Origin of the sequence: Paenibacillus sp. EKM211P, from assembly GCF_011066175.1 — a bacterium.
Lineage (GTDB): Bacteria > Bacillota > Bacilli > Paenibacillales > Paenibacillaceae > Paenibacillus > Paenibacillus polymyxa.
In genome coordinates, this window is the sequence record NZ_JAAMNS010000001.1 from 115,343 (window position 1) to 172,120 (window position 56,778).

A 56,778-nucleotide genomic window follows, 5' to 3' on the forward strand; every position below is an offset into this window, starting at 1 on the left:
GGCAGACAGCATGAAAATGAGCATTAAGCAACGGATGGGATTAATCCCTTATGAAGCTATTGTGGGCGGGACTATGGCGATTGTAGCAACCATATTGTATGGATTCATACTTTAATATTCACGATGGGGTGACAAAATGAGAGAGAAAACATTTGTACTGGCACCGGATTCTTTTAAAGAAAGCATGACGGCAAAGGAAGTGTGCATCGCAATGGAGAAAGGATTGCGCAAGGTCTATCCGACAGCCCATTATGTCCACGTTCCGATGGCAGACGGTGGTGAAGGAACAGTGCAGTCACTGGTGGATGCGACAGGCGGGCAGCTTCGTTACATGGAGGTGACAGGACCGCTTGGAGAACCTGTAAAAGCGGCATATGGCTTGCTGGGAGACGGCACCACTGCGGCAATCGAAATGGCATCTGCCAGCGGAATCCATCTGGTTAATAAGGACAATAAAAACCCGTTAAAGACAACAACCTATGGTACGGGTGAGTTAATACGTGAGTGTCTGAACCAGGGAATTCGAAAAATTATCATCGGCATTGGCGGAAGCGCGACGAATGATGGCGGTACAGGTATGGCGGAAGCGCTGGGGGCTAGATTTCTGGATGCGGCAGGCAATACTCTTCCACGCGGCGGCGGCAGTTTGGGCGAGCTGGACAGCATTGATATTTCATCACTGGATGACCGCTTGCAGCAGGTGCAATTGATTGTAGCCTGTGATGTGACAAATCCGTTATGTGGGGAGCATGGGGCATCTCGTGTATTCGGCCCACAAAAAGGAGCAACCCCGGAAATGGTGCAGCAACTGGATGCTAATCTTGCCCATTATGCGGATGTGGTGAAGCAGCAGCTGGGAAAGGATGTGCGCGATCTTCCAGGCGCGGGTGCAGCAGGCGGATTGGGTGCTGGTTTATTGATTTTTACTCAGGCGGCGCTGCAAAAGGGCATTGAAATCGTGATTGAATACACCGATTTAAAACAGAAGCTCGCCACGGCTGATATCGTATTGACGGGAGAAGGCGGCATTGATTTTCAGACCAAATTCGGTAAAACTCCGTATGGAGTAGCTCAGGCAGCCAAACAATCGGGCAAAAAGGTCATTGCGGTTGCAGGTTATATCGGGGAAGGAATCGACACGCTATACAAGGAAGGAATAGATGCGGTGTTTGGCATCGTGCCGGGAGCCTCGGAGCTGAGTAAGCTGCTGGCCGAAGGGCCACAAAACGTAGAGCGTACGTGCGAGAATATCGCGAGAGTACTTCAAATCAGTGAGAAATGATCGGATTGATAGGCGAGGAACATAAAACGGCATAATATAATTACAATGGAATACGAGCGCTCGCCTGTAACCCCGGTTTTCTTTAGCCAACGGAGATTGGTGGAGAAATTCGGGAGTGACGGCGAGCGAAAACTATTACAGTGTGCTTTGGCGTGACACAGCAGTTTATTGATACAGCGCCAGTAGGCCGTGTGTAAGCTCAAAAAGCTGAAGGAGATTCCGAGGATCTTTGCCAGTTAAGGTATGGATGCGCTTCAAGCGGTATTGCAGTGTATTTCGGTGAATGTTTAATTCATCTGCGGTAAAGGAGACACTGCCATTATGATTAATAAAGCTCCGCAGCGTATCCAGCAAATCCACGGTATCTTCCAGCTTGCTGACCAGGTGGATTGTGTTAGTCAGGTTGGTTTGGCTTAATTTGACCAAGAATTCGACTTCTGCAAAAGAGACAATCTGCACAGGTGGACGCAGAGCTAGTACAACATTCATAGCGGACTTGGCTTGCATATAAACATCCGCAATGCTGTGCTCTTGTCTGCTGATGGCAATCAGCACATCAGGATGGCTGCGTACAAGTGGTTCCAGTAGCTTGGTCGTTGGTTCCTGATTTTGCATCAGGATGAGATAACTGTCTTCCTCCATACGAAAGGATGGATGCTGCATGAATATATTGGATAATTCGGCGAAATGAGCAGGATCGGAAGGAAGATGCTTTACATATACGGCCGAAGTTTTGAGAAGCAAATCAATGTGATATTGAGCAGCTTCTTTTTTTATTTTTTGGGTATAGGCTCCCTGATGATTTAACAGCATTTCCAGTACAGATTTTTTGCGGTTGGCCTCATGGGCCAAGTGCTCCAAGGAAATACGCTGTTCAATCAGGAGAGACACCGTAGTTTTAACAATATTGCAAAAAGGACGCACTTCGTCAGGATTGCCTGAAATACCAATGACACCAACTAGCTCATGATGAATGACAATCGGTTCATTGGTTCCTTTTTTCTCGTAATGTCCGTCCTGCCACACTTCAATCATTTTCCCGGTTTCGAGCGCCTGAACAGCCCCTTGGTGAATGGTTCCGATTCGTTCACTCTCGCCGCTGCCAATGATGATGCCTCGTTCATTCATAATATTGATATTGTATGGAATATCCTTCATCATTTTGTCTACGATGTCTTGGGCTTGTCTTTCGGAGAGCGGAAACAGATCAGGATTCCTCCTTTATCTAGTGATGTAAGGTGTTTTACTGCATCACATTAATTGAAAGGGCTTTCAAATTGTTGTGCATCTGAACAATATAATAAAACAGGGCGCCGAACATGTCAGCCTATTTTATCATAGATATCAAGAGTAGTTGTATGCGAAAAAACAAGGCTCCAAGGAGCACCTGTCTTTTGCGTCTTATTCTTTCATTATTCGTCCTGGTCCGTCACGCTGTCTAAGGTCGAACCTCACGAAAGCTATAGGTAATATCATGAATTTCTTTCTTTAAACGGCTATATTTTGATGCAGGCGTATACCCGATGATCTGATAGAAATTATTTTCAGTCTCAATAATAGCTACATGGGTGACATAATGGTTTATATCCTTCTGTCCTTTAATCGTGAACTGAGTGGCAGGATATCCTTGAATCGTAGTGTTGGATGAAGGTCCTACTGTAGAGAGGTTAAACTCTTTGGTCATGTTGTTTTGAATTTTCTTTGTGTAGTACTGGCGCGTTACATTACCCAATTTCTCCTTCGAATTGGATCGTACGATAACAGACTTTTCAATGTAGGGATTGAATATCGCAATATCTGCTTTTCCTTCCCGGTCCGGGTCTGTCGACCAGTCTAATGGGGCAGAAATCTGAAAATGTCCATCTCTACTTACAAAGCTCTGCTCCTGCTTGCTTACCGGAGCTTCACTGGACTTGTAACTGTTTGCCAGTACAAAAATAGCATTTACAAACGAGGCTCCCAAGATCACCATTGCGGTAATAAATATGAAGAGCGACCGTCTCATTGTCTTTTTGCTAATCGGCTCCAAGTCCCGCACCTTTACCACATATGTACCTGCAGCTAAATCACCAATTCGTTGTCTAGAGGCAGTTACTAACACGCTGATACCAGCAGGTAGTGAACCCATTAGCAATGGATTGGTGTCTATTAACCTGAGCAGCGTACGAATGAGTGATTTAAGAAAACCAGGAGGTCTTCCTTCTCCGGTAACCACCTTAATACGAAAAACGAATTTGCCAAGCGTATAGCCTGTGTAACCTTCCAAGAGCAAATAATAGCAGAAGAAAGCTATAATCAGAATGCAACGGGAAGCAATCGCTAAGGGCAACAACCATCTGTCTGTTATCTGAATGACTGAGATAAAGAAACAAATATACCCGATTATAAAAAATATAAAATCAAAAAGGGTTGCTCCCCAACGTCTAAACAAAATAGACGAACCGTAGGTTTTTGATATTTCGGCCATTCTGTTTGTTTCCCCATAGTTTTGCCCATGCCGAATGTACTTCTCTCTTACTGCTACTTGTGAATTCTGTGGTATGTGCTGGTCTTCCAAATCGTACACCTCATTTTAATAATCCATAATTTAAAAACACACTCCTTATATAACGGTCTTTTTATCATCCATGATTAGGAAAACATTCTATAAACAAAGAACTAATTATAAATATCCCTTTAGAGGTATTCTTTCATTTACTTTATAATTGGAAGAAGCAAGTAATGATCATCGAATATTGAACTTAGCGGCATAGGTATGCAAGGAAAAGCTTGCGAAAGTGAACAACGGAGAAGGCGGTGAGAATATGAAAGGTGAGTTTCCGGTTATAACAACCGAACGTCTTGTATTACGAAAAATGGTAGCGACGGACAGCAAGGACATGTTGGAATACTTTTCAGATGAGCAGGTGATGAAGTTTTACGGGCTGAGCCCATTTGAGTCTGAACAGGAGGCACTGGATGAGATCCGTTGGTATGATCGGATTTTGGAGACAGACCAGGGAATCCGCTGGGCTCTTCAAACGAAGGAAGGTAAAATCATCGGTTCTTGCGGATTTCATAACTGGGATCAACGTCATCACCGGGCAGAAATGGGCTATGAATTGTCCAGAGCCTATTGGGGTCAAGGGTTAATGTCCGAGGCACTTGCGGCTGTGATCAACTATGGGTTTCATATCCTACCGTTGAACCGCATTCAGGCACTAGTAGAGCCGGAGAATACACAATCCTTGCGTTTGCTTGAAAAAGCAGACTTTCGGCAGGAAGGAATCCTGTCCCAGTATGAATTTACGTCCGGAAAATATGATGATCTTTGCATGTGCGCACTCGTTAAATCAGAATATATCAATCGTTCTCAGAAATGAGAGAAGTAGTTGGATCAAGGGGTATACACATTTCATATTGCTCAATAGGGTCCTTCGAGAAGCCTGTTTTTTGGATAAAGCCTTCAAGAGAGTTATTGTCGGACAGGCAGATATATACCTTCTCGGCCTTTTGGGTTTCTGCCGCTTTATGAAGTAGGGTACGTCCAAGGCCTTGGTTTCGATGTTTGGGATCGACCCGAAGAAAGTTGATTTTACCTTGAGCACTCATAGCAATCATACCGACTCGGGTTTGATTCACCGCATAGATGCCGAGAAAAACTTCCTGTGTGCTGTTAGCGTAATAAGGTGTGTCACTTTGCCAATGGATGTGACAGTCGGTAAGAGTTGTACGAAAATCTGCGACATCATCAAATGTTAGTTTCTTAAACATGTACGGTGATGAGGGAGCGGGAGAGATTGATGGGACAGTACCGTTGTAGTATTTTAGCGTATAGCGTACCTCATAGCCGTGCTTTTTATAAAACTGGACAGCCCGATCATTATCCGTGATGACTTCGAGCCATAGCTGCTGACAGTTCTCGGAGATGGCCGTTTGTTTATGCAATTCGAGCAACCTGTTGCTAATACCCTGGCCACGGTAAGCTGGACCGATGCATAGCGTGCCGCAACGCATGGTCTTATACCCGTCAAACTGCCGGATACCGCCTAGAATCAAGCCAATTGGCTGATCTTCATCCATGGCAAGGAAAGAGTGGCTCCGTGAATTACCCTCTGGACCGAAAAAACGTGCCGCGAAATCGTCTTGTTCCATGGTCAGGCGAATGGAATAGTCTGAGAATCCGAGCGAAAATGCCTGGAAAATGTGCTCCATGCTGACTTCATTGCATCTCAAATAGGTGATCACTGTTCTTCCTCCTGAAAATCCAGTATATTGGGATTGTCTTATTATACACTCCGTATGTTGCTGTAGGGTTACAATGAGTATATCGATAAGCTAATATAAGGCTAACAAAATATAACCCGGTATGCCTGGACATTCTTTATTTTGGAAGATAGGAGATTGGAATGAACAAAAGGCAAGTAGAAATTTTTCGCAAGTTGTTAACTGAATCGAACCGACTGTGGTTAGTGCAGGATCTGGCCGATCAAACGGATTGCTCAGAAAAGACGATTCGAAACGATCTAAAAGTAATTGAAGAATATCTAGTCAAGCACTCCAATGCCAATCTGGTGAGAAGACCGGGACGTGGCATTTATTTGGAGATCAGTGAAGCTGAGCAGGCTGATTTATTTCACCGGCTGTATGCAGGCGATAGTACAGCCCAGCATGAATCGGATGAGGAGAGGGTGCTGCATCTCGCCTATCGGCTCTTGATGGATGCCAAGCCTGTAACGATACAAGATCTGGCCTCTCAGTATTATGTGAACAAGACGGTGATCCGTAGAGATATGGAAAAGATTGATGACTGGCTGCACAGCTTTGAGCTTGCCTTGATTACCAAGCAGCGCGTAGGCTTGACCATTCAAGGCACTGAGAAAAACAAGCGGATCGCTTTGGCACGGATGAATCAGCTGATTGATAGTCCTGAGTTGACGGGACAGATGATGCGCAAGCAGTTTGAGCCACACGAGATTGCCACCATCCATCATGAATTAAAAGTATTTCAAAAGCATCATGAACTCAGCTTTACGGATGAAGCCTTTGAGGGTCTCATGCTCCATATTCTCTTAATGGTCAAACGAACCAAGCTGGGACAGCCCATTTCTCTCTCCGAACAAGACATTGCCTTTTTGCAGGAGAAGGTTGAGTTTACATGGGCTACTGCGTTTTTACGGCAGCTGCAAAAGCTGTTCTCCGTACCTTTTTCCAAGGAAGAAACGGCCTATCTAACCCTGCATTTGTTGGGTGGAAAGTTTCGTTATCAGCAGGAGGATAGCAAGGGGAAACACAGCGATCTGGCAGACAGCCATCCGCTTTTGCCTAAACTGATTGAGCAGTTAGTCCGGCGGATGTCGGAGCTGAATATGATTGACTTTTCCAAGGATAAGATGTTGCTGAAAGGGTTGAAAGTCCATTTATATACGACCCTGAATCGGCTTCAATATGGGTTGACGGTGTCTAATCCTATGCTGACTGAGATCAAGAAGATGTACCCTTACATGTTCGACCGGGTTATTATTACGCTGGAAGAGGTAGGGAATTTGGTTCGGTTATCGTTCCCCGAGGAGGAAGCGGCGTATTTAACGCTACATTTTCAGGCTTCTGTGGAGCGACTTCACCAGAAAGAAAGTCATCCTCAGAGGGCCATTATTGTGTGTCACATGGGCATCGGTATGTCCCAGCTATTGCGCACAAAGGTGGAACGTAAGTTTCCGGCTGTACATGTGGAGACAACTCTTTCGAAGGCAGAAGTCCAGGACTATCTGGCAACCCGGGAGTTGGATCTGATCATTACAACCGTGGATCTTCCAGAGCTTAGTGTTCCGCATATTCTCGTCTCTCCATTGCTAGATGCCAAGGATGAGCGTCAACTGGAGCAAGTGATCAGACGAATGGATGAGCCGGAACCTAGAGTCGCAGATGAATCTGTATTTTTTAAGTACACAACACCTTTTTTAGTCTTTCCCCAGCAAGAAGTGCAGCGTCCGGAACAATTGATTTCCAAGCTGGCGCAAATACTGGAGGACAAAGGATATGTGGAAACAGGTTATGTGGACAGCGTATTGGCGCGAGAGAAAATGTCGGCTACGACGATCGGGGGAGGCATAGCCATCCCGCATGGCGGCTCAGAGTGGATAAGGCAGTCCGCCATTGTAGTCGCTACTTTAAAGAAGCCACTTACTTGGGGAACCGAGAAAGTGGAGCTTGTGTTCTTGCTTGCGGTAAAACAGGATGGGCGGGAAGAAATGCGGCAGTTATTTAAGGAGTTGTCCCTAATCAGTGAGCAGCCAGCTCTAGTTCATGCTTTATCCAAGGAGACCGATGCGATGAGACTATTAGGGAAGCTAAAGGGATAAACTAAATTAAAAGCCATGCTTTGGAACAGGACTTATAGATAAGTCCTGTTTTTTTGTCCGTATTATTCTATTTTTCCGAAAGTTCCGGTAAAAAGTTCGCCCGATAACAGCAAAAAAGGCGGTTATACTATCAATGTAAGCGGAAACACCAGAGAGAAGGGGAATGACTATGAAAATATTAGCGATTACCTCATGTCCTAACGGAATTGCACATACGTATATGGCAGCTGAGAATCTGCAAAAGGCAGCAGCCAAGCTGGGTATCGAGATGAAGGTCGAGACACAAGGCTCCATTGGGGTAGAAAATCAACTAACTGAGCAGGAGATCCGTGAAGCGGATGGCATTATTATTGCAGCGGATAAGACGGTGGTCAAAGACCGCTTCGTCGGCAAGAAACTGCTGGTCGTTGGAGTACAGGATGGGATTCGCCGTCCGGAAGAATTGATCCAGCGGGTGATGAAGGGTAATGTGCCTGTGTACCAGGCAGAGTCACGTACCTCCGAAGCTAGCTCACAGGAGAATAAACCGAAGCAAAATCCTATCTACCGCCACTTGATGAATGGTGTATCTTATATGGTACCCTTTATCGTAATTGGAGGATTGCTCATTGCCATTGCGTTGACGATTGGCGGTGAGAAGACACCGGGCGGTCTGGTTATACCGGACGGTTCATTTTGGAAGACGGTTCAGGATATCGGTTCGGCTTCATTTACCTTTATGATACCCATCCTCGCTGGGTTCATCGCGATGAGTATTGCGGATAGACCGGGGCTTGCACCGGGTATGGTTGGCGGATTCATTGCTGCGAACGGCAGTTTTTATGGAAGTGAGGCGGGAGCCGGATTTATCGGCGGAATTATCGCTGGTTTCCTGGCGGGTTATGTTGCACTGGGTATTCGGAAAATGAAGGTTGGGCGAGCGTTACAGCCGATCATGCCTATTATTATTATCCCTGTGTTGTCATCTTTAGTTGTAGGATTAATCTTTGTCTTTATAATCGGTTCTCCAGTCGCACAATTGTTTGAAGCTTTGACGGGTTGGCTTGCAGGTATGCAAGGTACAAGTTCAATTCTATTGGCACTGATTTTAGGTGCGATGATCTCCTTCGATATGGGTGGTCCAGTCAATAAAGTAGCATTTTTATTCGGCTCGGCCATGATTGGTGAAGGAAATTACGAAATTATGGGACCGATCGCCGTTGCGATTTGTATTCCACCGATTGGAATGGGACTTGCAGCAATGATCAACAAGCGTAAATTTGCACCAGCAGAACGCGAAGCTGGGAAAGCGACATTCACGATGGGATTATTCGGTATTACTGAAGGAGCGATTCCCTTCGCTGCACAAGATCCATTGCGTGTTATTCCTAGTATCATGGCAGGATCTATGGTCGGTTCAGCCATTGCGATGTTGGGAAATGTAGGGGATAAGGTAGCTCATGGTGGACCGATTGTAGCCATTCTTGGTGCAGTGGACAATGTGTTCATGTTCTTCATTGCTGTTATTGTCGGAGCAGCCGTCTCAGTTATCCTGGTGAGTCTGCTGAAAAGGGATATTGCAACTGCAAATCCGGCTGTTGCTGGAGAAGAGACATCTGGAAATTCTGCCGCAGTAACGGAACAATCTACGATGACTACGACTGCCGCCGAGTCATCAGCTTCAGCGATTGCATATAACGAGCCCGAGGTATCTTCGCAAGCCATTCACATTGAGAAGTTGACAGATATTGTAACGATGGATCTGATTAATCTGGATCTGGAAGGAACGACACAGGATGCCGTGATTGATGAAATGATCGGAGCACTTGAGAGAAATGGAGCCGTAAGTTCTGCCAGTGGTTTTAAACAGGCTATATTGGACCGAGAGAAGGAAAGCTCCACAGGCATTGGAATGAATATTGCCATTCCTCACGGTAAATCGGAAGCTGTTCTGAAGCCAAGCGTGGTCTTTGGGGTGAAGCGGAGCGGAGTGGACTGGAAAAGTCTGGACGGAAGTGAAGCGAAACTGATCTTCATGATTGCTGTTCCGCGTAATAGTAAGGACAATGCCCATCTGAAGGTGCTACAAATGCTATCTCGTAAGCTGATGGACGACCATTTTAGAGAAGCGCTTCTGGCGGTTACGACCAAGGAAGATGCATATCAATTACTGACTCAGGTGCATTAATTCCATGCGCTAAGCAGAACATATTGTAATCATTAACGGAACGCGCTGCAACGATAGTAAACGTAAAAGCAGTCTATCCTCATCTAAGGATAGACTGCTCTTTTATAGTAAAATATTGTTTTTCATAAATTAAATATTCTACGAGGATTGAGCCACGCGTACGAGCATATGAGCAAGCGCGTGCTGCTGTTCTTTGTCCCCTACCTTCCACAATTCCTGAAGAAGCTTCTCCTCACTATTTCTTGGTTCTTCTTTGGCTGCCAGATAGCCTGCGATCTTCTCAGCTGCTTTTGCCATCACTTCTTCATTCAAGCCGATTTTTTGAGCCATTTCAATTTTGTCGCTCAAATAACTTTTGAATGAATCAAAGCTGCCCAAGATGTCATCTTTTTTGCTGTCGTCTATCCGATTTAATGCGTCATCTACCTTGTTTAGGGCCACTTCGCCTTCCTTATTCACAACATGATTATGTTCTGCCATTTCTAACGCCTCCTCAAGATTGTTTTCTAGGATAAGGACTGCTTGCGGTACAGTAGTACTTACCCGGGCTAACCAAAATGAAAACGGTGAGAAGCAAGCAGAGTATCGTGAAGCGATGAAGAAAAACATATTGTTACATAAAGTCGAAAAAATAACGAATCACGTGAAAAAAGACGGGCGAGGTGTAGGTCAAGCTATCCACCCGGCTTAAGTAGCTTTTTTTCAAAGCATCGAACTTATTATCATCGCCGATTAATAAATCTCGCTTCAGCACGGAAACCGTTAAGCTCCCGAAGAAACCGCTCAAGCTAATCAACATACCGAAAATAACCCCAAATTTCAGATCAAACGGCGTCAGGTACGGATAGATTAGATAGGAAGCCGCTATGGTTACGGGAAAAGCAAATGCAAAGCCTTCCCAAGTTATATTGGGATTGGATGTCGGGACGATTTTCCGTTTGCCGAAATAGAGTGATGCCAGATAATGTGCGACATCATTGAGCTGTGTCAGTACCACTAGAAAAAGTACAAGTTTTGCTCCGTATTGCGGCGCAGCAAACTGAAAATAAGCCAGGTGACTCAGTCCAAAAACCATCAGCATGAGTCCCCATTGAGTCGAGCTGACACTACGTAGGAAACCAACGGTTCCTTTATTGATCAATCGCGGGAGCGGTAGCAGTAAGAATACATAGATAGGGATAAAGACGATAAACATCCCATACCACCCGATATAAATCCAATAAAACTGTACAGGAATCGCCAAGTATGCCCATAAAAACAACCTGCGGTCAGCTTTTCTGGATCTAATCATGGAGAAGTATTCTTTTAGCGCAAAGAAAGTAAGCACCATCAAGGAAAGCAGTGAAACGATCGGATTGAAAAGTGTTGCCAGGCAAAAGATAAAGAACATGCCCCACCAGGTCTTAATGCGAAGTCCAATAGCTGCATAATCTTTGTTTGGCTGTGTTTTGACTACCACTATATAAATTAGATGGATGATTAATAAGGCTATACAAATAAGGGTTAACGTTAATAACGAACTGTCCATTGCGACTCACCAACTTATAGCGAAATAGGATTCCCTGAAGGGGGTCCTATGTTATTATGAAGGAATAATTCAAACTTGATAAGGGGAAGTTTCGTAAATGGTAGCTGATCAATCGGTTTTTATCTTGCTTACGAATACGGGAACGTTTCTGACGAGAGTCATTAAAAGCTATACAAGAGCACCATACAATCACGCCTCCATTTCCTTCAACCGAGAACTTTCGGAGTTATACAGCTTCGGGAGAAAGACCCCCAGTAACCCTCTGGATGGTGGTTTCGTGAAAGAGGATATTAAGACAGGTACATACAGCAGATTTCCGAATACAACATGTGTCATCTACGAGCTTCAAGTAACCGACCGTGAAGTCGAGAAAATGAAGAGAGTTTTACATGTATTTATCCGAAGTCGGCAAAAATATATGTATAACTTACTGGGATTAATTGGCGTTGCACTCAAAGAACCAGTTGAGTTCAGTAATTCTTATTTTTGTTCGCAATTCGTCGCGGAAATTTTACAGCGATCCGGCATCAAAATATGGAACAAGTTGCCCGCCCTTATTACACCAGACGATTTTCGGCAAAGTGACCGATTCCATCTGATCTACGAGGGGAAATTGAGCGATTATGAGCCTCAAGCCTGAGGATAAGCACTTTATTACTTAGACTCCTCAGGCACAATCACCTCGATGTGACGCGCTAGAATACCAAGCTCGATAGGCAAAGAGGGTCCTTCCTCACCATCTACATTCGTACTGACCGGTTCTGCAGAGCTGACACTTACATGCTTTGCAGTAAAGTAAACGATATCACTATGATCTTTCAGGTTGCCTAAAAATAAGCTTATGCTGGCCGTCACCGTGTTCAATATATTAAGGTTTTTGAAAATAAAGCAGTGAAGCAGACCATCATCAACAGCCGCCCCGGGTGCCAGTTTCTCAAATCCGCCAACTGAGTTGGTTAAAGCAGCAAGAAAGAGTGGGGATTCGCCTTCCCAAGTCTTGTCATCATAGCGGACGATAAGCGGATGGGCAGGATGGTTGATAAGTTCTTTCAAACCTTCTTTAAAGTAGGCAAATGTACCAAACATGGATTTATCGTCTGACGACACAGCGGATAGCGATTCGGCAAGGGAGCCAGTGGCAACAACATTGGCAAACATTCGACCGTTTAAGAGACCCATATCTACGGCTTTCACGCGAGCAGAAGTGAGTGTACGGATCGCCAGTTCAGGACTTAGCGGAATTTGTAAGGCACGGGCAAAATCATTGACGGTCCCAAGCGGGATGACCCCTAGTTTTGGACTATGGGCTTGATCCATGAAACCATTAATGGTTTCGTGAAGCGTGCCATCTCCACCGAGGGAAACGACTAGATCATAAGTCTCCTGACATGCAGTGACGCAAAAACGGGTGGCATCAAGTTCTTGTGCCGTCTCTTCGACTGTAACGGCGTATCCTTGCTCACGTAGAATTTCTTCTACGTTTCTGACATGTTGGAGGGATTCCTCTTTGCCAGAAGAGGGATTTACAATGACCATAGCTTTCTTCATATACATATTCCTCTCTTTGGGGAAAGTCTGGGTTACCAACCCTTACCCGTAAAGCATACCTTTAGACTCTAAATTAGACATGTATCATATTTTTAGTTACTATATAAAAGTAAATAAAAATATGAATGGAGGATTTCGTATGAAAATCGCATTAACAGGAGCAACGGGGCAACTGGGTTCCATTGTGGTAGATATATTGCTTGCATCCGTCCCGGCAAAAGACCTTATTGTTAGCGTAAGAAATCCGGAAAAAGCAGAGGGGTTACGTAATCGTGGCGTTGACGTTCGTCATGGCGATTTTGACAAGCCAGAAACGCTGGATCAGGCATTTGCTGGTGTAGATCGATTGTTGATTATATCCGCAGACGGGGATAATGACACTAGAATTCGTCAGCATAAAGCGGCTGTTGATGCTGCTGTGCGTGCGGGAGTAGGCTTCATCGCGTATACCAGTGCGGCCAATGCCGCTGACAGCACTCTATTCCTTGCACCTGTACATCGTATTACGGAGGAGTTCATTCGTGAGTCAGGTATTCCTTACTCCTTCTTGCGTAATAATTGGTATCTTGAGAATGAAGCAGGCACGATCCAATCCGTACTCGCGGGAGCTCCATGGTTAACCTCAGCAGGGTCCGGTAGAGTAGGTTGGGCTGCCCGCGCTGATTACGCGCAAGCGGCTGCAGCCGTGTTGTCTGGCGAAGGGCATGAGAATACCATATACGAGCTCTCCGGTAAGCCGATTACCCAAAAAGAGTTGGCAGCCATACTTGCCGAGGTCCTAGGTAAAGACGTTCCTGTACAGCAAGTGGACGATGCTGCGTATGCCGAGATTATGCTCGGTGCGGGAGTACCGGAAGGTGCCATCCCTATTGTGGTAGGCATTCAACAGGCGATTCGCGAAGGAGCCTTGGATGTCGCAAGCAACGATTTAGAGAAGCTGTTGAAGCGTCCCCTTACACCGCTTAACCAAGGGATTAGTGAACTAGTCAAGCAAATTCAAGCATAATAACCGTACTGTCAAAAACGGATGCTACCTAGGAAGGTTAGCATCTGTTTAGTTACATTCATAAGTGGAACCGCGACTGATTATCCAATATACTTGTAGGGAACTCCAAGGTAGGCTTGGAATAGAAATAATATATGAATGGAGTACATAATACCATGTCTAATTTGCCAAACTGTCCTGAGTGTAATTCAGAGTACACCTATGAGGACCGCAGTCTGTTCATTTGCCCGGAATGCGCTCATGAGTGGTCTGCCGAGTCAGAATCCGTAAGCAGTGAAGATGTAAAAGTCGTCAAAGATGCGAATGGTAACATTCTGAAGGATGGTGACTCTGTAACGGTCATTAAAGACCTTAAAGTGAAGGGAAGCTCTTCCGTCTTGAAAATCGGCACCAAAGTAAAAAATATCCGTTTGGTGGACGGCGATCACGATATTGATTGCAAAATCGATGGTTTTGGAGCAATGAAGCTAAAATCGGAGTTTGTCAAAAAGAATTAAAGTGTACAGCAGAGGAACTATTCAGTTCCATGAGGATTAAAAAAAGGAGAAGCCGAGGCTTCTCCTTTTTTACTAGCATTTGGCATCATTGGGCTTCCAATGCTCATGCCCACATAGATGTCATAGTGGTGCTAGCCATACAGTTCCGGTTCCCCTGTATACATTAACCAGACCTTCGCCGGAAGCGGCCGAGCCCATTTTGGTTTTTCCCGATTTTTCGACGGTGAACTGTAGGGTGTTGGACCACATAAGGGCAAAGTTGCCATCCACCTTGAGTACATCATTTTGCAATTCTATAACGACCGCTTCATCAGAAGGGATCGGCGCTTGAAGTGCCAGCACTCCTTTTCCACGGGCGCTTAAATTAAATAACCCTTCTCCACCCAGTGCAGCAGAAGAAAGATTACTGCGTGCAACGACGGATATGTCCAGCGTGGTGTCGCAAGCTAAAAACAATCCGTCTTCGATGGCAATGTCATCATTATCCACATCAATGAGCCAAATATATTGGTAGGTAGGCTCCAGCATAATGGTCCCCGTGCCTTTATAATGCGGTTTAATAGCACCTGTCCCCGTTACAGCACCGGATACCAAGTTTCGCATTAAGCCTCCGACGCCTTTTACACCAGTAGTCATTTCCATGCTGCCTACAGTATATTGCATGGCACCTGCCCTCATCATAATCTCACTATTATTGATTTCGATCATGAGCTGCTTGCGGCGCATGTTACTTTTGCTCATATAGTAATTGTCTTTTGCAGCTGCAACCGAGGTGCAACTCAAATCTGTTATGTATTCCAGTACCGTAAATCCACCTAATTGGTCAGTGATGGCAACATTGCTGTTATCCTTTAAATTATTAATGACAAAAGCCATAATGTATGTGCCTCCTTGTTGTTTTCATGGTGTGGGGATGGAAATCTTATTTATTCCATACCATAAATTCGACAAAGAGACTGCTTTTCCTGCGTGGATCTCGGCACTTCTCTCGCCTGATTTTCAGACTTAGAAAAGGAGAGCTTGAAAAAGATGTGAAAAAGGTTCAATATAAAGATATCGGTTTTTAAAATGATTTACTTTGGAAGCAGCCGAATAAAAATGAAACATATAATAGGGGGTAGCATAAGTGGAGATAGGTATAAGCACATTTGTAGAAACAACACCGGATCCCCAAACCGGTGAGGTCATCAGTCACGCACAACGGATACGTGAAGTGGTCGAGGAAATTGTACTTGCTGATCAGGTAGGACTGGATGTGTACGGCGTGGGAGAGCATCATCGTAAAGATTATGCGGCATCTGCTCCGGCTGTTATACTGGCTGCTGCTGCGGCACAAACCCAACGAATTCGCCTAACCAGTGCGGTTACGGTGCTTTCATCGGATGATCCGGTGCGCGTGTTTCAGGACTTTGCTACGCTGGACAGTATTTCGAATGGACGAGCTGAGATTATGGCAGGCCGAGGTTCTTTTATCGAATCGTTCCCATTGTTTGGATATGACCTGGATAACTACGATGAGTTGTTTGATGAAAAGCTGGAGCTGTTATTGAAAATACGTGAATCCGAAAAAGTGACCTGGAAAGGTGGACATCGGCCCGCAATCAACAATTTGGGTGTGTACCCGCGTCCGGTGCAAAATCCTTTGCCTGTATGGATTGGGAGTGGAGGCAATCAGGAATCAGTGGTTCGTGCGGGCTTGCTTGGATTACCGTTGGTGCTTGCCATTATTGGAGGCAGCCCTATGCAGTTTGCACCCTTGGTGGAGTTGTACAAAAAGGCAGCTAAACATGCAGGTCATGATGCATCGCTGCTTCCAGTTGCATCCCACTCGCATGGTTTTATCGCGGAGACTACCGAGCTTGCAGCGGATAAGTTTTTCCCTTCCACTCAGCAGAGCATGAATGTGCTTGGGCGTGAACGTGGTTGGGGTCCTTATACTCGTTCCAGCTTCGATGCCGCGCGCAGCTTTGAAGGAGCATTATATGTGGGCGATCCTGATACGGTAGCCAAGAAAATCATTCACCTCCGTAAACAGGTAGGCATTACACGGTTTCTATTGCATGTGCCCGTCGGCACGATGCCGCATGATGATGTCATGAGAGCTATTGAATTATTGGGAACAGAGGGTAGCGCCACGGGTGCGTGAAGAGATATCCAAGTGGGAATTCGAGAACAAATAGGCGGATTGACCTCAGTATCGAGAAAGATAAAGGAGCAGACCATGTGAGGAGGTCGCTCCTTTTTTGGTTCTAAATAATCTGTACAGGTGGGGCCGATCAGATCATTGTTTATTTGGTCCGTTTTTTATGCGTGATGCGTCTTTGCAGGAGAGGCTTTCCTTGTTTTAGTCTCTTAGGTTTTGCAGGAACTCTGCGCAAGATAGGTTTCTCTTGAGTTGCTTTGGAAGGCAGCGTCATGCGGAGTGTGGTTGATGCAGGTTTTCTTTGACTGCTGCTTGTTATAAAGTCGATAGTATAGTTCAAGACGAACGGGCTAACCGCAATTCTCCGCAGTCCCACGTTTCTACAAGTGGTACAGCCTGTATCCCAGCACCAATCGAAGGCATTTTCAGGAACTTGAGTGAAGTATGAACCTCGCCATGTACGTCCAAAGTCATCCTCGGCATAATAGAAAAACGTATTACCTCCGGCGAAACCGCTCCATACTTGAATCGTTTGACCGGGGTTCACACGAAACCAGCCTGCTTTAGAGTAGTTTGAAAGAAGGAAACGGACAAGAGTCTTTTAATTGCTAAAGTTGAACCATTTGCTGATGTCTATTTTGTGATGTTCATTCATAGATCGCCATTCGTTTGATTCCGGTTGATAGGTATAATCTTTTTGCCAGGTTATGATGTTTTCCACGATAGCCCGTATGGAAGAGACAATATAGGAGACTTCCTGATTGGTCATCATGGGATGAAGCGACAGACGCACCCAGCCCGGCTTTCGAGATAAGTCTCCCTCATGAATCAGGTCTGTCATTTGCTTAGATGCTTGCTGGTCGATGCCCAGCAAATAATGTCCATAGGGGCCTGCACATGAACAGCCGCCTCGGACCTGAATGCCAAATCGATCATTTAGTAGTTTTACAATCAGGTTATAGTGAATATGACCGACAACGAAAGAAACGATTCCCAGCCGATCTTGGCTGTTTCCTCCCAAAATATGCAGACCTGGTATGGTGCCCAAGCCTTTTAGCAATAATGAGGTCAGCTCCTTTTTACGCTCCAACATGCGGCTGTATCCCATTTGTTCCTTCAGCTGAATACAGAGCGCGGTTCGAACAGCCTGTAGAAAAGGAGGGGTCCCTCCATCCTCGCGTGCTTCAATACTATCTTTATACTCGTATCCACCCCAAGGATTGGTCCAACTCACCGTACCGCCCCCGGGTTGATCGGGAGCACAATGGAGGCACAGCCGCGAATCCATAATGAGAACGCCGCTTGTACCGGGGCCACCAAGGAATTTGTGAGGGGAAAATACAATTCCGTCCAGTTTCTCAAGGGGATCTGTAGGGTGCATGTCGATCTCCGCATAAGGTGCGCTTGCCGAAAAATCAACGAAACATACGCCGCCATGTTCATGCATTTTGCGGGATAACTGGTGAATCGGCACTTCAAACCCTGTAACATTGGAGCAGGCGGTAAAAGCGCCAATCTTGATCGGGCGATGCCGAAATTGAAGCAGCAGTCGTTCGAGATGAGCTGGATCGACCATTCCTCCAGGACCTGGAGGAAGACACACAACGTCTCCAATGGTTTCTGCCCAGGAAATATGATTGGAATGATGCTCCATGTGTGTAACAAAAATAACGGGACGGTCTTTTTCAGCGATGGGGTAGAGGGGCTTTAATTTTTCATGTATTTTCAATCCTAATAGTCGCTGAAGCTTATTCACCGCACCTGTCATCCCGGACCCGGCGAATAGAATGATATCATGTTCATTGGCATGAACGTGGTTCTTAATGATTTGTTTTGCTTTTTCATAGGCTTGGGTCATTAGAGTACCTGTCAAATTAGACTCCGTATGCGTGTTCGCCACAAATGGACCTAATTCATGAACTATTTTCGACTCGATGGGGCCATACAGACGACCGCTGGCTGCCCAATCCGCATAAATCAGCTTTTTAAGCCCATATGGAGATTCAAAGGTCTGGTGATAACCGATTGTATTTTCGCGATACTTTTGGAAATAAGCCTCGTTAGAAGGCTGATACCTACAGTTACTACTTCCGATTCGAGCCATGAGCATACGGCGCCTCCCAAGTCGTTCTATCTTCTTAGGGTACGTAGGGAGGCTGGAATAGGTTAAAAAAAATAGGCGAATGTCATCATTTAGTCAAAATAAAAAGCCTCATCCAATAGCAGGATAAGGCATGAGGATATATTAGATAAAAAGCTGCATATCCGACTCAAGCGCATCTTTTAGATACGTTTTTGCCTCGATAATTTCCAGTTCAGGGATGAATTCTTCCGGTTTAAAACCCATAATATCCACCGATAGCTTGCAGGCATAAAATTTGACGTTTTTCTTCCGGGCTCCTTTCAGGAAATGGATCAGCTTCGGTGCCTCATTGTCTTCCAGCATTTCCGTCAGCATCAGCTTGCCCAGACCGCTAAAATTCATATGGGATAGCGGTAAAGCTTCAGGCCCCTTGGGAGTCACCAGATCCATAAGTTTCTCGTAAATGGTCTTGTCCTCAAGCGTCATTTTATCGGGATCACGAACCAATGATAATCCCCAGAATGCAAAAAACATCGTAACCTCGACATCCAGCTCCCGAGCTGTATTGGCCAAAATCAGTCCGGCCATTGCTTTATCATAATCGCCGCTGAACATAAGCAGATTCATCCTTTTGTCCACGATCTTCCGCCTCCATTACCAACAGATATATTCAGTATGGATTTGGAAATGAGAACTATGCCCAGTTCACATATTGATCACAATTATGGAGGGGAGTGTGTGCTAGAAGTAATACCTAATCAAAAGTTAAATTATCTTTTGATTTATCTGTATTTAGTTCTACTAGCCACAGGCCATCTGTATTTTTGGATACAAAAACCATATCGTATTCTTCACCTTTTTGTATTACATGAGTAAGGACTTTATAGGTGTCATTAGACATTTTTTTACTGTCAACAATGGTGAAAGAAGATACTGAACTTGCTTTAACAGATTGACGGAATTCTTCTAGAGGAATTGACGATTTGTTAGAGAGTAGACTAAGGGCTTTGTCGCTATCTTTCTTTTTTATGGCTTCCAAATAATCTTTAACAGGTTGGGAAACCTCCACATTTTTGGGGTCCTCATTTTTTATTTGCTTGGCAGTAGCAGGTACTTGATTATCAACAGACTGGGGGTGACCACATGCAGAGAGTAATCCTACAGGTAGTATAGCAGCAACAAGATAGAATATAACTTTTTTTACCATATTGCACCTTCCTTTTTGGTATATTCTATGATATTGTAACATATGTGATCAAAAAAACAATTTAAAGGAGGATATTATGTTAGTGAATAAAGCTTTGAAAAAGGTACTGGTAGCAACTCTTTTAGGGAGTGTGCTCATTCCGTCAGCAGCCTTTGCTGAGTCCGGACTATGAAAAGCAACTAGATCAGCAATACGGGCCTGAAAATGGCTATTCCACTTTTTATAATGCTCCACTCCATGATGAAAAAACTTTACAGTCTGTGCAACCTTCAAGTACAGGGTTCAAATGGTCCGCAAATTATGAAGTAACTACTCATTATCAAATTCCACGTAATATTCCAGTGAGCAATGGCGAGAGTATTCAGGTTATTTCAACAAGCTCTAGGAATACTGGTAGTAATTCAACTTATGATTTAGGAATGGAGTATTATGACTCTTGGGCTGGAGGATGGTATGGAAGCAATAGTATGACTAAAACAGCAGATGTGGGTAGTACGTCTTATCTACATTGGGAGCATATGGACGGTAAAGATTATCGAGTGCGGGTAAAAGGGAATGTAAAAGGATCAATGACTGTGAATGTTTATTAATTAGTTTAAGAAGCCTAGGATCAAAGACACAATATTAACCTACATAAATTATATGATCTTGAACTTCGAAAATTCATATCAAGTTATCTGGAATTATAAAATATTCCGTTTATCTAATAAAGGTCGTCCTTTGCACATAAATGTGAAGGATGACCTTTATTATGATGGTTTAGATAGTCATTTTCCGATCTTATACTCCTCGCCGTTACCAATGTCATATCTACAAACCACTCCCATTCTGTATAATCTCAAGGGAATTCAAGACACAAGCCTGAGATCGGGAGGACAATAAGAAAGTGAGTATAGAGAACAAATATAAAGCACTTGAGCTGGAGAAGCCGGGCATCTACGAGCTGGAGGGACTGGAAGTCGGGGTCACCTCTAATTGCAACTTCAAGTGTGATTACTGCTGCGCATATCAGCGGAACGACGGACAATGCATTGGCAGTAAAGAGGTCAAAAGTATCATTGATGATATTCCAACGTTAAAACGTGTGCGACTGTCCGGGGGAGAAGTGACCTTGAAGTATGAGGACTGTCTGGATATTGTGGCTCACTGTTCGAGCAAAGGAATCGCTACCCAGCTCAATACCAATGCCAGCTTGCTCAGCCCTGAACGAATTGAGAAGCTGCGTGACGCGGGGCTTTCCAATATTCATATCTCCTTTAACTTCACGGATGCCGATAAATATGCAGCCTATTATCATGTTCACCCTCGTATGTATGAGAAAATCGTTCAAAATATCCGTTTGTGTACCGAAGCCAAGCTGGAAACGGTGCTGGAGACATTGTTATTTGAAGAGACGCAGAACAACATGCCAGCGATCAGTGAAAAGGTTTACGAACTCGGTGTACGCATCCATGAAATCCAAAACAGCATCGTGATGGATCATACGAATTGGAACGCGATCTCCACCAAGGAAGCACTTGTTCGTTCCGTTCATGACCTGATTGCGCATAAAAAAGACGATACTGTGTTGTATTTTACCTGTATGGACCGTTTTGCTGAGGCGCTGGGCTTCAAGGAAGAGCCAGGTGTATATTTTTCCAACTGTGTTGACGGTAAGAAACAGCTTCATCTTCACGGGAACGGGGATATTCTGATCTGTGAACTTTGTCATCCTGTGGTCATCGGTAATATTTATAACGGAACGTCCCTAAAGGATATTTACAAAAATAAGCCGAAGCAACTTCAGGAGTTTCTCGACAAACTGCCTTGTCCTGCATATGATGCGCTTTTTCCTGTAGGAAGCAAGTAGACATGATTTGAGATTATGAGACTACAGCATCTACCACCCTAGCAGTCGGGGTGGTAGATGTCCTTCATGTAACTCCATGAGTCCTTTATTATTTGTTTTAATGAAAGGGTTTACATGCTAAAATATATAAAAATGCGAACTTCTTAGGAAAGAAGGAGTAGATATGAGATATAGAAATGTAGGCAATAGCGGTCTTAAAATTAGTGAAATCGGACTGGGGAGCTGGTTAACGTACGGTACAGCCGCCGAACAGGAAGCAGCTCATACCTGTATTGCCAAAGCCTTTGAACTTGGAATCAATTTCTTTGATACCGCGAACGCGTATAACCGTGGAGAAGGCGAGAAGGCTATGGGAGCCGCTTTGAAGCCTTATCGAAGAGAGAGCTATGTACTTTCTACCAAGGTTTTCTTTCCTATGGATTCTGGTCCCAATGACAGAGGGCTGTCACGCAAGCACATTATGGAACAATGTGAGGCGAGTTTGAAGCGCCTCGGCACAGATTATATCGACATGTACTTCTGCCATCGTTATGATCCAGACACTCCGTTGGAAGAGACACTGCGGGCGCTAGATGACCTTCAGGCTCAAGGCAAGATCCTGTATGCTGCGGTTAGTGAATGGAGTGCTGCCCAGCTCACGGATGCCTATGGTATTGGAAAACGGCTGAATCTGCGCCCGCTGATTGCCAATCAGCCGATCTATAATATGTTCGAGCGTTATATCGAGCATGAGGTACTTCCCGTATCCGGTCAGGTAGGCATCGGCCAAATTGTATTTTCACCTCTGGCCCAAGGCGTCCTCACAGGTAAATACAAGCCGGGACAGCCTATACCGACGGGTAGCCGCGGGGCTGATGCCTCTGTCAATAATGTCATCAGCAGTTATATGAACGATACCGTTCTCAACTGCGTTCAGGAGCTGGATCAGCTGGCGAAGGACTTGGGTATCACCCTGTCACAACTCGCGCTTGCCTGGATTCTGAGAGAACCGGGGATCAGTGCTGCACTGATTGGGGCTACTAAACCGGCACAGATCGAGGAAAATGTGAAGGCAGTCGAGGTGACTTTGCAACCGGAGACCTGCGCGGAAATTGAGCAGATTCTGAAGCAAGCAGAGGGTTTTGAGCCTTTGCGCTAAGCATTCACACGAGCCTCTATTGAGGGAAGCCATCAAATAACAAAGTCTCGCTCTTCCTGTCCGTAACAGAGAAGGGCGAGACTTTTTAACTGGCATCAAGCATGGCATAGATGCCTGAAACCACACTAAATGCAATTCCGCTCACTAAAACAAGGATTTGCTTCTTGCTGAGATCCAGGGGATCAAAAAAGATGGGCAACAGCCATTTTAGGGTGATAACAGCCCATAAGCCCTCCAGTAACCCTAGTATCAATACCTTTTGCCCCCAGTGAAGCTTCATTTGTAGTGTTAGCGGACCTTTAAGAAACAGGTCACCTGAAGTATGAATATTCCAAGAAACAATAACTACGAATATAAGAAGAGTTAATAGTGTTGACATAATATAGGCGATATCTTTTTTGGCCTTTTTCGTAAGTTTTGGCGATTTTTTAAACTCAGGCAAGCCAATCAGGAAAAAAACGATTCCCATAAAAATAGCCACGCCTATAAAGGAACCCAGTATAATATTCGCTATGATGCCGATGCCATTGATGATTAATAATAAAATAAGCTCCCCCCCTTGGGGTTACGATGATAGTTATTTTATTGTACACGCAGGAACAAAAATGCTCAAATATTTGGAAAAGCCCCCGGCACTTGTGCTGAGGGCATTTTTTGAATTTTTGCCAGTTATAATGCTGATTTAATGACCTTTTTATAATACAGAATGGATAGCACTCCAAAGATGGAATATAAGGCGGTGTATAGTACCATCACGATGATCATAGGCATCCAAACTTCGGTCCCAAACAAGAACCAGCCGGATTGGACGGCGAAATAGCTGTGTGATAGGCCGATCACTAACGGAATGCCGAAGTTAAAGAGTTGTTTTATTTTAATGCCTCCCAGCAGGTCACTTTGGGTGAAGCCTAACTTTCTCAATACAGTATAATTGGCCTTTTCGTCTTCGCTCTCATCCATTTGCTTAAAATAAAGGATGCAGCCTGATGTAATGAGAAAGGTTAGTCCCAAAAAGCCAACGACAAACATGATCACTCCCATATTTCTCTTCTGATTACTGCTCATTTCAAGCTGTGATGTTTGTTGATCATTAAAATTCGCAGCTGCAAAGAGACAATCGGCTTCTTCAATCTGCGCTGAATTTAGTATATCAATTCCAATATATAAGGATGACTTCTTTTGGATCTCTGGATTTACATCTTTCTTTAACCGCTCAAAAATGGTTTCGTCTACAATGACAGTGGGTACTCCCCCAGCTGCAAAATAGTAGGGAATCACATAATCCTTTTTTAGACCCACATATTGTTGAGGTATGACTTCTGTTTTCCCCTTCAAATCCAAGGGTCCAAAGTCTTTTAAGGACATGAATTTCTGTAACATATCATTATAGCCCGTTAAAACCGATTGGCCTGGAGATACATCCGTATCCTCCACAGATCGGTCGCTTACAACAGGCAGTGTCGTGAAATCCGCACTCTTATTTAATTGTTCCATAGGAGTCTCCATAATTTGCGCTGTCTTCACACTGACTTGAATCACTTCAATTTTCTTTTCTCGATACTGTATATCATGCTCATGAAGTAACGCTTTGAATTTCTCCGCATCCGGCACATTCGTCATGGCAAAATGGGAAGGTACATTATCCTCAGCTGCTTGATCCGCAGAATAATAGGCGATATAGCTTAAGGATAGTAAACCGATAGCAAGTGCCGATACTGTCGTAATAATGGTTAACAACAAAGCATTGGATTTCATGCGGAACATAATGGATGAGAGGGACAGCACCTCATGAATGTTTAAGTAGCCGCCTTTACTTTTTCTGATGATATTGGAAATAAAGCGGATGGACCCTTTATAAAAGAGAAATGTTCCGATGATGACAGAGCCCAAAATAAACACCATTGCCATAAATAGTTCATTTAGGGATGTAAAGTCTCCACCAAATAATCTGGAGGAAACATAGTAACCTAACGCGATGAGTGAGACGCCAATGATCCCGATAATCATCTCAAAGATCGTTATTTTCTTGATTTTCCCTTCGGTGGTTGAGGTCACTCGGAACAAAGACAAAATACTTTGTCTTTTGATAAAAGAGTAATTCATGACCATAATCAGCAAGTAGATGACAACAAAAACGATGAGTGTTTGAGTCAGTGCTTGGTTCGAGAAATATAGAGTGGCAATAGCCTCGACGCCCGTCGTCTTAAATAAGATCATGATCACTAATTTGGAAAAAGAAAATCCAACCCCAATTCCAACGAAAAGAGAACCGAAGTATAAAATTAAGTTTTCAGCACTTAGAATGCGAAAAATTTTACTTTTTGTCATTCCGATCAGTTGAAATAGGCCAATTTCTTTACTGCGTCTTTTTATAAAAATATTATTAGCATACAAAAGGAAAATACATACAATAGCGACCAGTAAGACGGATGCTGCCCGTATAGAAGCTGCGCCTTTAACAGAGCCCTTCACTTCGTCCATGGAGGGATCGTATTGTAATGTGACAAAGGCGAAATAGAGCGCAACACTGAAAATGAGAGCAAAAACATAGAGGTAATAATTTTTCAGGTTTTTTTTCAAATTCATTAGAATGAGCAGATTAATGTTCATATTGGACCCCGCCTAAGACTGCTTGGGTTTTCATGATATCCTGGAAGAAGCTTTGCCTTTCCTGCACGCCTTTATGAAGCTGCGTATACATTTGCCCATCCTTCATAAAAATGACTCGGCTGCAATGGCTGGCTGCAACAGGATCATGCGTGACCATAATAATAGTTGCTTTGCGCTTTTGGTTCAGCTGACCCAGCTTGTTTAATAGATCAGAAGCCGACTTCGAATCAAGCGCACCCGTAGGTTCATCGGCAAAAATAATCGTAGGCTCATGAATAAACGCTCTAGCCGCAGATGTACGCTGTTTCTGTCCGCCCGAAATTTCATTGGGATACTTGTCCTTGAGCTCATAAATCCCCAGCTCTGTAGCCACCGCCTGAAATCTTCGGTTGGCCTCTTTTTTAGGCGTTTTGGTGATAGATAGGGGCAAAAGGATATTCTCCTTCACGGTGAGCGTATCCAGCAGATTATACTCTTGAAAAATAAAGCCTAAATGCTGTTTGCGGAATTCAGCCAGTTGCTTTTCTTTCATTTTCGTCATTTCGATATCATTGATCTTAATGGAACCGTGGCTTACTTTATCAATGGAGGAAAGGACATTTAGCAGAGTGGTTTTACCTGAACCGGAGGCTCCCATAATACTGACAAATTCACCTTCCTCAATAACGATATCTATTCCCTTCAAAACCTCCTGCATATTTAGCTTATTACCATAGCTTTTGTGAATCTTATGGGCTTCTAAAATATTCACTTCGATGCACTCCTTATTGTTCTTGTAGCCTTATTATAAAAATCGTGCCGATGCTTTTCCCTTGATTGGGCGAACAATACATAAAAGCATGTGACATCTCTGTCACATGCTCATCATACTTACGAAATCATTTCGTTTGGGGAAAATTAAAGTGAAGGTAGTACCTGTGTTCGGTTTGGAGTGCACATCTATATGTATGAGCAAGGACTGCGCTGCCTTTTTCGTTAAATATAACCCCATGCCTGTTGAAGTATGATCGGAATGTTGGGTCGTGGATGTAAAACCTTTCTCGAAAATACGAGGTATATCCTTCGGATCAATCCCACGCCCAAAGTCTTGAACCTCCAGCTGTATTCGATCCTTATGTTCATAGCTGTGAATGATAATATCACTGGCATCGCTATATTTGATGGCATTGGTTAAGAGCTGTCTGATGATAAAGGCTAGCCATTTGGCATCACTTAGCACTTCCATGTGCTCAAGTCGGATGTCAAAACCGATCCCTTTTTGGATGCACCATGACTGTAATGCTTTAATCTCTTTAAAAACCAGAGATTTTAAATCTACTTGCTCGACGTACAAATCGTTTTCAATAAAAGATATGCGTTTCTGATGCAACTGTTGGTCCAGCAGTAAATGGATTCGCAGCCATTCATAAGTTAGCTGAGCCTTAAGAGATTTGTCATCCAGTCGCTCAATCATCAAATGCATGGCGGTTAAAGGTGTTTTCACCTCATGAATCCATGATAACAGCTCATCCTTTTCGTGTTCCAGAGTCAATTGATTTTGCGAGATCATCTGTTGTAGTCGTTCGGTCTGATGGACAATTTTGTGTTCAATGATTCGCTCAAATGGACTTTCAGGTTCGCCCATTCCGGTTAATTGGAGAGGCCCCTCCCATTCTTCCAAGGCTCTATAGAACTTGGTTTCCTTGGGATAGCGAACGATTAAAAAAACCAGGAAAATCAACATAGATAAGAAAACCACATACAGGATCGGTATCAACGGGATTGCCGTATCCACATAAGCAATGAGAAGGATCAGCATTTGTTGGCATACAAAAAGTAGAATCCAGCTCCGCCTCTCTGTAAGGTATTTTTTAATCATAGGCAGGTGCCTCTTCTGTAGCCATGTAGCCTTGCCCCACTTTTGTTTCAATGAAACAGCCCAAATCCAGCTCGTCCAATTTTTTACGCAGGCGGTTCAAGTTGACGGTCAGGGTATTGTCGCTGACAAAACGTTCATCATCCCAGAGGCTTTTAATTAATTCCTCTCGTGCGACAATTTTATTTTTTTGTTCAATCAGCAGCTTCAAAATAAAAATCTCGTTCTTGGTTAATTCGATGGAGCCAGCCTCATTGGCTACTACATTTTTTTCATAATCGACCGTCGCTCCACGCCATGTTTTCAGGGAAACAGGTTCTGTATTGTAATTATATACACGGCGAAGTGTCGCTTGTAATTTTGCAATCAGTACATCAAAATGGAAGGGTTTTTGGATAAAATCATCCGCTCCAAGCTGCATTGACATCACTATATCCGTAGGGTGATCCCGCGATGATAAGAAGATAATCGGGACGTTAGAGTGGGATCGAATCATTCGACACCAATGAAAACCATCAAATTTCGGCAATTGAATATCAATCACGACCAGATCGGGCTTTATCGTTGTGAATTCTTGAATGACTTTACTAAAATCCCGGATGCCGTACACATCATAGGCCCATTGAGTTAACCTGTCCTTTATTTCATGGAACAAAGTTTCATCATCTTCAATCAGCAAGATTTTAAACAACAATTTCACCACTTTTACTTTTTTATATAAAGTGTATAGCAAAATTTGTTTATGTGCTATATGTGAAAGAATCAACTTGATATTGCGATAATCTGCTGTTAATAGTTGAGGTTTATAGTTGGTTTATATCTACTATTTCATACCGTTAAAGGATGGATGTATTGATGGGAATTCACACCTATTTTCGATCGCTAAATGAGTTGGAAAGAATTATTCGTTGTCCAGGCAAGTTTAAATTCGAGGAACATAGTGTATCGGCTCATTCCTGGAAAGTCGTGCAATATGCCAAAACCCTGGCTGATATCGAAGAGAGAAACGGCCTCAATATTGATTGGAAAAAGCTATACGAGATTACCAGCAGTCACGATTACGGCGAGATTTTTATTGGAGACATTAAAACGCCTGTTAAGCATTCCTCCAAGGAACTACGGTTATTAATCCAGCAAGTTGAAGAGGGTATGATAGAGTATTTTATAGAAGAGAATATTCCCGAGGATTTTAAAGCAATTTTCCGCAAGCAGCTAAGAGAAGGTAAAGATGATTCTGTTGAAGGCTTAATTTTAGAAGTAGCGGATAAAATGGATCAGGTGTATGAAGCGTTTGCCGAGCTTCAGCGGGGGAATACCGAAAAGGAATTTATCGTGATGTATCGCAATGCGCTTGTAAAAATCAAAAATATTAATTTGAAATGTGTTGAATATTTTTTGGAAAATATCCTGCCGGATATGGTTAAGGAAGAAACGCCTTCATCCATTGATATTAAAAAGATCACGGAAGAGGCTTTAGCTCTGTAAATGAATTTTCTCGCCGTCTTTCAGAAGCCGCGAAGCGCTTCTGTTCATACATAACAATAGTTTTTATAATAAAGCAGGTCGTTTTTTACATAATTTAAAAAATAGAGTAAATTATTATAAAAGTATTTTAACTTTCTTCATTTGTATTCGTCAAAGAACGAGAAAGGATGTGTACATTTAACATGAATAAACCTGCTCGAATTATTTCTATTCTTATACTTGTTGCAAGTGTAGGTGTGTTTGCTGGTTGTGGAAAACAGGAAGCAACAAGTCCATCCACCAATGAAACGATACTGCCAGCAACCTCAGAATCGGCAGTAAAAGAAGAACCCGGTCAATCAGCTGTCCAGCATAGCTTGGACGAGATCAAATGGAATGAAGTTAAAGATCCTCTGATTGAGGATGGCATGATAACCAAACTCAAAGCGGCTATAGCCGCCTTTGTATCAAACGATTTGAATCAATTTCATGCTGCGCTTGCTCCAGACATTGGAACAGGTCACGATTATCTCTTAGAGCATCCAGTGAAGTTTACAGGGATTGCCGAAGCTATAAAAGAAAAGGATCGGGTATTGGTACCCGTAGTAGGCAAACGGCTTACTAAAGAAGAAGGTTCTTCACCTGATGTACAGTATACCTTTTATTTTGAAAAAGATAAGGGTGGATCATGGCAAATTGTTTCGATAGACTGATTCATATCTCATTCCAACCCAAGAGAAGACGTTAGAAGACGTTCTGATAAAATCAGAACGTCTTCTTTTCTTTCTCTACATATTATTTGAGCAATACTGACCAGTTAGGATCTTTGTATCGTTTATCCACCACTTCCCTTACCAGGATAAGATCATCTGGAATCTGATCTAGCTTTGTAATCCGGAATCATAAGTCTGCTTTGCCCTACGATCGCTCTATAGCAAGTACGTTATACTGCTTACCTACTGCATCATATGCTCTCCACTCCTCATGCATTATTTCATTATCCATCTTCCCGTAGAATGAGATGACAGTTTCATATGCCCCTTTGTCGGCTTGCGATTCCTTAAGTGAAGCCTTAACCAACTCCAGGCTATCATCCATCATTTTAAAAGATTTGGGCTCAGTCAGCTCAGATGGTCTAAAAGGAAATCTTGCTTCCGTCCATTTCTGTATACTTTCATCTTTAGCGAGTATATTAACCCTTAGCAGCCCCTGCCACGAACTATTTGATCCGATTTGAACAGTCTGTTCAATTTGCCAAAGAAATACCTGAAAATGTTGATCCTACGGAAAAACCTATCCAATCGGTCTATATATCTATTTCAATCTCTTTCAGCTCCTTGAGCCATACTTCTTCCTTATTCTTCAGTGACAGACTACCGCCGCTAATAATGGAATTGTACTTAATTGCCGTTCCCATTTGTTTTTTGAGATCCGTTACACTTAAAGTACGGGTAATGGCAATTTACAGCTGCCCCTTACAACCTATCATCAAATTTTATTGAAAAAAATGAAATACTGCGTACGAAACAATGCTTGACTTCAAGTTAACTTTAAGTAGTAACATACGGAATGTAACGTATGGATTAGGACAGGCGATGGCTATTCTGACAAATTGGGAGTGATAAAATTGAAAAAGAAACAACTGGGTAACAGAGACCTTCAAGTATCTGCTCTGGGTCTGGGCTGCATGGGAATGTCCGAGTATTATGGTGAGTTGGATGATCAGGAATCGATCAAAACGCTTCATCGTGCGTTGGAGTTGGGGATCAACTTCTGGGATACAGCCGATGTGTACGGTGTGGGGAAAAATGAAAAACTGATCAGTCAAGTCCTGCGCAGCCACCGGGATGAGGTAGTGTTGGCTACCAAATTCTCCATTATGCGCGGAGAGGATGGGGGATTCCTGGGTGTCAGCGGCCGTCCTGAATATGTAAAACAGGCATGTGATCGTAGCCTGCAAAGATTGGGTGTAGATGTGATTGATTTGTACTATCAGCACCGTGTTGACCCGAATGTGCCTATTGAAGAAACAGTAGGGGCGATGAGTGATCTGGTTCAAGCGGGAAAAGTCCGCTATCTGGGGCTATCCGAAGCGTCTCCTGCACTGATCAGACGTGCTCACAAGGTACACCCGATTACAGCGTTGCAAACAGAATACTCCTTATGGAGCCGGGAAGCGGAAGATGAGGTTATACCCACATGTAAGGAGCTGGGCATCGAATTTGTGGCCTACAGTCCACTGGGCCGCGGCTTTTTGAGTGGGCAAATTCAGAAGTTTGATGATTTTGCAGAAGATGATTTCCGTCGCACGGTGCCGCGTTTTCAGCCTGAGAATTTCCAGAAGAACCTGGACCTCGTGCAGCATGTTAAGGATCTTGCGGCTCAAAAAGGGGTCAAGCCTTCTCAGCTTGCTTTGGCCTGGCTGCTTGCGCAAGAGGGAATTGTACCGATTCCCGGTACTAAACGGGTCACGTATTTAGAGGAAAATGCAGGAGCAGTTGATGTGGGCTTGTCCGCAGAAGAAATGGAGACGATTAACGCCATCATCCCTAAAGGAATGGCAGCCGGCCTTCGTTACCCGGCAGAGCGGATGCCAAATTGGCAAGCCGAATAATAAGGATCACCAGATAACCCCTTAAGCCGTCTTTAACACGAATCGGCGTGAAAGACGGCTTTGGGGGCTTTATATATACGCAAGAACGTGCTTCGTATAATGCCGAAGGCATCCTTTTACAAAACAGGAGCTTGCAATGCAGTATTGATATTTTGCAGATCCATCGACAGCTGCTCGTTTACGTTCCATGGGTGATACCAGCCGCGTTCGATCATGTACGTTGAAATTTGCTCATGCATATCAATAGCTTCATCCAGTTGTTTTGTAAGCATAGCCTTAATTTCTGGAGTTCCTGCTTCCGTTACAGCCATAGCGTAATTTCTCACACCACTTTTGGCGGTGTTTAAGAAATCGGCAGCAATCACTTGGTCGGTTAAAATATTTAGTCCGGTCAAATGCTCCAAGAGTATGTTCATTGTTTTACCTCCTGTGATGACGAGGCTTGATTTAAAATGTTACCCAACTCTTGCAATTGCCGTGTTGTTAGGTCAACATCCTTTTGCAATATAGCTTTGAGGACCGGATCTGAGATCAATGCTTGCATTGTTTTAGACTTGGTAAGGCACACTGTTTTGAATGCTGACAATTCATGGACTTCAAGTGTTTCGTGCAGGCCATACACCATACGACATTTGCCTCCAGTCCAATAGATAGTTAAGGTTTAAGTACAACTTTGATGCAATTGTCTTGTCTGGTATCGAAAATTTCATACCCCCGTTTGGCATCGCTTAGCGGAATAACGTGTGTGACAACGTCCCCAGGGTCAACCTTCCCCGTATCGATCAGCTCATACATATAAGGCATATAGTGAATCACAGGAGCCTGTCCAGTACGCAAATTAACATTTCGCTGAAAAATGTCACCCAGAGGAAAACCGTTATATCGACCGCCGTATACCCCGGTAACTTGAATGGTGCCGCCTTTGCGGACAGCCTGTGTAGCTATGACCAGCCCTCCTAAAGCTCCACCGTGAAGCTTAAGCCCGGAAGCCAAGGACTCCAGCGGAGACATTTTGCCGCTCATGCCGGAGCAGTCAATAACTACGTCCGCGCCTCCTTTGGTTATTTCCTTGAGGTAGTTGCCGACGTTTTCTTGCGATTCCACATTCACGATCTCCACGTGATTAGTGCGCTTCGCATGTTGCAGACGATAATCGAGATAGTCTGCCGCAATGACTCGTTTAGCCCCTTTGAACCAGGCGAACTTTTGCGCTAACAGACCTACCGGTCCACAGCCGATAATAACGACGGTATCCCCATCCTTCACTCCGGCATTATCGACGCTCCAGAATGCAGTAGTCATGGCATCAGCAATCAGGCAAAGCTTCTCGTCAGGATGTTCACAACTCTCCGGAATTTTGAAGTGAGTGAAGTTGGCAAAAGGCACACGCAAATATTCAGCTTGTCCACCTGGATATCCACCAGTTGTCCCGGAGTAGCCGAAGAAACCGCCCATTTCTCCATGCTCATTAGAATGATCACATTGACTTTCCAATTGGTTTTTACAATAAAAGCATTCACCGCACGCGATGTTGAACGGAATGATCACGCGATCTCCCTTTTTCAAGTTAGTCACGCCGCTGCCGACTTCTTCTACAACACCCATCGGCTCATGTCCAATGACATAATTCTCTTGCAGATTCGGAATCATTCCATGAATGAGATGCAGATCTGAACCACAAATAGCGGTTGTTGTCAGTCTGACAATCGCATCATCGGCTTTTTGAATACTCGGGTCCGGAACATCTTTAACCACAACATTTTTGATACCTTGGTAGGTCACTGCTTTCATGCCTGGTTTCCTCCCATATGTTCGTCCGGCGTGCGATCAAACATACCCTTGCGGGTGGTATCGTCTGGGAACAGTTTCATTTTACTGATGTCCACCGTCTTATTGGCTGACAGTTGATCCAATTGATATTGCTTTTGCAGATCATAGGGATGAAACCATTTTTTTCGTACCATAAGATCGGTAATTTCCTGATGAAGCGCGATACCTTGATGCAGTTGATGGCGCAATAGGGTTCTGGCATCGGTAGAGACGGTTTCTGTTAAAGCTACTGCTGTATTCCGAACCCCTTCCTTGACGCGAACCAGAAAATCCATTGCAAGTGTCGTGTCTGCCATTTCGGGCATATTTAATGAGTTTTTTGGGTCCACATAATCCATTTTGGCGGACTGGGTCTGGCTAGGTGTCACATCATTCACCTCAATTTAAAATTGGTGTTGGACGGGAGTCAGGAACAGGTGCTTGAAACGGTGCTTTAGCGTAGATTGCTTGCAAATCAGCAATAGCCTGAATAGATTGCTGAACATCTTTTTCCATTAAATCCTTTAGCTCTTGATCGAATACTAAGCCCTGCATTAATTTGGACTTGGCTAAACATAACGTTTTGAAGTTAAGGACTTCGTGGATTTCCAGGGACTCATGTGCCGCTAATGTAGACTGTTGGCTTATCATAGGCTCACCTTTCTTTTATGACTCTCGAAGGTATTTTGTCCAGCGTAACTATGTTTATTCAGAGCTATGGAAAGGTTGGGTTACCGGGGTGTAGCTCTTCATGTAGGGCTCTTGCCGACTTCAACCTTGCCAAGCGCTTTTTTAGCGGGTCCTTCAATGACTTCGCCTTGATATGAAAAGCGTGAGCCATGACATGGGCAATCCCATGTTCTTTCGGCCTCGTTCCAGTCAACTTCGCAGCCCATATGGGTGCACGTTGTGTCCACTAGGTGCAGTGTCCCCTGTAAATCTCGGTAAGCGCCTGCCCTTTTGCCATTCAGCCGAATGACTGCCCCTTCGTCTTGCTGGAGTTCTTCGGCTTTTATGTGGCTGATTCCCAGCTTCCCGGCAATTAAGTGTTTTGCCACATTCGCATTTTGTGTCACAAATGTTTTAATGTCGGGGTCCGCATGAAATCTTGAAGGGGAGAAAAGATCCTGATACGGGCTTTCCTTTCTGGTAATCAGATTCGTATTTAATAAAGCCGCTGCGACACTTGTCGTCATCCCCCATTTTCTATACCCTGTAGCAACGAGGATGTTAGGAACATCGGATAATTCCTGCCCGATATAAGGGAGTTTGTCTAACGAATACAGGTCCTGGGCCGACCAGCGATAGACGATTTCCTTTAATCCAAATGTTTGCTCTGCGAACTTTTCTAAGGCTTCATAGTATTGAAATGTGCAGATTCCTTGACCCGTTTTGTGGCCTTCGCCACCGACGATGACCATCGGTTCACCGTTTATTAGTACAGATCGAACCGAACGTTTGGGGGTTTCTGCACTTAGGTACATACCACCCGGATAGGTTTTGTCCGTCTTGACCGCTAGTACATAAGAACGTTCGGCATGCAATCGCGCAAAATAAAGACTGTTTGGATCATTAAACGGAAAATGAGAGGAGGATACGACATGGTTGCAGGTAATTTTATGCCCGTCGCTTGTTTTAATGATGGCAGGGTTTCCTTTATCCACACCCACAACGGTAGTCTGTTCATAGATTTTCCCGCCTTGCCGAATGACTTGATTTGCCAAATACCTTAAGAAAGGAACCGGATTAAACTGAGCCTGGTTTTCCATCATAATAGCTGCTTTAGTTGAGAAAGGCAGAGGTGTTTGTTCGACATAACTTCCCGGGATGCCAAGTTCCTTGTAAGCTTTATATTCATCGGATATTTTTTCCACATGTGTATCTGAACTTGTATAAACATAGGCATCTTCTTCTGTAAATTGACAATCAATATGATACTCTTCTACCGTTTGTCTGATGAATTCAAGAGCATCACGGTTGGCTTCGTAATAGAGCCGGGTTTTCTCCTTGCCAAAATGTGAAAGAAACTCGCTGTAGATCAAATCATGCTGTGCGGTAATTTTGGCGGTCGTATGGCCTGTTGTTCCATGAAGTATCCGCCCTGCGTCGACGACTGCGACATTTAGCCCTTTTTTGGAAAGTAAATAAGCAGTGGTAATACCTGTGATCCCCGCACCTACAATAGCAACATCCACCTGAATATCCTCATTAAGCTTAGGAAAGTTGGGGACGTCGGTTGAAGCTAACCAATACGATTCTGGAAATTGCGGTAAGGTCGTACGATGCTCGGCTCGTGTCATTTTTACAAATACCCCTTTGATTACAATTTATGTATATTGTTATCATTATGAGCTTTTATATTCACTAATCCCAGCATGATAAACGAACAAAGCCGTCCTTAACGCGGATCGGCGCGAAAGGCGGCTTTGGAGATATACATATGAAACTACGGACGTGGTTTGAAAATACCGAAAGGCTGTCCTACGGGCAGGAATGTACGGCCAAAATGAGCATTCAGCACGGCAGCTCCTGTGCCGTACAGCGAGAGTAAACCAATGCCCATTTCAGCATAAGCAGCGATGGTATGGAACACCTCTGGGGCGATGCCGAATGCATCGAAGCTAAGGCCGAGGAACAGAAAATCAATCAACACAAAAATAAAAAATAGAACCTTGTGTGTCTCCATGGCTCCAATGGTCATGAAGAGCGTAAAGATGAGATAGCCGGCAAAGGCAACGCCGAGCTGTCTGCCATCCACCGCTGATGCCAGCTCTGAGCCGAATACGCCCATTTTAATCATCCAACTACTAGCTACAGCTAACCAGAAGAAGGCGTAAGCGCCAAATGCCGTCATGCCAAAGGTGTTGTTATGCTTTGCATCCTGAATGCAGGCAAACAGCTGTGCAAAGGCACCAAGGAAAATAGCCCAAGGAATAATAAAGCTTAAGCCTTCAGTGAGACCAAGTTTTTGGGATGAAGCTACAAGCGTTACAATAGCCAAGCCAAACAGGCCGATCGCGCTCGGATCGGCCGTTATGATTTTTACGTTAGAATGAGATTCATTTTGCATGAAAAAATAGAAGCCTCCAATAATGTTCAAGTACGCGTCAATCTGCCGATGCCAGAATCACACTGACATATTGTAACGGAAACCAACCCACTCGCATAGTAGATAATGTGTTTTTATATTCATGAAAAGGAATACTTTCAGCTAGCGTTAATTTTGTTTTCAGCTTGACCGGGTACAATCAAGGCAATTTTCCCGGGGAGGATGCATAATTAATGAAAACAAAGACGAAAAAGACGGTTTGGATTCCGGCAATCATTGCAGTTACGGTAGCAGCTCTACTCCTAATCTACTATTACTACATGTCCTCGGTTTCCGGCGGCAAGCCTGGCATGCGACCTCAGGGAGGCAATGTACCAGGGCACATGGGCGGACGTCCCAGCGGAAAAGGTAGTGGGGGTAACGGGGAAATATTTAATACCTTGGGTACGATCTCCGTTTTTCTTGGAGCGGCCACTTTCTGTTGGTTCTGGTTTAAGAAGAAATTGAGATCACCGTCCATGTTGGTTCGAAAGGCCGGAAAGTTGTTTCACTCTTTGCATAAACTGCTGGGTTGGGCGACCTTGATTCTTATTGCCATTCACGGTGTCTATTTCCTGATTACCAAATTTCAAGATCACAAAACCTTTTCCGGACTGGCAGCCTTTGCTATTATACTGGCGATCTCCGGGTACGGCTTCTATATTAATAAAGAACGTAACAAGTGGGTGCGAACCATCCATCGTATACTTGGACTGCTGTGGGTTCCCGTGCTGCTGCTGCATGCCGGCGGATCAGCAATTATGGCGGTCATCGCCACCCTTGCCATAGGGGGACTTGTCTGGACACTCGAAAGAACGGCGGGGAGATCGACGAAGCCTGTCCCGGGAGACGCTCCATAATTTTATGGAATGGTGTTACCTTCATATTTGTGATAGTATTTACACCTATATAGAATGAGGAAGTGACATAGTGATTAATATAACGATTCCAACTCCAGATATCACGATTACCAAACAGGTTAACCCTGAGCTCAGCCATATTTACGGATTTACAGATTTCCACCTGATTCCTAGAGATAAGGCTGGTATCTTTATGTTTTACAACGCACAGGAGGAATTGCTGTTCGTTGGTAAAGCAAGAAAGCTAAGACCAAGAATCAAAAAGCATTTTGAAGATAACGTATCGCCGATCAAGGCCAATCGGAACGAAGTGGCGATTATTGAGGTCTGTATTGTGGAAGATGCGGTAGATCGTGAAATTTATGAAACCTACATCATCAATTCGCAAAAGGCTAAATATAACGTTGAAAAAGTGTTTTTTAAATAAAGAAGCAACTGCTTTATGACAAAAGAGCAATAAGCCGCAGTCGTGCACTGCTCTTATTGCTCTTTTAAATTCGTGCATTTAGATCCTTTCAAGGACGGGGCGATGTAGTATGAACAAAACCGACCGGTTGCTGGCCATTTTGCTAGAGTTACAACGTAACGATATTTTACGGGCCGAGGATTTAGCGGCGATTTTCGAAACGAGTGTGAGAACGATCTATCGGGATATTCAGGCTTTAAGCGAATCGGGCGTACCGATTGTAGGGGCACCGGGCATTGGATACTCCTTGATGGAGGGATACTTCCTGCCCCCTGTAAGCTTTACTGTAGAGGAAGCTGTGGCGCTACTAATCGGGGCAGATTTTATCGAACAAAAATTTGATACAGACTATGGCATGAAGGCACAAGCTTCACGTAGAAAAATTGAAGCCATTTTGCCAGAGAGCGTTCGCAGGGAAGTTTCTCAGGTGCGAACGACCATCAGACTGCTGGCGGTGGGTAAAGGGGCAGACCAGAGAGAGAAAACGTATTTGGAAACGCTACGCATCGCTGTATTGAACAAACGGAAGGTTCGGTTTAGCTACTCCAAAAAATTGCCAGAGGCTGACGGGAATCGCCAAAGTGTGCGTGTGGTCGCCCCTTATGGTCTTGTACTGCTGCATGGTTCGTGGGTTTTGATTGGACAATGCGAATTGCGGCAGCAGCTGCGCCATTTCCGTTTGTCGCGTATGGACGAGCTGATCATGCTGGAGGATAGCTATCAGTTGCCTAGTGATTTTAATTTGCAGGATTATAAACAACCCGATGACCGCCATGTAAATGTCCGCATACAAGCCAATTCGAATATTGTAGATAAAGTGAAGGAAGCGAACCATTTTTACATGGAGTCCATGGAGGAGCATGCAGATGGACTGCGTGTACTCTATCGCGTCAGACAGCCAGAGGAGTTACTATCATGGATACTTGGATGGGGTGCAGACGTGGTGGTGCTGGAGCCTGAATCGCTTCGCGAGCGTGTCCGTACGGAAGTGGAAAAAATGTTGAAATGCTACTGACATAATGCTGTCAGTAGCACTCTTGTATAGTAAAGCTACTTTGATAGAGAGGGGCATTTACTATATGAATACAAGCGAAACATTACAGCGTTTTGAAGAAACGGTACAACACTATCTTCTTGAATTGGACAGCTTCAGCTTGGAGCAATTGCAGTACACACCGCAGGAGGGACAATGGTCGCTTGGGCAAATGTATCTTCATTTGGTGAACTCTGCTCTTTATATGCATCTTAGGAACATAGATCTTTGTCTACATTCTAATGGGGAGAAGGGGGATAAAACGGAGGCGGGCACAGCCGCATTTAACTTGGGAAGCTTTCCACCCATACGTATCCAAGTTCCACCATCTCCGCAGTATACTCCCCCCCAACCGACTAGCAAAGAAGAGATTGTAGAAGGATTAAACGTGGTGATCCGTAAAATGAGAGAGATTGAGCCGACCGTTGAGAAATCAACAGGGTCGTCTACCGTCTCTCATCCCGGATTTGGCGCGTTGAATGTGGGAGAGTGGTTTAGACTCATCGAGATGCATTATCGTCATCATCTTTTGCAGATGGAGCGCTTGAAGCACGCAATAGCCGGTTAATCGTCTCCCGGCGCAGCCCGATGAACTGCCCAATTTCCTCCTGCGTCAGCACGTCTGTTAACGTAGCGGGTGCAATGTAGGAGTGGAACCAGCGTTGAAGCTTCCGAAGCTTCTCGGCAGGCGATACCTCCGTGAGCTGGTCAATTCGTTGCTGCATCATACGCAGCTTATCCTGTAGCTGCAAAGCAATGGCTCGACATTGAGCCGGGTCTTGCTCTAGCTTCAGGTACCATTCTTTTTGCGACAGAACCTCAACCTCAGAGGTGACCAGCGCCATCGCGGTACCATAATAAGGATTGGGACTGATGAGAGAGTGATGCGGGATGGTTTCATCGGGCACAATTACATTAACTAAAATTTGCGAGCCGTCTTCATGGACTCGGACAATTTTTAACAAGCCGCTCTTTAAGTGATATAAAGGGCCTGATTCCCCTTGTCGAAATAAGGTCTCGCCTTTGTGTAATATCATGAACGTGTATAGCCTCCATTTCATGTATTCCAGCTTTTAGATGAATCCGCCATTCACGCGGATGGTCTGTCCGGTAACCCACTGCGATTTAGCGCTGACCAGAAACTCAATCACATCAGCGATATCTTCCGGTTCACCGAGACGACCCATAGCATTCATTTTCTTCATGCCTTCGATCTGTTGCTCTGTTTTTCCTGCCTGAAAAAGCTCTGTGTTGACAGGGCCGGGAGCCACGGCATTGATCGTAATTTGCCTGCTTCCGAACTCCTTGGCCAGCTGACGGGTAAATTGCTCCACTGCGCCTTTCGTACCCGCGTATACGCTATAAGCCGGAAACATTTGTCCGATCACGGACGTGGACAGATTCACAATTCTTCCGTACTTCTCCATGTATTTCATCGCTTGCTGACAGGCAAAGAAAGTACCTTTTACATTCAGTGCGAATTGTTGGTCAAAATCAGCTTCGGTCACCTCAGCCAGAGGTTTGGTAATCATCAGCCCGGCGTTGTTAACCAGAATATCCACTTTGCCGAATTCAGCAATCGTATTTGTAAATAAGGCTTCAATATCGCCCATCTTGCTCAGATCAGCGTGGAGAGCTATGGCCTTTCCGCCTTTTTGAAGAATGACTGCTACCACTTCTTTAGCTCTGTCCGGACTGCTGGCATAATTGACGACTACACTAGCACCTAGATTAGCCAGCTGCTCGGCAATGGCACGTCCAATTCCCCTGGAGGAGCCAGTGATAATCGCTATTTTCCCTTCCAAATGCTTCATATGTGTTTGGCCTTCTTTCTATATATTTTAAGATATCCCTTTTTCTAAAAGCATCCACACTTCTGCAAACTCCTGATCAATCGTCGGATTTTTCCATTCGTAAGCATGTGCGGGATGATGAAAACGGGCTGTGGCATAGAAAAGCGTACGCGCCAGTTGGGGCGGCTGATCCGCTGTGATACCCCCGCGCACAATAATATCAGCGAGCTGATCCACAATGTGGGCGATATGTTGGTCGATTAAATCCGCGGCTTGCTCGGTGACCCGGGTATACATCTCGAACATTTCCTCGTCATCGCGGGCATAATACTGCTTAAGTTCGACCAAGGTCTGTATATATCGTTTTAAGTGCGATATTCCTAGCACAGATGAATCCTGGCATATCTCCGTTAACGGATCGATAATCTTTTCATTTAGCCATTTTTCGGTCACGCCTTCAAGAAGCTCGGCTTTACTTTTAAAGTGTCGGTAAATAGTGCCGTGACTTACTCCTAACACTTTGGCAACATCCGTCACGGAGCTTTTGGTTACACCAAAACGTCTAAGGGTGTCTTCTGTTGCGATAAGAATCTGTTCCTTGGTCAGTATATCTGAGGATTTTTCCATAGAGACACGGTTGACTTACCGTGTGAGTCACCTCCTTGAAGTCAGGATAACACAAAGAGTATCAAATGACAAATATACGTTTTTGTCATTTGATACTCTCTTTTTAAAGAATCTAAAGAAGTGACCAGGAAAACTACAAGAGCGATTCGATGACAGGGTCAATAGCACAGGTTGCCGTTGTTACTTCAAATCTGGCCTTTACATAGCCGCCGCGATCAATCAGGAATTTGGAAAAATTCCACTTGATACCATCGCCAACGTATATTTCTGGATATTTATCCTGCAAGAAATCGTCCATCCATTGACCGTCTTTGGCCTGGGTATCGAAGCCTTGAAACGGTGCCTGTTGGGTCAGATATTGAAATAAAGGATGAAGGGAAGAGCCTCTTACCTCCGTCTTCTCAAATAATGGGAAGGTTACTCCATGCTTAATTTGACAAATTCCCTGAACCTCCGAATTGCTACCCGGCTCTTTTCCATTGAATTGGTTACATGGAAAAGCAAGGATTTCAAAACCTTGTTCTCTCCGTCTTTCATAGAGCTTTTGCAGATCAGCGAATTGGCTGGAGAAGCTACACATGCTGGCAGTGTTTACAATAAGGAGAACCTTACCTCTATAGTCTGACAATTCAATCGGTTTCCCGTTAATTGAGGTTGCTTGAAAATCATAAACAGACATGTTATCGTTCCTCCTCGCGTTATTTTTTAATACATCATATATCTAGAGTTGTTATTGGTCCAATATATTATTGGGATTAACTTTATAGGTATTTACAATAATTGCGTCATGTAAAGACCCATAGTACCCCTCTCTCTCTCTTTGAAATCAAAGAAGACTTGGCTTAGAGAGAGTAGGAGATTTGCCTCTTACATAGCAAACTGTGGCATTCGCCGTTACCAAGATAGAATATAGATGCATATTCATGTAGTGTGTGCAAAAACCCAACAGAATCGAGGGATATTCGTGCCCATTGGAAAGATGATTCAATACAAGGAAATGCAACAACATCCCATTTTACGCTCGCACTTGCCCGAAACCCGCTGGATTACGAATGCAAGGACTTTACGGATGCTGGATACCTACCGCACTGTCTTTATCAAGCCTAATTATGGCAGTGGAGGAACCGGCATCATACGCGCGAAAAAGGTAGGGAGGAGATATGAGGTTCGTTGCGGCTCCAGTCGCAGAGTCGTTAGATCCCACGCTGTAAGAAGAGCAATTAGAAGCTATCGGAGACCTCATCGTCGTTATTTGGTACAGCAAGGACTTAAGTTAGCCAAGTACAAAGGTTCGATTTTTGATGCCAGAGTGTATATGCAGAAGCCGGAATCGGAATGGGTCATTTCAGGGATAACCGGCCGTGTCGCTGCACCTCGAAAGGTCGTTACCAACTATCGGAAGGGAGGACATGCGGCGCCGTTGTCCAAAGTGCTTTTAAGGGTTTTTAAAAATGACAGAGCGAAAATGAAAGAGATTTTGGACCAGGTCATTGAGCTTTCTAGAATTATTGCCGACACGATTGACCAAAATCATCCGGTTCGCGAGCTGGGCATCGATCTTGCTATTGAAAAGAGCGGTCAAATCTGGATTATTGAGGCCAATCCGCATCCAGGACATATGTTATTCAGGCAGCTCCCTAATCATAAGATGATTCGCAACATTTTGAGAAATAAACGTCGTATTCATCATCATTAGAATAAAGTGTTTTAAATCATTTATGAATAAGATAAGGAGGAGAACGCCCCGGCAAACTTGCGGGAGCATTCTCCTTTTTAGGTTCTAGCTTAACAGCCACCTTCTGTCTAAGAAGGCGGCTTGTTTTTTACCTAGAAGCCCAGTAACTTTATAGCGTTTGTCCGCTGTCTATCGTAATGATCTGGCCTGTCATGGCTTCCTGTTCCAAAGCAGAGCAGACCATGCTAGCAATATCCTCAGGTGTGGAAATGCGCTGTAGCAGCAAGTGGGGAGCCAATTGTTTCATTTGTTCTTCCCTACCTGCCCACCATCTTGTGGCCACCGCGCCTGGTACGATACAATTGACTCGAATATCAGGTGCCAGCGATCGTGCTAACGACTTAGTCAGCCCGTGAACGGCTGCTTTGGATACTGCATAGGGTAGCGAGGAACCTAGCCCTGTTTGTCCAGCTATACTTCCCAGATTGACGATAGCTCCTTGTTGGCGATGCTTCATATAAGGAGCCACGGCTCTGGCACAGTGAAACATGCCTTTCACATTGACATCCAAGAGATCATTCCACACCGCTTCCGTAACGGCCTCTAGATCATCCATCGGAATATGATGTGTAATGCTGGCGTTATTCACCAGTACATCAACCGTGCCGTATTGCAGAACAATCTGCTCGACCATCGCTCGAACTTCCCGATCTTGGGAAACATCTGCCTGTAATGCAATTGCACTTCCTCCCTGTTCAAGTATCCTACCTACGGTTTCCTCTGCATCGTCTTTAGAACGGGAATAGTTTACGACTACCGTAGCCTTACGATCCGCCAGCTCCATACATATGGCTCTCCCAATTCCTGTACCGCCTCCTGTAACCAGTGCTACTTTTTGATGTAAATCCATGTATGTCCGCCCCTTATCCAACTCGTTAGTTTTGTGTGAAAAATAATATGATCTAATATGGATCATTGTAGAGGATGTATTATATTATGTATAATTGAATTAACTGAACTTGAAATTCAATAAAACTGAATTAAATGAGCGACTTAGGAGTAGGAGAATGGATATTAAAGCACTTAAAACATTTCAGATGATTGTGAATTGCGGAAGTTTTATGCGTGCAGCGGAAGCGTTGAATTATGCACAATCCACCGTGACGATGCAAATACAGAGACTGGAATCCGATCTAGGAGTTCAGCTGATTGAACGGGGCAAGAAAATAAAGTTAACTGAAGCGGGCAGGATGTTTTACGAGCAAAGTCTGCATATTGTAAAAGATATGGAGCAATTGCAGGAAAATATGGAGAACCTGCAAAAGGGAACCGCAGGCGACATTCGCATAGGGGTGACTGAACCGACCGCCAGTTACCGACTACCTGAAATTTTAAAGCGATTCTTAAAACATTATCCTTACATTCGGATTTCTGTTGAGTTTGGGAATACCCCTACATTAAGCGAGCGTATTCTCAAAGGGGATGTGGACATCGCATTATGCTCTGCTCCGGATTTGGGTACAGAACTATATTTTGAACCTTTATTTAAGGAGAATTTTGTAGTTTTGATGCCTGAACATCACCCTCTTGCACAAAAGGAGTGCATTGGACCCGCAGATTTGCAAGGGCATCGCCTACTTATTACGTCGTCCATCTGTCCCTATCGGCGTAAACTTGAAATGGTCATGAAGGAACATGGAATAACCACGTTAGACACGATGGAAATTGGTAGCATGACGGCTCTGAAATCTTATGTGGAATGTGAATTGGGGATTGCCCTTGTGCCCCAAATTCTAGTCCATCCTGTCCCGGTAGGAACAGCGGTGAGGCAATTAAGCGGCAGCCTGATCGATATGACCTTTGGTCTTCTTTGTAAAGCAACCGAGGCACCGCTGAAGCTAGCAAGCGCAAGGCTATATTCTGTGTTAAAGAAAGAACTGGGGCAATTGTCCTGAGCATACGATAACAAACCGACTGCAATAGGCAGCCGGTTCGTTTGTTTATTTTTTCGTAATCGGAATCCATACTTCACTTCGGTAGTCCTCAGCATGAGCATCCCCCATGGTATACACTTCCAGCTCGGGACCGCCCGAATGCTCATAATTGCTGGCAGGGAACCATTCTTGGTAAATTCTTTGCCATACCTTCTGGATCGAGTGAGGCATAGGGCCGGTGGATGTAAACACGGCCCAGGTGGCAGCCGGGATGGTTCTGGCTTCTAATCCGTTCGAGGCTGCTACGTCTTCGTTACCCTCTGCGGCGATAAGGTAGCTAAACGTCTCCTCACCATGCTTCATGTCCAGACATATACCGAGTATATCGTCGCCTGTCCCCAAGGCATGAATGCGATCTGATGTGCCATCTCCGTTAAGCCGATCCCAGAATTTTGGGATTTCCCGAAGATTTTCACCGTTCTTAGTAGTAACTTGAATGGACTTCCCAATGACCGTAAACGCCGCCTTCTCTACAATTTTATAATCCATTTCCTGATCTCCCTTCAGCGATAGGTGGAAGGTGATGCGCGGAAAGGCTTTCAGGTTCACTCCCGGGTTTCTGGCCTCAGAGGGAGAAATACCGTGTACCTTTCGGAACGCTTTAGAAAAAGATTCGGGGGAATCATATCCGTATTTGAACGCAACATCCAGTACTTTGGTGGTAGAAAGACTCAACTCCTGAGCAGCCAGGGTCAATCGACGTTTGCGCACATATTCTGCTACCGTAACGCCAGTCAGCATATAAAACATCCGTTGAAAATGAAAGGGAGACGAGTAGGCCGCCTTTGCAATTTCATCGATATTGAGGGGTTGCTGCATTCTATCTTCCATTAGATCGAGTGCGTTCTTGATCCGAACCAACCATTCCAACCACATCACCTTCCTTGGTTGTAATCATATCATTCACGGTGTCCGTCATCCTGTCTTTGCGTGCTGTTGTTGAACAGGGTTTCATCAGCCTGCCCCCTTGTGTTCATAATTAAAATTTGGGACAATAAAAGAAGTGTTTGAATAGCGCAGAGCGCTCAAACATGCTATGATGCAATGATAGTTGAGACGAGTCGTGATGGCTAGGGTTTATATATAGAAATACGAATTTTAACGTTTGTGAAAAGAGGATCGAACATGAAAAAGGAATCCATTTATGGATTAACGTTAGACCAATTGACAGCATGGCTCATGGAGCATGGACATAAAAAATCTCGGGCATTACAGGTATGGGACGCATTGTACCGGAAACGAATTACTGATTTTGCGGCGATGACAGAGGTTCACGAGAGTTGTACTCGCTTGTTGGCAGAGCACTTCTCTATTGAAATCCTGGAAGAACACGTGAAGCAACAATCAGCAGACGGGACGGTCAAGTTTTTGTTCCGCTTGCAGGATGGGAATTTGATTGAGACGGTATTAATGCGGCATAAGTTTGGACTATCCGTATGTGTGACGACCCAGGTGGGATGTAACATTGGATGCAGCTTCTGTGCGAGCGGATTGTTGAAGAAGAGCCGTGACCTTTCCAGTGGTGAAATTGTAGGACAAATCATGAAGGTGCAGCTGTATCTGGACCAGGAACGTCCGGGCGACCGGGTCAGTCACGTTGTGGTAATGGGGATTGGCGAACCGTTTGATAACTTTGTGAACCTGTCCGATTTCATTCGGGTCATTAAGGATCACAAAGGGCTGGCGATTGGGCCGCGGCATATTACTGTGTCCACAAGTGGCCTTGCCGATAAAATTATTGAATTTGCAGATTCCGATCTGCACGTCAACCTTGCGATCTCCCTCCACGCTCCGAATAATGAGATTCGTACCCGCATTATGAAGATCAATCGGGCGATCCCGATTGAGAAGCTCATGCAGGCGATTGATTATTATTTGGACAAAACCAATCGTCGTATTACGCTAGAGTACATCCTCCTGAAGGATGTTAATGACGGTAAGGAGCATGCGCTCGAACTGGCTGAGCTGGTGGGCCATCGTCGCAATCTGGCGAATGTGAACCTGATTCCTTACAATCCGGTGGATGAGCATAGTCAATACCAGCGGAGTGAGTCGGAGTCGATTACTGGCTTCTATGATGTGCTGAAAAAGCAAGGCATTAGCTGTAGTGTTCGGCTGGAGCACGGAGTCGACATTGATGCGGCCTGTGGACAGCTACGCAGCAAGCAAATTCGCAAGGATGCGAGCGGCAGCCGCAATGCGGAGCGCGAAGCGATTAGTTAAAATGCACGAGCGTACTCTCTAACAGGAGTACGCTTTTTTTATACCTGAGCCATGGAACAAAACGCCAACTGTAAATGTGAAAATAGTCACGTAATAGTTGCTGCTTTTACGTTATAGTGAGTGGTTAGTGGAGGGGTTATATGGCTAACGTAATTTCAAATATGGCGCTCGTTCCGGGCATTTATGTAATGAAGATAGAGGGCAAATATAAAGGGAAAATGGGTCAGTTCTACATGCTGCGCAGCGGAAATGGTTACCCACTGCTGCCAAGACCCATCAGCATTTATGATATCGGGGAAGAGAGTATTTCCTTTTTATACCGGGTTGTTGGAGAGGGGACCAATCTATTTTCCCAATTACAGCCTGGTCAGGAGATTCAGTTGGAAGGACCTTTCGGAAACGGGTTTCCGCAGGTCGAGGGCAGTCTAGCTTTAATCGGCGGTGGCATGGGTACAGCACCTTTGTTGTTGGCTGCAAAATATTACCCACATGCAGACGTTTATCTGGGTTTTGCACAGCAAGCCTTTGGGGTTGAAGCGTTCGAGGCAGCGGCAGCATCTGTACAGGTCAAAGTGGGGGGGAGCATCGTCGAACAGGTCGATCCTGCTCGCTATGCGAATATGTTTTCCTGTGGGCCTACTCCGATGTTGCAAGCACTCGCGCTGAAAACGGCGGGTACAGCGTCCCGTTTATATATTTCAACAGAAAGACACATGGCCTGTGGTATTGGCGCATGTTTGGGCTGCACCATGCGTACCCGTGAAGGCAATCGGAGGGTATGTAAGGAAGGGCCGGTATTCCCGGTGGAGGAGGTGGAGTTCGATGATCTCCATGGCATGTAATATAGCAGGTGTACCGTTCAAAAATCCAATTATCATGGCATCCGGTACGTTTGGGTTCGGGCGTGAGTATGCAGAATTCTATTCTCCTGAGCTACTCGGCGGCATCGTCGGCAAGGGACTAACCCTTCATCCGAAGGCGGGGAATACGGGGCAACGAATACATGAGACAGCATCCGGTATGCTGAATAGTGTAGGATTGGAAAATCCAGGCGTGGCGGCTTTTTTGAAGGATGAACTGGATGACATGACTCGCTGGAATACAGCTGTTATTGCCAATGTGGGCGGCTCCAATCTGGAGGAATACGTTCAGGCCGTAGCCATGATTACGGAAAACGCGCAAAAACGCCGTACAATGAACCGCAGAGGCGTTGACATGCTGGAATTGAACATTTCATGTCCCAATGTGAAGCAGGGTGGAATGCAATTTGGTATCCAGACGGAGGTAGCACGGGAGGTTGTGCGTCAGGTGCGCAATGTGACGGCACTTCCGCTGATCGTCAAGCTATCTCCTAATGCAGAGAACATCACGCAGATGGCAGTGATGTGCGAGGAAGAAGGCGCGGACGGGGTTTCGCTGATCAATACATTTTCTGCAATGAAAATAGATATACGTCGGCGTCGCAGTGTCTTTGCCAACACGTATGCAGGCCTTTCCGGCCCGGCAATCAAGCCGATTGCCTTGCGCATGGTTCACCAGGTGGCGCAGGCGGTATCGATTCCCGTGATCGGGATGGGCGGGATCAGCTCGGTGGAGGACATTATTGAATTCACCATGGCAGGGGCAGCCGCCATTCAGGTGGGAACGTATAACTTTGTCCATTTACATGCAGGGGCTGAGCTGGTATATGGACTAGAACAATGGATGCAGCAGGAAAAGGTGCAGTCGTTGGATGAGATACGAGGAATTTTGTGAAGTTTGGACTCGTTTGTGCATAAACTTAAGCATACAAAACCGGCTTGTCTTTTTAGGCAAGCCGGTTTTGTATTTTATTCTACCGAACCAGCCAGACTCGACTAATGGTTAATATCGCATTTGTTCAAGATGAACGAAATTTGATTTTCCAGCCGATGAATGGCTTCCTTGGATGCCTGGTCGTTGGCATCTTGTGCCTGAAGCGTAGCGAGCTCCTGCTTGAGCTGGTGAAGGTCTTGTCCTGCATGGGAGCAGTCGTAATTGCTTTCGAGATTGTCAATCATCCGTTATCCTCCCTTTCGTTAGGTATACGTCCTTATTATGGAGGATTGATCTTTCCTTATTCAGCATATTGTTCTATTTCAGATACAGACTACGTTAATTCCCGATGAGACGCGTAAAGCTTGCAGAATAAGAAGGGAATTTGTCAAACAATGTCGAATAAAAAGGGATTATAGGGGCAAGATAGGCTCTTCTTCTCATGGAGAGCTTGATAAAGAAGCTGGGTGATAGGGTTGCGGTTAAAAGGCAAGTTGAAACCGAGAAGACAATTCAAAGTTTCGCTACAATTCATGATTATTATTTTGGTTGTTTTAGTTATTATTATTTCCTTGATTATATCCTTGCTTCTCATTCGTAATTTCGTGATTAACAAGCATTTTGATAATACGAAGGAAAAACTTTCGGGTATTGCCAAGGTGGTTGCCAGTGACAACGATGTGATTCGTAATGTTGAGCGGGGAGTTCCTGTGAGACAGATCCAGGATTACTCGCTTGGAGTCATGCATAACGTTAATGTAGATTTTGTAGTCATACTGAACCACGATTTAATTCGGCTATCACATCCGAATGAAACCATGATTGGCAAGCCGTTCTCTGATCTGAATGATGCTAGAAAGGCGCTATCCGGTCAGGGACATTTCTCTGAGAATATCGGTGTTTTGGGTCAAGGCTACCGTTATTTTACGCCGATATTCAATCAACAGAATGAGGTCATTGGCATTGTATGTGTAGGACTGACCATGAGAACGCTAAATCATGATTTGATGCAGGCGCAGTATACCATTTTTGGAGGACTGATGCTGGGGCTCTTTAGTGGAGTTCTGGGGGCGATCATTCTGGCGCAAAAAATCAAAACGATTTTATTTGGGCTGGAGCCACAAGAGATAGCAACACGATTACGTGAAAAAGTAATTATTGAAAATGAAGTCTCTGAAGGCATTATAGCCATTTCCGCTGATAAGAAAATTATGCTTATGAACAAGGAAGCTCAGGCCAAGTACCAACTGGCGAATCAAGACAAGAAAGCTCCGATTGGCGAGCAGATCGATACCAGCTTTTATAACGCGCTCTTCAAGAAAGTGTTTGATGATAAGAAGAAGATCAAGGACCGCTCATTTTATGTGAATGGTATAGAAGTCATTGCGACAGTAACCCCTATACATGTAGAAAATGAGTTTTTTGGGGCAGTGGCTACGCTGCGTGACCAATCCGAGATGATTCATCTTAGCAATCAGTTAAGTGGCACCAAATATTATATTAACTCTCTTCGCGGGCAGACGCATGAGTTTATGAACAAAATGCACGTGATCTCCGGACTGATTGAGATGAGGAAATATGAAGAGGTCAGTCAGTATATTCAGCAGCTAAATCACCGGTATCAAAATGAAGTAGGCTTTCTAACAGAGAGAATTAAGGTTCCGGCGTTAGCAGGTTTTATTATGGGGAAAATCAACGAAGCACGCGAGCAGAATATTTCGGTGTTACTGGAAGAAAGCTCGAATGTCTCCAATCTAGAGATGCAGGACATTGTTCATGATGTCATACACATATTGGGCAATTTTTTTGACAACGCGATAGACTCCATTTTACAAAAAAGGCAACCCGGCAAAATTGAATTAAAATTAAATTATGAGTGCGAGGGAAATGTGTTCATTTTGAAAGTGAAGGATAATGGTATGGGGATTGATTCCGAAATGCAACAAAGAATATTCGAGCATGGCTTCTCAACCAAAGGAGAGGACAGGGGTTACGGCTTGAATCTGGTTAAAACCATGGTGGATAATCACCAGGGCATCATTGAAATGGACAGCCAACCTGGCCTGGGAACAAGTATCTATGTAGAGTTGCCCTGTACATTGGAGGTGACGAGTGAATGAAGGTACTCATTGTGGAGGATGATCCCATGGTTGCTGAGCTCAACCAACAGTTTATTGAGCGTATGGACAACTTGGATGTGGTAGGTAAAGCAGATACCGTCCAGAAAGCGCAGGATTATCTTCAGAAACACACACCGGATTTGGTATTACTGGACGTGTATTTACCCGGAAAAAGCGGATTAACCTTGCTATCCCATATGCAGGAGCATCAGTACCATGCTTCGGTTATTTTAATTACGGCTGCAAAGGATATCCAAACGGTGAAGGAAGCTGTTTTTTATGGAGTGGCGGACTATCTAATCAAGCCTTTTACATTCGAACGTTTTAAGCTGGCTGTGGAGAAAATCCAGCGTCTGGCCACGGTAATGGAGGAAGGGAACGGAATTAATCAGGCTGTCATTGATCAATATTTTAATAAAGAAGAGCCTATGGGTGTGGAAACGAAAAAAACTACTGAACATCTATCCCCAAATCTATCAAAAAATCTGTCTAAAAACTTGTCCAAACTGACCATGACTACCATACTGAAGAGTATCCAAGAGCTGGACGGACCCTTTTCGGTTGAAACCTTAGCCAGAGAAGTGGACTTGTCTCGTATTACAGTCAAAAAATATATTCAGTTCCTGGTAGACGATGGCCTCCTGATCGAATCGATAGAATACCACAAGGTAGGAAGACCACTAATGCTCTATCAGATCAATCCTGATATAAAAGAACCGCCATTTCCAGTATGATCTGGAGATAGCGGTTCTTTATTGTCCAATGAATGTGCCAGACTTCCTACATTATTTCATAGCGAGAACAGGAAGTGGAACCAGATTGTCCGAAGAATGAGTTGTAATGATATCATGGAAGTTTTCGTAGCTGGTTTCAATCATGTTGGATAACGCAGTAACCGTATTCGAGCCCGCATGAGGGGTTACCAAAACTCTTGGATACAGCTCCACAAGCTTCTGGATTGTTGGGTCCGGGAGCATTTGCCATGGGTCAAATGCTTTGAAAAATAGTTCTTCCTCTTTAGGAAAGACATCTGTCCCGAACCCTTCCAAATGATTGCTGAGCAAAGCATCCAGAATGGCTTGGTTATCTTGTAATTCCCCGCGTGAGGTGTTGATGAGAATAGCTCCCTTTTTCATTTTTGCTAAAAAGCTGGCATTAATCATTTGGTCGTTCTGTCCCGGCAGGTAAGGAACATGCACACTGACGATGTCACTCTCTGCCAGTAACTCATCCAAGGTTGTGAATGGAACGACGGCCTTGGCCGCGTCCGATTGGTACACATCATAGCCGATAACAGAAGCACCTAATCCTTTAAACAATCTGGCTTCCGTCAGACCAATGCGACCGACCCCGATAATCCCGACTTTACAATTGTGAATCTCTTTGCTGAACGTATGCTCGTCCACAATAAAATTTTTGAAAGAGCTTTTGGTAGTCATATAAGCGGTGTGACGGAGCAGCATCATAGCCAGCGTTAGGGATAACTCTGCAATAGCATTCGGAGAGTAGGATGGGACGCGTGCGACCTTCATTCCAAATTCGCTGCAAGCATCCAAATCAATGTGGTTGATTCCGACCGTTCTGGTGAAAACATATTGAATGCCGTACTTATTGAATTTTGTAAGATTTTCTCGATTGGCAGCACAGTTTCCTCTTAACAAAACAGCATCGTGATGCTGCGCCAGTTCTGCATTGCTGGAGGTCAGTAGCTCTTCTACCAGCGTCAGTTGAAAGTTATATTTATTAAGCTCATGGAAATAGGGCTTCTCATATGAACGGGCACCATAGCAGATGATTTTTAACATGTTGTTTTCCCCCTGGTTTAGAAAATTCCAATTTTATCGATGACATTGAGCGTAATGATCCACACTGGAATCATGACGACGGAAGTAATAGTTGATAGAAGCGAAGCGTTGGAAGTCAGTACAGCTTCCTTATCAAAACTGATAGCATAGGCTGCGGCTACGGTAGCTGTAGGAGTAGCCATCATAATGACAATAGTAGATAAAGCGACAGTATCGACCGACAGAATATGAGATACAGTCAACAAAGCCAGCAAAACGATGTTCACAATAGGTACTAGCCAAACTTTAACAAGGCTGTAATACCATGATGTCTTGTCTGTAGCTGCCGATTTGAAGCTGATCTCACCCAAAGTCGAGCCAATGGATAGCCAGGCCAGTGGAGAAGCTAGTCCGGCAAGGTAAGTCATGGGCTTGAACAGCCAGACAGCGGTTTGGTCAATTCTTAGAAAAGCAAACTGCTGAATGGTTCCATCCTCTGTAGCCACACTCATTTGTGGTAAATAACCCTGGAACAACCAAACAAACAAGCCTATAAAAGTCGCGATAACGATCGGATTCAAAAACATAGTTTTAAGATTTTTAAGCTCCATTTTTAAGCCGCTCATTTTGATATAGCCATAAGAATATAAGAAAATGCGGTAGCCTATATTAAAAATGGAACTGTACATGACTCCGGTAGGACCGTAAATGGCACCGACAATGGGAATTCCAAAAAAAGTAGTAGAACCGAAAATAGTGAGTACCCGCAGCACATCCTGCTTATCCTTGTTGTAGCTCAGGAAGAACGGCTTGGAAATAAAGATGAGAATGATATAAATGAGAATCCCCCATATTAAGACATTCATGCCTTGTTTTAATATGGTAGGATTGATATCCTGCATGAAAGAATTAAAGGCTAGTGCCGGTAGAGCCACGGTGAGAACAACCTTAGATAGCATCTTTCCTACGGCTGCGGTAAAAATCCCCTTCTTGCGGCAAAAGAAGCCGAGCAGGATAATAAAAACGGTAGAAGCGATAGAACTGACAATGCTGTTATCTGTTAAGGTCGCTGTAATCATTTCTAGTAAAGACATAGATAAAACCCTCTCTTGTACCTTTTTTCACATAAATGATGATGCAAAATGTGACAATGCAATTCCCTGATCTTTTGGCCAAAGTGTTTGGTTTGCACCTTTATAGTAAAAAAACTTTGTGAAAAAAAGAACAATATCTAATTAATTTAACTTATGAAACTAATTTAAAAAATTTATACGTTACATCAGGATGTAAATGTGAGGTGCTTATCAACATACATGCTATAATATAAAAAATTAATTCCAACCTGGTTAGTGGGTTAAATGGATAAGACAAGCAGGAGGGTCCGCATGAATCCGATACAACGTATACTGAACAAATTTCAGCTGATCGTGCTGGACGGCGCAATGGCGACTGAACTAGAACGTCACGGGCATGATCTAAACGATAGCTTATGGTCAGCCAAAATCCTCTATGAACATCCAGATTCGATCAAGCGTGTACATCGAGATTATTTTGAGGCTGGGGCAGACTGTGCGATTACGGCGAGCTATCAGGCCACTGTGGAGGGCTATGTTCAACGCGGGCTGAGCGAAAATGAGGCATTGAAGCTTATTCAGTCATCGGTGCAGATTGCTGTACAGGCACGAGATGAGTTTTGGGCCGATGTGACGGCTACTGCGAGTCAGCAGACTCGTCCCAAGCCGCTGGTTGCGGCCTCTGTCGGACCCTATGGGGCGTTTCTCGCTGATGGATCAGAGTATCGCGGTGATTACAAGCTGAGCGAGGAGCAGCTTATGGAGTTTCACAGGCCGCGCATGAAAGCTTTGATCGAGGCGGGAGCAGACATTTTAGCTTGTGAAACGATACCCTGCATGGTTGAAGCCAGGGCCATCGCCCGGCTGCTGAAGGAATTCCCCGGCACGTATGCCTGGATCAGCTTTAGTGCAAAGGATGAGCAGCATATCAGTAACGGTGAGTCTATCGCCGCATGTGCAAAGTGGCTGAATGAGCACGAGCAGGTGGCTGCAGTAGGGATCAATTGCACGTTGCCCAAACTCATCCCATCCCTTATTCACGAAATACACAGCCATACGGATAAGCCGGTGGTGGTATATCCCAATCTGGGGGAGGAATATGACCCGGTCACCAAAACATGGCAAGGCCATACTTGTACAGAAACGTTCGGACAGAGTGCCCGTCAGTGGTATGAAGCAGGAGCGCGTATGATTGGTGGCTGTTGTCGGACTCAGCCACAGGATATTAGAGAAATCGTGGCATGGTCGAGAGAGGCATAAACGAGGATAAACTTCCAGGGAAGGTATCATGGAGTTTTCCTCCATTGTCGCAAAAGAACAAGCAGGCTGAACCGAGTTATACTCCAGTAATGGAGCAACCTGGTTTAGCCTGCTTTTTGTAAAGAATGAATTTCTAAAGCCTCGCTTCGTTCGCTATTTCTCTACCTCTCTATCTCTTTGCCAATCCAGATCAGCCTTCCACCAAACGTTCCAGCAACGCATCTCCATTGCGGCTGACCCGAATATAGGCGTAACGAGCGTTCTGTTCAACAGTACGCCCGGTTCCTTCCGGGATGAAATAATTCTCAATACCGTACAGAATACGAGAACCATTCCATTGTCCGTTAAGAATGATTTCATGATTGGCAAGCACTTCACCATCTTGATATAGACGATCAGAGATGTATACTCCTTGGCTGTCTGGTGTGAGAACGACTTTAACTTTGCCTCGGTTCCAATCCTTCTCCTGAAGAGGGTCCTTGGAAGGAGGGGTAGAAATATCGTAATTCAGTGCCACATAATCGCCCTGCAACAGGGAACGCGGGTCTATAGGAGCCAGCTTGAGCTTAACGGAGGCACCTGTGGCGAGCAGGGTTTCACTTCTCGCCGTCTGATAGCCGATAATCCCCAGCTGTAGTACGATGACGATGGCAATGAGTAACGGGCTTAAGCGCATAAAGCTAAAGCTGCGGTGGTCGGCGTCGAATGCTGCTTTGCCGCTATGAGCCATTCGTCGATCGAACCACCAGGTAATTCCGAGTGTAATGATCCCCAACAGCGCCAGTGTAAAAGATTTATACAGCAGCGTCCACAATAAATCATAGTATTTGAAGCCGATAAAAATAAACCAGAATACGACGCTCGTAATGGCCTGCGATTTGTGTTTGTGACGAATAAAGGCAAAGACCATCCATGTAACGATAACAAAATAAAAAATATTGATGAACATATAAGAGTGTGGAATGACATCCTCAAAAAACGTCGCCCAAAACAGGAACAATAAGCTGAAGAATAATGAACTATCCCGAAGATGTTCTTTTAACTCTGTCTTGAGCACAAAGTAGCTTACCCCATATAACACGGCATTGAGCACAAATAGGGCGAAGATGATGAATTCATAGGTCCAGTTCCAACCATACCATTCTTGATACTGCTTTAATAAAACAGTCGCCATATTCAGGTTTACAAAAGTATAGGCAAAAAATTGCTGCCTTTTCCCCTTGGAGCGAAACCATCCGGCGATGGAAACGATCAGAAATAATACTGAAAGTAACGTCTGGTCTGACCATAGAATGGCCGCCAGACCGGTAATATAGCTGATGGTCAGCAGTGTATAACGGACAACAGAATCCAGCTTGGACTCCGGTATGACAATCATCGTAATCATCAGCAGCAAAGACACACTCAGCAGTACATATTCGGTGTGATTTACGTTTGTGCTAATCACAATCAGTCCAATGAGGGATATACTGCCAATCAATACTCCAACCACTTTGATTACACGGGATACGGTTTTGCTGATCCATTCACTACTGCGGTCTTCGGAAACAGTTGTCTGCGCATCGGATTTTGCGATATCTTCTTTGTTCTCATTGGGTATTTCTCCAGCCTCCGGAGACGGTTTTCCCAAACGATTTAAATAACGGAAAAACCATACGTTACCCGTCAGTAGCAATGCCACAAAAATCAAACCGAAAACAAAGAATAGAGATGAAGAGTACGCCTCTGCCAGCTCTATAAATTTAAAGACAGCAAAAGCCGAGAGCGCCAATGCATTTAAGGTCAATAACGTTTTATTCAGCCGAACCTTGATAAATATATAAAATCCTAAAGCAATCACAGCGATA

60 protein-coding genes and 1 pseudogene (2 of these 61 only partly in view) are annotated in these 56,778 nt (G+C 44.5%); 27 read left to right on the top strand and 34 right to left on the bottom strand.

The window, feature by feature from the left end:
- On the top strand, positions 1-115 hold the 3' portion of the coding sequence (locus G9G57_RS00555; protein ID WP_016822522.1) for a GntP family permease. The gene continues 1,181 nt to the left of window position 1, outside the view; only the last 115 of its 1,296 coding nucleotides appear in the window; its start codon lies off the left edge, out of view; its stop codon occupies positions 113-115.
- Between the two features lie 21 nt (positions 116-136).
- Positions 137-1,282 carry a glycerate kinase family protein gene (locus tag G9G57_RS00560; RefSeq protein ID WP_045244770.1) on the top strand — a complete coding sequence of 382 codons (1,146 nt, stop codon included), beginning with the start codon at positions 137-139 and terminating at the stop codon, positions 1,280-1,282.
- Between the two features lie 165 nt (positions 1,283-1,447).
- Here G9G57_RS00560 and G9G57_RS00565 read toward each other — a convergent pair whose 3' ends face one another.
- Both G9G57_RS00565 and G9G57_RS00570 read right to left on the bottom strand, forming a co-directional pair.
- Positions 1,448-2,443, bottom strand: a complete 996-nt coding sequence (locus G9G57_RS00565) for a CdaR family transcriptional regulator (protein WP_049828229.1) — start codon at positions 2,441-2,443, stop codon at positions 1,448-1,450.
- A gap of 277 nt (positions 2,444-2,720) precedes the next feature.
- Positions 2,721-3,839, bottom strand: a complete 1,119-nt coding sequence (locus G9G57_RS00570) for an RDD family protein (RefSeq protein WP_164964366.1) — start codon at positions 3,837-3,839, stop codon at positions 2,721-2,723.
- A gap of 247 nt (positions 3,840-4,086) precedes the next feature.
- On the opposite strand from G9G57_RS00570, the gene G9G57_RS00575 reads away from it, so the two are divergent.
- Positions 4,087-4,644 (top strand): GNAT family N-acetyltransferase, encoded by a 558-nt coding sequence (locus G9G57_RS00575; protein ID WP_164964464.1) that lies wholly within the window; start codon positions 4,087-4,089, stop codon positions 4,642-4,644.
- On the opposite strand, the gene G9G57_RS00580 is transcribed toward G9G57_RS00575, so the two are convergent.
- The gene (locus tag G9G57_RS00580) at positions 4,625-5,509 is read right to left on the bottom strand and encodes a GNAT family N-acetyltransferase (RefSeq protein WP_164964367.1); all 885 of its coding nucleotides are present in this window, start codon (positions 5,507-5,509) and stop codon (positions 4,625-4,627) included. The genes G9G57_RS00575 and G9G57_RS00580 overlap by 20 nt on opposite strands.
- Before the next feature lie 161 nt (positions 5,510-5,670).
- Between G9G57_RS00580 and G9G57_RS00585 the strand changes: the two genes are divergently transcribed.
- On the top strand, positions 5,671-7,623 hold the full coding sequence (locus G9G57_RS00585) for a BglG family transcription antiterminator (RefSeq protein ID WP_044786694.1): 1,953 nt from the start codon (positions 5,671-5,673) through the stop codon (positions 7,621-7,623).
- Between the two features lie 169 nt (positions 7,624-7,792).
- On the top strand, positions 7,793-9,790 hold the full coding sequence (locus G9G57_RS00590; RefSeq protein ID WP_164964368.1) for a PTS fructose transporter subunit IIABC: 1,998 nt from the start codon (positions 7,793-7,795) through the stop codon (positions 9,788-9,790).
- Positions 9,791-9,928: 138 nt separating this feature from the next.
- Here the strand turns inward: G9G57_RS00590 and G9G57_RS00595 are convergent, their stop codons facing one another.
- Positions 9,929-10,270: a DUF3243 domain-containing protein gene (locus tag G9G57_RS00595; RefSeq protein ID WP_013373818.1), complete on the bottom strand. Its 342-nt coding sequence runs from the start codon at positions 10,268-10,270 to the stop codon at positions 9,929-9,931.
- A 133-nt stretch (positions 10,271-10,403) separates the two neighbouring features.
- A complete protein-coding gene (locus G9G57_RS00600; protein ID WP_164964369.1) occupies positions 10,404-11,318 on the bottom strand; it encodes a phosphatidate cytidylyltransferase in 915 nt (304 codons plus the stop codon).
- A gap of 97 nt (positions 11,319-11,415) precedes the next feature.
- Here G9G57_RS00600 and G9G57_RS00605 point away from each other — a divergent pair, with 97 nt between their 5' ends.
- Positions 11,416-11,958 carry a hypothetical protein gene (locus tag G9G57_RS00605; RefSeq protein ID WP_025678121.1) on the top strand — a complete coding sequence of 181 codons (543 nt, stop codon included), beginning with the start codon at positions 11,416-11,418 and terminating at the stop codon, positions 11,956-11,958.
- A gap of 14 nt (positions 11,959-11,972) precedes the next feature.
- Here G9G57_RS00605 and G9G57_RS00610 read toward each other — a convergent pair whose 3' ends face one another.
- Entirely contained in the window at positions 11,973-12,866 is an 894-nt protein-coding gene (locus G9G57_RS00610; RefSeq protein WP_164964465.1) for a diacylglycerol/lipid kinase family protein, read from the bottom strand.
- Between the two features lie 139 nt (positions 12,867-13,005).
- Here G9G57_RS00610 and G9G57_RS00615 point away from each other — a divergent pair, with 139 nt between their 5' ends.
- Complete coding sequence (locus tag G9G57_RS00615) at positions 13,006-13,872, top strand: SDR family oxidoreductase (RefSeq protein WP_017426051.1); 867 nt, start codon at positions 13,006-13,008, stop codon at positions 13,870-13,872.
- A 155-nt stretch (positions 13,873-14,027) separates the two neighbouring features.
- Positions 14,028-14,369: a zinc ribbon domain-containing protein YjdM gene (locus G9G57_RS00620; protein ID WP_016822535.1), complete on the top strand. Its 342-nt coding sequence runs from the start codon at positions 14,028-14,030 to the stop codon at positions 14,367-14,369.
- Between the two features lie 120 nt (positions 14,370-14,489).
- Here the strand turns inward: G9G57_RS00620 and G9G57_RS00625 are convergent, their stop codons facing one another.
- A complete protein-coding gene (locus G9G57_RS00625) occupies positions 14,490-15,245 on the bottom strand; it encodes an AIM24 family protein (protein WP_016822536.1) in 756 nt (251 codons plus the stop codon).
- Between the two features lie 250 nt (positions 15,246-15,495).
- Here G9G57_RS00625 and G9G57_RS00630 point away from each other — a divergent pair.
- Positions 15,496-16,549: pseudogene (locus G9G57_RS00630) on the top strand (LLM class flavin-dependent oxidoreductase).
- Between the two features lie 108 nt (positions 16,550-16,657).
- Here G9G57_RS00630 and G9G57_RS00635 read toward each other — a convergent pair.
- The 4 genes from G9G57_RS00635 to G9G57_RS00650 all read right to left on the bottom strand — a co-directional run bounded on the left by G9G57_RS00635 (position 16,658) and on the right by G9G57_RS00650 (position 19,802).
- The gene (locus G9G57_RS00635; RefSeq protein WP_017426053.1) at positions 16,658-17,059 is read right to left on the bottom strand and encodes a hypothetical protein; all 402 of its coding nucleotides are present in this window, start codon (positions 17,057-17,059) and stop codon (positions 16,658-16,660) included.
- A 54-nt stretch (positions 17,060-17,113) separates the two neighbouring features.
- The gene (locus G9G57_RS00640; protein WP_019689023.1) at positions 17,114-18,622 is read right to left on the bottom strand and encodes an aminotransferase class V-fold PLP-dependent enzyme; all 1,509 of its coding nucleotides are present in this window, start codon (positions 18,620-18,622) and stop codon (positions 17,114-17,116) included.
- A gap of 135 nt (positions 18,623-18,757) precedes the next feature.
- Positions 18,758-19,234 carry a DsrE/DsrF/DrsH-like family protein gene (locus G9G57_RS00645; protein ID WP_016822540.1) on the bottom strand — a complete coding sequence of 159 codons (477 nt, stop codon included), beginning with the start codon at positions 19,232-19,234 and terminating at the stop codon, positions 18,758-18,760.
- A 115-nt stretch (positions 19,235-19,349) separates the two neighbouring features.
- The gene (locus G9G57_RS00650) at positions 19,350-19,802 is read right to left on the bottom strand and encodes a hypothetical protein (protein ID WP_044786688.1); all 453 of its coding nucleotides are present in this window, start codon (positions 19,800-19,802) and stop codon (positions 19,350-19,352) included.
- 467 nt (positions 19,803-20,269) lie between these two features.
- Here G9G57_RS00650 and G9G57_RS26130 point away from each other — a divergent pair, with 467 nt between their 5' ends.
- The 3 genes from G9G57_RS26130 (at position 20,270) to G9G57_RS00660 (ending at position 22,789) form a co-directional block, all read left to right on the top strand.
- Positions 20,270-20,392, top strand: a complete 123-nt coding sequence (locus G9G57_RS26130; protein WP_274597689.1) for a hypothetical protein — start codon at positions 20,270-20,272, stop codon at positions 20,390-20,392.
- Between the two features lie 296 nt (positions 20,393-20,688).
- Entirely contained in the window at positions 20,689-21,651 is a 963-nt protein-coding gene (locus G9G57_RS00655; protein WP_113050089.1) for a radical SAM protein, read from the top strand.
- A 163-nt stretch (positions 21,652-21,814) separates the two neighbouring features.
- Entirely contained in the window at positions 21,815-22,789 is a 975-nt protein-coding gene (locus G9G57_RS00660; RefSeq protein WP_025366203.1) for an aldo/keto reductase family protein, read from the top strand.
- Between the two features lie 85 nt (positions 22,790-22,874).
- On the opposite strand, the gene G9G57_RS00665 is transcribed toward G9G57_RS00660, so the two are convergent.
- From G9G57_RS00665 to G9G57_RS00685, 5 genes are all read right to left on the bottom strand, one after another.
- Entirely contained in the window at positions 22,875-23,258 is a 384-nt protein-coding gene (locus G9G57_RS00665; RefSeq protein WP_235332591.1) for a hypothetical protein, read from the bottom strand.
- Between the two features lie 200 nt (positions 23,259-23,458).
- Positions 23,459-25,399 (bottom strand): ABC transporter permease, encoded by a 1,941-nt coding sequence (locus G9G57_RS00670; protein WP_113050090.1) that lies wholly within the window; start codon positions 25,397-25,399, stop codon positions 23,459-23,461.
- A complete protein-coding gene (locus G9G57_RS00675; RefSeq protein WP_017426060.1) occupies positions 25,389-26,150 on the bottom strand; it encodes an ABC transporter ATP-binding protein in 762 nt (253 codons plus the stop codon). The genes G9G57_RS00670 and G9G57_RS00675 overlap by 11 nt, the downstream gene beginning before the upstream one ends.
- 102 nt (positions 26,151-26,252) lie before the next feature.
- Complete coding sequence (locus G9G57_RS00680) at positions 26,253-27,257, bottom strand: sensor histidine kinase (protein ID WP_113050091.1); 1,005 nt, start codon at positions 27,255-27,257, stop codon at positions 26,253-26,255.
- Positions 27,250-27,945 (bottom strand): response regulator transcription factor, encoded by a 696-nt coding sequence (locus G9G57_RS00685; RefSeq protein WP_044786679.1) that lies wholly within the window; start codon positions 27,943-27,945, stop codon positions 27,250-27,252. The genes G9G57_RS00680 and G9G57_RS00685 overlap by 8 nt, the downstream gene beginning before the upstream one ends.
- Before the next feature lie 164 nt (positions 27,946-28,109).
- Between G9G57_RS00685 and G9G57_RS00690 the strand changes: the two genes are divergently transcribed.
- The 3 genes from G9G57_RS00690 (at position 28,110) to G9G57_RS00700 (ending at position 31,332) form a co-directional block, all read left to right on the top strand.
- Positions 28,110-28,739, top strand: coding sequence for a YfbR-like 5'-deoxynucleotidase (locus G9G57_RS00690; protein WP_019689016.1), 630 nt, complete (start codon positions 28,110-28,112; stop codon positions 28,737-28,739).
- Between the two features lie 182 nt (positions 28,740-28,921).
- Positions 28,922-29,431 carry a hypothetical protein gene (locus tag G9G57_RS00695; protein ID WP_117288893.1) on the top strand — a complete coding sequence of 170 codons (510 nt, stop codon included), beginning with the start codon at positions 28,922-28,924 and terminating at the stop codon, positions 29,429-29,431.
- Between the two features lie 914 nt (positions 29,432-30,345).
- A complete protein-coding gene (locus tag G9G57_RS00700; protein WP_164964370.1) occupies positions 30,346-31,332 on the top strand; it encodes an aldo/keto reductase in 987 nt (328 codons plus the stop codon).
- Positions 31,333-31,448: 116 nt separating this feature from the next.
- On the opposite strand, the gene G9G57_RS00705 is transcribed toward G9G57_RS00700, so the two are convergent.
- The 7 genes from G9G57_RS00705 to G9G57_RS00730 all read right to left on the bottom strand — a co-directional run bounded on the left by G9G57_RS00705 (position 31,449) and on the right by G9G57_RS00730 (position 36,211).
- Complete coding sequence (locus G9G57_RS00705) at positions 31,449-31,748, bottom strand: spore coat protein (protein WP_013373790.1); 300 nt, start codon at positions 31,746-31,748, stop codon at positions 31,449-31,451.
- Positions 31,745-31,957 (bottom strand): hypothetical protein, encoded by a 213-nt coding sequence (locus tag G9G57_RS25690; protein WP_013373789.1) that lies wholly within the window; start codon positions 31,955-31,957, stop codon positions 31,745-31,747. Before G9G57_RS25690 ends, G9G57_RS00705 begins: the two co-directional genes overlap by 4 nt.
- A gap of 29 nt (positions 31,958-31,986) precedes the next feature.
- Entirely contained in the window at positions 31,987-33,123 is a 1,137-nt protein-coding gene (locus tag G9G57_RS00710; RefSeq protein WP_164964371.1) for a zinc-dependent alcohol dehydrogenase, read from the bottom strand.
- Positions 33,120-33,500, bottom strand: a complete 381-nt coding sequence (locus tag G9G57_RS00715) for a spore coat protein (protein ID WP_164964466.1) — start codon at positions 33,498-33,500, stop codon at positions 33,120-33,122. Before G9G57_RS00715 ends, G9G57_RS00710 begins: the two co-directional genes overlap by 4 nt.
- A gap of 40 nt (positions 33,501-33,540) precedes the next feature.
- A complete protein-coding gene (locus G9G57_RS00720) occupies positions 33,541-33,792 on the bottom strand; it encodes a spore gernimation protein GerQ (protein WP_117288884.1) in 252 nt (83 codons plus the stop codon).
- 98 nt (positions 33,793-33,890) lie between these two features.
- Positions 33,891-35,441, bottom strand: coding sequence for an FAD-dependent oxidoreductase (locus G9G57_RS00725; protein ID WP_164964372.1), 1,551 nt, complete (start codon positions 35,439-35,441; stop codon positions 33,891-33,893).
- Positions 35,442-35,587: 146 nt separating this feature from the next.
- Positions 35,588-36,211, bottom strand: coding sequence for an acetate uptake transporter (locus G9G57_RS00730; RefSeq protein ID WP_017426070.1), 624 nt, complete (start codon positions 36,209-36,211; stop codon positions 35,588-35,590).
- A gap of 212 nt (positions 36,212-36,423) precedes the next feature.
- Here G9G57_RS00730 and G9G57_RS00735 point away from each other — a divergent pair, with 212 nt between their 5' ends.
- The 4 genes from G9G57_RS00735 (at position 36,424) to G9G57_RS00750 (ending at position 39,156) form a co-directional block, all read left to right on the top strand.
- Positions 36,424-37,089: a hypothetical protein gene (locus tag G9G57_RS00735; RefSeq protein WP_164964373.1), complete on the top strand. Its 666-nt coding sequence runs from the start codon at positions 36,424-36,426 to the stop codon at positions 37,087-37,089.
- A 70-nt stretch (positions 37,090-37,159) separates the two neighbouring features.
- The gene (locus G9G57_RS00740; RefSeq protein WP_016822573.1) at positions 37,160-37,516 is read left to right on the top strand and encodes a nucleotide excision repair endonuclease; all 357 of its coding nucleotides are present in this window, start codon (positions 37,160-37,162) and stop codon (positions 37,514-37,516) included.
- A 109-nt stretch (positions 37,517-37,625) separates the two neighbouring features.
- Complete coding sequence (locus tag G9G57_RS00745; RefSeq protein WP_164964374.1) at positions 37,626-38,570, top strand: helix-turn-helix transcriptional regulator; 945 nt, start codon at positions 37,626-37,628, stop codon at positions 38,568-38,570.
- A 64-nt stretch (positions 38,571-38,634) separates the two neighbouring features.
- Complete coding sequence (locus tag G9G57_RS00750) at positions 38,635-39,156, top strand: DinB family protein (RefSeq protein WP_164964375.1); 522 nt, start codon at positions 38,635-38,637, stop codon at positions 39,154-39,156.
- Here the strand turns inward: G9G57_RS00750 and G9G57_RS00755 are convergent.
- The 4 genes from G9G57_RS00755 to G9G57_RS00770 all read right to left on the bottom strand — a co-directional run bounded on the left by G9G57_RS00755 (position 39,089) and on the right by G9G57_RS00770 (position 41,687).
- The gene (locus tag G9G57_RS00755; protein ID WP_045244754.1) at positions 39,089-39,625 is read right to left on the bottom strand and encodes a Crp/Fnr family transcriptional regulator; all 537 of its coding nucleotides are present in this window, start codon (positions 39,623-39,625) and stop codon (positions 39,089-39,091) included. The two genes, G9G57_RS00750 and G9G57_RS00755, sit on opposite strands and share 68 nt — an antisense overlap.
- Before the next feature lie 36 nt (positions 39,626-39,661).
- Complete coding sequence (locus G9G57_RS00760) at positions 39,662-40,402, bottom strand: SDR family oxidoreductase (protein WP_164964376.1); 741 nt, start codon at positions 40,400-40,402, stop codon at positions 39,662-39,664.
- A 27-nt stretch (positions 40,403-40,429) separates the two neighbouring features.
- Entirely contained in the window at positions 40,430-41,008 is a 579-nt protein-coding gene (locus tag G9G57_RS00765; RefSeq protein ID WP_016822578.1) for a TetR/AcrR family transcriptional regulator, read from the bottom strand.
- A gap of 133 nt (positions 41,009-41,141) precedes the next feature.
- A complete protein-coding gene (locus G9G57_RS00770) occupies positions 41,142-41,687 on the bottom strand; it encodes a glutathione peroxidase (RefSeq protein WP_016822579.1) in 546 nt (181 codons plus the stop codon).
- Between the two features lie 285 nt (positions 41,688-41,972).
- On the opposite strand from G9G57_RS00770, the gene G9G57_RS00775 reads away from it, so the two are divergent.
- A complete protein-coding gene (locus tag G9G57_RS00775; RefSeq protein WP_025366187.1) occupies positions 41,973-42,704 on the top strand; it encodes a YheC/YheD family protein in 732 nt (243 codons plus the stop codon).
- A 148-nt stretch (positions 42,705-42,852) separates the two neighbouring features.
- On the opposite strand, the gene G9G57_RS00780 is transcribed toward G9G57_RS00775, so the two are convergent.
- Positions 42,853-43,593 carry an SDR family NAD(P)-dependent oxidoreductase gene (locus tag G9G57_RS00780; protein WP_016822581.1) on the bottom strand — a complete coding sequence of 247 codons (741 nt, stop codon included), beginning with the start codon at positions 43,591-43,593 and terminating at the stop codon, positions 42,853-42,855.
- Positions 43,594-43,750: 157 nt separating this feature from the next.
- Between G9G57_RS00780 and G9G57_RS00785 the strand changes: the two genes are divergently transcribed.
- On the top strand, positions 43,751-44,638 hold the full coding sequence (locus G9G57_RS00785; protein WP_016822582.1) for a LysR family transcriptional regulator: 888 nt from the start codon (positions 43,751-43,753) through the stop codon (positions 44,636-44,638).
- A gap of 45 nt (positions 44,639-44,683) precedes the next feature.
- On the opposite strand, the gene G9G57_RS00790 is transcribed toward G9G57_RS00785, so the two are convergent.
- A complete protein-coding gene (locus G9G57_RS00790; protein WP_016822583.1) occupies positions 44,684-45,553 on the bottom strand; it encodes an AraC family transcriptional regulator in 870 nt (289 codons plus the stop codon).
- Positions 45,498-45,632 carry a hypothetical protein gene (locus tag G9G57_RS26135; RefSeq protein WP_256620833.1) on the bottom strand — a complete coding sequence of 45 codons (135 nt, stop codon included), beginning with the start codon at positions 45,630-45,632 and terminating at the stop codon, positions 45,498-45,500. The genes G9G57_RS00790 and G9G57_RS26135 overlap by 56 nt, the downstream gene beginning before the upstream one ends.
- A 170-nt stretch (positions 45,633-45,802) precedes the next feature.
- On the opposite strand from G9G57_RS26135, the gene rlmN reads away from it, so the two are divergent.
- From rlmN to G9G57_RS00805, 3 genes are all read left to right on the top strand, one after another.
- On the top strand, positions 45,803-46,900 hold the full coding sequence (gene rlmN, locus G9G57_RS00795; RefSeq protein WP_016822584.1) for a 23S rRNA (adenine(2503)-C(2))-methyltransferase RlmN: 1,098 nt from the start codon (positions 45,803-45,805) through the stop codon (positions 46,898-46,900).
- 140 nt (positions 46,901-47,040) lie between these two features.
- A complete protein-coding gene (locus tag G9G57_RS00800) occupies positions 47,041-47,742 on the top strand; it encodes a dihydroorotate dehydrogenase electron transfer subunit (protein ID WP_164964377.1) in 702 nt (233 codons plus the stop codon).
- Complete coding sequence (locus G9G57_RS00805) at positions 47,723-48,655, top strand: dihydroorotate dehydrogenase (RefSeq protein WP_017426080.1); 933 nt, start codon at positions 47,723-47,725, stop codon at positions 48,653-48,655. The genes G9G57_RS00800 and G9G57_RS00805 overlap by 20 nt, the downstream gene beginning before the upstream one ends.
- A gap of 101 nt (positions 48,656-48,756) precedes the next feature.
- On the opposite strand, the gene G9G57_RS00810 is transcribed toward G9G57_RS00805, so the two are convergent.
- The gene (locus G9G57_RS00810) at positions 48,757-48,939 is read right to left on the bottom strand and encodes a hypothetical protein (RefSeq protein WP_019689006.1); all 183 of its coding nucleotides are present in this window, start codon (positions 48,937-48,939) and stop codon (positions 48,757-48,759) included.
- 249 nt (positions 48,940-49,188) lie between these two features.
- On the opposite strand from G9G57_RS00810, the gene G9G57_RS00815 reads away from it, so the two are divergent.
- The gene (locus tag G9G57_RS00815) at positions 49,189-50,814 is read left to right on the top strand and encodes an ATP-binding protein (protein WP_238799211.1); all 1,626 of its coding nucleotides are present in this window, start codon (positions 49,189-49,191) and stop codon (positions 50,812-50,814) included.
- Positions 50,811-51,548 carry a response regulator gene (locus G9G57_RS00820; RefSeq protein WP_017426081.1) on the top strand — a complete coding sequence of 246 codons (738 nt, stop codon included), beginning with the start codon at positions 50,811-50,813 and terminating at the stop codon, positions 51,546-51,548. The genes G9G57_RS00815 and G9G57_RS00820 overlap by 4 nt, the downstream gene beginning before the upstream one ends.
- A 51-nt stretch (positions 51,549-51,599) precedes the next feature.
- Here G9G57_RS00820 and G9G57_RS00825 read toward each other — a convergent pair whose 3' ends face one another.
- Positions 51,600-52,619 (bottom strand): 2-hydroxyacid dehydrogenase, encoded by a 1,020-nt coding sequence (locus tag G9G57_RS00825; RefSeq protein ID WP_016822590.1) that lies wholly within the window; start codon positions 52,617-52,619, stop codon positions 51,600-51,602.
- Between the two features lie 17 nt (positions 52,620-52,636).
- Positions 52,637-53,692: an AEC family transporter gene (locus tag G9G57_RS00830; protein WP_017426083.1), complete on the bottom strand. Its 1,056-nt coding sequence runs from the start codon at positions 53,690-53,692 to the stop codon at positions 52,637-52,639.
- Between the two features lie 291 nt (positions 53,693-53,983).
- Between G9G57_RS00830 and mmuM the strand changes: the two genes are divergently transcribed.
- The gene (gene mmuM, locus G9G57_RS00835) at positions 53,984-54,931 is read left to right on the top strand and encodes a homocysteine S-methyltransferase (protein ID WP_102997410.1); all 948 of its coding nucleotides are present in this window, start codon (positions 53,984-53,986) and stop codon (positions 54,929-54,931) included.
- 190 nt (positions 54,932-55,121) lie between these two features.
- Here the strand turns inward: mmuM and G9G57_RS00840 are convergent, their stop codons facing one another.
- Positions 55,122-56,778 carry the 3' portion of a GDYXXLXY domain-containing protein gene (locus G9G57_RS00840; RefSeq protein ID WP_180986851.1) on the bottom strand. It continues 632 nt past the right edge of the window, so the window shows 1,657 of its 2,289 coding nt (coding positions 633-2,289); its start codon lies off the right edge, out of view — the gene reads right to left on this strand; its stop codon occupies positions 55,122-55,124.

What these genes read in the sequence shown, in the direction of transcription:
- G9G57_RS00560 (WP_045244770.1), top strand. Translation starts at nt 137, where the DNA reads ATGAGAGAGAAAACATTTGTACTGGCACCGGATTCTTTTAAAGAAAGC.
- G9G57_RS00565 (WP_049828229.1), bottom strand. Translation starts at nt 2,443, where the DNA reads ATGATGAAGGATATTCCATACAATATCAATATTATGAATGAACGAGGC.
- G9G57_RS00575 (WP_164964464.1), top strand. Translation starts at nt 4,087, where the DNA reads ATGAAAGGTGAGTTTCCGGTTATAACAACCGAACGTCTTGTATTACGA.
- G9G57_RS00585 (WP_044786694.1), top strand. Translation starts at nt 5,671, where the DNA reads ATGAACAAAAGGCAAGTAGAAATTTTTCGCAAGTTGTTAACTGAATCG.
- G9G57_RS00590 (WP_164964368.1), top strand. Translation starts at nt 7,793, where the DNA reads ATGAAAATATTAGCGATTACCTCATGTCCTAACGGAATTGCACATACG.
- G9G57_RS00595 (WP_013373818.1), bottom strand. Translation starts at nt 10,270, where the DNA reads ATGGCAGAACATAATCATGTTGTGAATAAGGAAGGCGAAGTGGCCCTA.
- G9G57_RS00600 (WP_164964369.1), bottom strand. Translation starts at nt 11,318, where the DNA reads ATGGACAGTTCGTTATTAACGTTAACCCTTATTTGTATAGCCTTATTA.
- G9G57_RS00605 (WP_025678121.1), top strand. Translation starts at nt 11,416, where the DNA reads ATGGTAGCTGATCAATCGGTTTTTATCTTGCTTACGAATACGGGAACG.
- G9G57_RS00610 (WP_164964465.1), bottom strand. Translation starts at nt 12,866, where the DNA reads ATGAAGAAAGCTATGGTCATTGTAAATCCCTCTTCTGGCAAAGAGGAA.
- G9G57_RS00615 (WP_017426051.1), top strand. Translation starts at nt 13,006, where the DNA reads ATGAAAATCGCATTAACAGGAGCAACGGGGCAACTGGGTTCCATTGTG.
- G9G57_RS00620 (WP_016822535.1), top strand. Translation starts at nt 14,028, where the DNA reads ATGTCTAATTTGCCAAACTGTCCTGAGTGTAATTCAGAGTACACCTAT.
- G9G57_RS00625 (WP_016822536.1), bottom strand. Translation starts at nt 15,245, where the DNA reads ATGGCTTTTGTCATTAATAATTTAAAGGATAACAGCAATGTTGCCATC.
- G9G57_RS00640 (WP_019689023.1), bottom strand. Translation starts at nt 18,622, where the DNA reads ATGCTCATGGCTCGAATCGGAAGTAGTAACTGTAGGTATCAGCCTTCT.
- G9G57_RS00650 (WP_044786688.1), bottom strand. Translation starts at nt 19,802, where the DNA reads ATGGTAAAAAAAGTTATATTCTATCTTGTTGCTGCTATACTACCTGTA.
- G9G57_RS26130 (WP_274597689.1), top strand. Translation starts at nt 20,270, where the DNA reads ATGACTAAAACAGCAGATGTGGGTAGTACGTCTTATCTACATTGGGAG.
- G9G57_RS00660 (WP_025366203.1), top strand. Translation starts at nt 21,815, where the DNA reads ATGAGATATAGAAATGTAGGCAATAGCGGTCTTAAAATTAGTGAAATC.
- G9G57_RS00665 (WP_235332591.1), bottom strand. Translation starts at nt 23,258, where the DNA reads ATGGGAATCGTTTTTTTCCTGATTGGCTTGCCTGAGTTTAAAAAATCG.
- G9G57_RS00670 (WP_113050090.1), bottom strand. Translation starts at nt 25,399, where the DNA reads ATGAACATTAATCTGCTCATTCTAATGAATTTGAAAAAAAACCTGAAA.
- G9G57_RS00680 (WP_113050091.1), bottom strand. Translation starts at nt 27,257, where the DNA reads ATGATTAAAAAATACCTTACAGAGAGGCGGAGCTGGATTCTACTTTTT.
- G9G57_RS00690 (WP_019689016.1), top strand. Translation starts at nt 28,110, where the DNA reads ATGGGAATTCACACCTATTTTCGATCGCTAAATGAGTTGGAAAGAATT.
- G9G57_RS00695 (WP_117288893.1), top strand. Translation starts at nt 28,922, where the DNA reads ATGAATAAACCTGCTCGAATTATTTCTATTCTTATACTTGTTGCAAGT.
- G9G57_RS00705 (WP_013373790.1), bottom strand. Translation starts at nt 31,748, where the DNA reads ATGAACATACTCTTGGAGCATTTGACCGGACTAAATATTTTAACCGAC.
- G9G57_RS25690 (WP_013373789.1), bottom strand. Translation starts at nt 31,957, where the DNA reads ATGGTGTATGGCCTGCACGAAACACTTGAAGTCCATGAATTGTCAGCA.
- G9G57_RS00710 (WP_164964371.1), bottom strand. Translation starts at nt 33,123, where the DNA reads ATGAAAGCAGTGACCTACCAAGGTATCAAAAATGTTGTGGTTAAAGAT.
- G9G57_RS00715 (WP_164964466.1), bottom strand. Translation starts at nt 33,500, where the DNA reads ATGGATTATGTGGACCCAAAAAACTCATTAAATATGCCCGAAATGGCA.
- G9G57_RS00720 (WP_117288884.1), bottom strand. Translation starts at nt 33,792, where the DNA reads ATGATAAGCCAACAGTCTACATTAGCGGCACATGAGTCCCTGGAAATC.
- G9G57_RS00725 (WP_164964372.1), bottom strand. Translation starts at nt 35,441, where the DNA reads ATGACACGAGCCGAGCATCGTACGACCTTACCGCAATTTCCAGAATCG.
- G9G57_RS00730 (WP_017426070.1), bottom strand. Translation starts at nt 36,211, where the DNA reads ATGCAAAATGAATCTCATTCTAACGTAAAAATCATAACGGCCGATCCG.
- G9G57_RS00735 (WP_164964373.1), top strand. Translation starts at nt 36,424, where the DNA reads ATGAAAACAAAGACGAAAAAGACGGTTTGGATTCCGGCAATCATTGCA.
- G9G57_RS00745 (WP_164964374.1), top strand. Translation starts at nt 37,626, where the DNA reads ATGAACAAAACCGACCGGTTGCTGGCCATTTTGCTAGAGTTACAACGT.
- G9G57_RS00750 (WP_164964375.1), top strand. Translation starts at nt 38,635, where the DNA reads ATGAATACAAGCGAAACATTACAGCGTTTTGAAGAAACGGTACAACAC.
- G9G57_RS00755 (WP_045244754.1), bottom strand. Translation starts at nt 39,625, where the DNA reads ATGATATTACACAAAGGCGAGACCTTATTTCGACAAGGGGAATCAGGC.
- G9G57_RS00760 (WP_164964376.1), bottom strand. Translation starts at nt 40,402, where the DNA reads ATGAAGCATTTGGAAGGGAAAATAGCGATTATCACTGGCTCCTCCAGG.
- G9G57_RS00765 (WP_016822578.1), bottom strand. Translation starts at nt 41,008, where the DNA reads ATGGAAAAATCCTCAGATATACTGACCAAGGAACAGATTCTTATCGCA.
- G9G57_RS00770 (WP_016822579.1), bottom strand. Translation starts at nt 41,687, where the DNA reads ATGTCTGTTTATGATTTTCAAGCAACCTCAATTAACGGGAAACCGATT.
- G9G57_RS00780 (WP_016822581.1), bottom strand. Translation starts at nt 43,593, where the DNA reads ATGGATTTACATCAAAAAGTAGCACTGGTTACAGGAGGCGGTACAGGA.
- G9G57_RS00785 (WP_016822582.1), top strand. Translation starts at nt 43,751, where the DNA reads ATGGATATTAAAGCACTTAAAACATTTCAGATGATTGTGAATTGCGGA.
- G9G57_RS00790 (WP_016822583.1), bottom strand. Translation starts at nt 45,553, where the DNA reads ATGTGGTTGGAATGGTTGGTTCGGATCAAGAACGCACTCGATCTAATG.
- G9G57_RS26135 (WP_256620833.1), bottom strand. Translation starts at nt 45,632, where the DNA reads ATGAAACCCTGTTCAACAACAGCACGCAAAGACAGGATGACGGACACC.
- rlmN (WP_016822584.1), top strand. Translation starts at nt 45,803, where the DNA reads ATGAAAAAGGAATCCATTTATGGATTAACGTTAGACCAATTGACAGCA.
- G9G57_RS00800 (WP_164964377.1), top strand. Translation starts at nt 47,041, where the DNA reads ATGGCTAACGTAATTTCAAATATGGCGCTCGTTCCGGGCATTTATGTA.
- G9G57_RS00805 (WP_017426080.1), top strand. Translation starts at nt 47,723, where the DNA reads ATGATCTCCATGGCATGTAATATAGCAGGTGTACCGTTCAAAAATCCA.
- G9G57_RS00810 (WP_019689006.1), bottom strand. Translation starts at nt 48,939, where the DNA reads ATGATTGACAATCTCGAAAGCAATTACGACTGCTCCCATGCAGGACAA.
- G9G57_RS00820 (WP_017426081.1), top strand. Translation starts at nt 50,811, where the DNA reads ATGAAGGTACTCATTGTGGAGGATGATCCCATGGTTGCTGAGCTCAAC.
- G9G57_RS00825 (WP_016822590.1), bottom strand. Translation starts at nt 52,619, where the DNA reads ATGTTAAAAATCATCTGCTATGGTGCCCGTTCATATGAGAAGCCCTAT.
- G9G57_RS00830 (WP_017426083.1), bottom strand. Translation starts at nt 53,692, where the DNA reads ATGTCTTTACTAGAAATGATTACAGCGACCTTAACAGATAACAGCATT.
- mmuM (WP_102997410.1), top strand. Translation starts at nt 53,984, where the DNA reads ATGAATCCGATACAACGTATACTGAACAAATTTCAGCTGATCGTGCTG.